This window comes from Methanoculleus chikugoensis, assembly GCF_019669965.1.
GTDB lineage: Archaea > Halobacteriota > Methanomicrobia > Methanomicrobiales > Methanoculleaceae > Methanoculleus > Methanoculleus chikugoensis.
This window is the reverse complement of sequence record NZ_AP019781.1, coordinates 2239555-2296251: the sequence shown is the minus strand read 5'-3', so window position 1 is coordinate 2296251 and position 56697 is coordinate 2239555. Positions and strand designations below refer to the sequence as shown.

54 protein-coding genes (2 of these 54 cut by a window edge) are annotated in these 56697 nt (G+C 61.8%); 31 read left to right on the top strand and 23 right to left on the bottom strand.

All coding sequences use genetic code 11. The features are described 5' to 3' along the window. Positions 1-2502: the 5' portion of a DNA mismatch repair protein MutS gene (gene mutS, locus MchiMG62_RS11525; protein ID WP_221057082.1), read on the bottom strand. The gene continues 120 nt to the left of window position 1, outside the view; 2502 of the gene's 2622 nt are visible here — the first part of the coding sequence; it begins with the start codon at positions 2500-2502; its stop codon lies off the left edge, out of view. A 143-nt stretch (positions 2503-2645) separates the two neighbouring features. Here mutS and MchiMG62_RS11520 point away from each other — a divergent pair, with 143 nt between their 5' ends. From MchiMG62_RS11520 to MchiMG62_RS11490, 7 genes are all read left to right on the top strand, one after another. Then, positions 2646-3899: a 3-isopropylmalate dehydratase large subunit gene (locus MchiMG62_RS11520; protein ID WP_221057081.1), complete on the top strand. Its 1254-nt coding sequence runs from the start codon at positions 2646-2648 to the stop codon at positions 3897-3899. A gap of 3 nt (positions 3900-3902) precedes the next feature. After that, positions 3903-4394 (top strand): 3-isopropylmalate dehydratase small subunit, encoded by a 492-nt coding sequence (locus MchiMG62_RS11515; protein WP_221057080.1) that lies wholly within the window; start codon positions 3903-3905, stop codon positions 4392-4394. After that, positions 4379-5500 (top strand): isocitrate/isopropylmalate dehydrogenase family protein, encoded by a 1122-nt coding sequence (locus MchiMG62_RS11510; protein WP_221057079.1) that lies wholly within the window; start codon positions 4379-4381, stop codon positions 5498-5500. Before MchiMG62_RS11515 ends, MchiMG62_RS11510 begins: the two co-directional genes overlap by 16 nt. 160 nt (positions 5501-5660) lie before the next feature. Next, positions 5661-6824 carry a nitrogenase component 1 gene (locus tag MchiMG62_RS11505; protein ID WP_221057078.1) on the top strand — a complete coding sequence of 388 codons (1164 nt, stop codon included), beginning with the start codon at positions 5661-5663 and terminating at the stop codon, positions 6822-6824. A gap of 91 nt (positions 6825-6915) precedes the next feature. Continuing rightward, complete coding sequence (locus MchiMG62_RS11500; protein WP_221057077.1) at positions 6916-7122, top strand: hypothetical protein; 207 nt, start codon at positions 6916-6918, stop codon at positions 7120-7122. Positions 7123-7192: 70 nt separating this feature from the next. Further along, entirely contained in the window at positions 7193-7672 is a 480-nt protein-coding gene (locus MchiMG62_RS11495) for a GNAT family N-acetyltransferase (RefSeq protein WP_221057076.1), read from the top strand. A 15-nt stretch (positions 7673-7687) separates the two neighbouring features. Then, positions 7688-8275 (top strand): PH domain-containing protein, encoded by a 588-nt coding sequence (locus MchiMG62_RS11490; protein ID WP_221057075.1) that lies wholly within the window; start codon positions 7688-7690, stop codon positions 8273-8275. Between the two features lie 31 nt (positions 8276-8306). On the opposite strand, the gene MchiMG62_RS11485 is transcribed toward MchiMG62_RS11490, so the two are convergent. From MchiMG62_RS11485 to MchiMG62_RS11475, 3 genes are all read right to left on the bottom strand, one after another. Then, a complete protein-coding gene (locus MchiMG62_RS11485; protein ID WP_244987704.1) occupies positions 8307-8735 on the bottom strand; it encodes a universal stress protein in 429 nt (142 codons plus the stop codon). A 226-nt stretch (positions 8736-8961) separates the two neighbouring features. Next, positions 8962-10089, bottom strand: a complete 1128-nt coding sequence (locus tag MchiMG62_RS11480) for an IS256 family transposase (protein ID WP_221056709.1) — start codon at positions 10087-10089, stop codon at positions 8962-8964. 620 nt (positions 10090-10709) lie between these two features. Continuing rightward, positions 10710-11171 (bottom strand): hypothetical protein, encoded by a 462-nt coding sequence (locus MchiMG62_RS11475; protein ID WP_221057074.1) that lies wholly within the window; start codon positions 11169-11171, stop codon positions 10710-10712. Between the two features lie 97 nt (positions 11172-11268). On the opposite strand from MchiMG62_RS11475, the gene MchiMG62_RS11470 reads away from it, so the two are divergent. From MchiMG62_RS11470 to MchiMG62_RS11440, 7 genes are all read left to right on the top strand, one after another. Beyond that, a complete protein-coding gene (locus MchiMG62_RS11470) occupies positions 11269-11868 on the top strand; it encodes a restriction endonuclease subunit S domain-containing protein (RefSeq protein ID WP_221057073.1) in 600 nt (199 codons plus the stop codon). A gap of 34 nt (positions 11869-11902) precedes the next feature. Then, positions 11903-13384, top strand: a complete 1482-nt coding sequence (locus MchiMG62_RS11465; protein WP_221057072.1) for a type I restriction-modification system subunit M — start codon at positions 11903-11905, stop codon at positions 13382-13384. A gap of 100 nt (positions 13385-13484) precedes the next feature. After that, positions 13485-14351, top strand: a complete 867-nt coding sequence (gene dinD, locus MchiMG62_RS11460) for a DNA damage-inducible protein D (protein ID WP_221057071.1) — start codon at positions 13485-13487, stop codon at positions 14349-14351. Beyond that, a complete protein-coding gene (locus tag MchiMG62_RS11455; protein ID WP_221057070.1) occupies positions 14341-16230 on the top strand; it encodes an SIR2 family protein in 1890 nt (629 codons plus the stop codon). The genes dinD and MchiMG62_RS11455 overlap by 11 nt, the downstream gene beginning before the upstream one ends. After that, positions 16230-17612 carry a restriction endonuclease subunit S gene (locus tag MchiMG62_RS11450; RefSeq protein WP_221057069.1) on the top strand — a complete coding sequence of 461 codons (1383 nt, stop codon included), beginning with the start codon at positions 16230-16232 and terminating at the stop codon, positions 17610-17612. Before MchiMG62_RS11455 ends, MchiMG62_RS11450 begins: the two co-directional genes overlap by 1 nt. Continuing rightward, positions 17609-20566 carry a type I restriction endonuclease subunit R gene (locus tag MchiMG62_RS11445; RefSeq protein WP_221057068.1) on the top strand — a complete coding sequence of 986 codons (2958 nt, stop codon included), beginning with the start codon at positions 17609-17611 and terminating at the stop codon, positions 20564-20566. Before MchiMG62_RS11450 ends, MchiMG62_RS11445 begins: the two co-directional genes overlap by 4 nt. Next, positions 20563-21288, top strand: a complete 726-nt coding sequence (locus MchiMG62_RS11440; RefSeq protein WP_221057067.1) for a M48 family metallopeptidase — start codon at positions 20563-20565, stop codon at positions 21286-21288. Before MchiMG62_RS11445 ends, MchiMG62_RS11440 begins: the two co-directional genes overlap by 4 nt. A gap of 30 nt (positions 21289-21318) precedes the next feature. On the opposite strand, the gene MchiMG62_RS11435 is transcribed toward MchiMG62_RS11440, so the two are convergent. Both MchiMG62_RS11435 and cfbC read right to left on the bottom strand, forming a co-directional pair. Further along, positions 21319-22317: a nitrogenase component 1 gene (locus MchiMG62_RS11435; RefSeq protein WP_244987703.1), complete on the bottom strand. Its 999-nt coding sequence runs from the start codon at positions 22315-22317 to the stop codon at positions 21319-21321. Positions 22318-22345: 28 nt separating this feature from the next. Beyond that, entirely contained in the window at positions 22346-23164 is an 819-nt protein-coding gene (gene cfbC, locus MchiMG62_RS11430) for a Ni-sirohydrochlorin a,c-diamide reductive cyclase ATP-dependent reductase subunit (protein ID WP_221057065.1), read from the bottom strand. 228 nt (positions 23165-23392) lie between these two features. On the opposite strand from cfbC, the gene MchiMG62_RS11425 reads away from it, so the two are divergent. After that, on the top strand, positions 23393-24013 hold the full coding sequence (locus MchiMG62_RS11425; RefSeq protein ID WP_221057064.1) for a hypothetical protein: 621 nt from the start codon (positions 23393-23395) through the stop codon (positions 24011-24013). 202 nt (positions 24014-24215) lie between these two features. On the opposite strand, the gene MchiMG62_RS11420 is transcribed toward MchiMG62_RS11425, so the two are convergent. The 4 genes from MchiMG62_RS11420 to nfi all read right to left on the bottom strand — a co-directional run bounded on the left by MchiMG62_RS11420 (position 24216) and on the right by nfi (position 28938). Beyond that, a complete protein-coding gene (locus MchiMG62_RS11420) occupies positions 24216-25673 on the bottom strand; it encodes a TrkH family potassium uptake protein (protein ID WP_221057063.1) in 1458 nt (485 codons plus the stop codon). Between the two features lie 110 nt (positions 25674-25783). Next, a complete protein-coding gene (locus tag MchiMG62_RS11415; protein WP_221057062.1) occupies positions 25784-26776 on the bottom strand; it encodes a phosphoribulokinase in 993 nt (330 codons plus the stop codon). 101 nt (positions 26777-26877) lie between these two features. After that, positions 26878-28068 carry an FprA family A-type flavoprotein gene (locus MchiMG62_RS11410; RefSeq protein ID WP_221057061.1) on the bottom strand — a complete coding sequence of 397 codons (1191 nt, stop codon included), beginning with the start codon at positions 28066-28068 and terminating at the stop codon, positions 26878-26880. Between the two features lie 159 nt (positions 28069-28227). Continuing rightward, positions 28228-28938, bottom strand: coding sequence for a deoxyribonuclease V (gene nfi / locus MchiMG62_RS11405; protein ID WP_221057060.1), 711 nt, complete (start codon positions 28936-28938; stop codon positions 28228-28230). A gap of 87 nt (positions 28939-29025) precedes the next feature. Between nfi and MchiMG62_RS11400 the strand changes: the two genes are divergently transcribed. From MchiMG62_RS11400 to MchiMG62_RS11390, 3 genes are all read left to right on the top strand, one after another. Then, positions 29026-29982 carry a slipin family protein gene (locus MchiMG62_RS11400; protein WP_221057059.1) on the top strand — a complete coding sequence of 319 codons (957 nt, stop codon included), beginning with the start codon at positions 29026-29028 and terminating at the stop codon, positions 29980-29982. 93 nt (positions 29983-30075) lie between these two features. Then, positions 30076-30273: a rubredoxin gene (locus tag MchiMG62_RS11395; RefSeq protein WP_221057058.1), complete on the top strand. Its 198-nt coding sequence runs from the start codon at positions 30076-30078 to the stop codon at positions 30271-30273. Next, positions 30254-31873, top strand: a complete 1620-nt coding sequence (locus MchiMG62_RS11390; protein ID WP_221057057.1) for a thiamine pyrophosphate-binding protein — start codon at positions 30254-30256, stop codon at positions 31871-31873. Before MchiMG62_RS11395 ends, MchiMG62_RS11390 begins: the two co-directional genes overlap by 20 nt. A 355-nt stretch (positions 31874-32228) precedes the next feature. On the opposite strand, the gene MchiMG62_RS11385 is transcribed toward MchiMG62_RS11390, so the two are convergent. The 5 genes from MchiMG62_RS11385 to MchiMG62_RS11365 form a co-directional block, all read right to left on the bottom strand. Continuing rightward, positions 32229-32972, bottom strand: coding sequence for an MIP/aquaporin family protein (locus MchiMG62_RS11385; RefSeq protein ID WP_221057056.1), 744 nt, complete (start codon positions 32970-32972; stop codon positions 32229-32231). 69 nt (positions 32973-33041) lie between these two features. Continuing rightward, the gene (locus MchiMG62_RS11380) at positions 33042-33251 is read right to left on the bottom strand and encodes a DUF2180 family protein (protein WP_221057055.1); all 210 of its coding nucleotides are present in this window, start codon (positions 33249-33251) and stop codon (positions 33042-33044) included. 11 nt (positions 33252-33262) lie between these two features. Further along, positions 33263-34762 (bottom strand): DUF2193 domain-containing protein, encoded by a 1500-nt coding sequence (locus tag MchiMG62_RS11375; RefSeq protein ID WP_221057054.1) that lies wholly within the window; start codon positions 34760-34762, stop codon positions 33263-33265. Positions 34763-35127: 365 nt separating this feature from the next. Then, positions 35128-36129: a flap endonuclease-1 gene (fen, locus tag MchiMG62_RS11370; RefSeq protein ID WP_221057053.1), complete on the bottom strand. Its 1002-nt coding sequence runs from the start codon at positions 36127-36129 to the stop codon at positions 35128-35130. Between the two features lie 49 nt (positions 36130-36178). Continuing rightward, positions 36179-36493, bottom strand: coding sequence for a hypothetical protein (locus MchiMG62_RS11365; protein ID WP_074368705.1), 315 nt, complete (start codon positions 36491-36493; stop codon positions 36179-36181). Positions 36494-36550: 57 nt separating this feature from the next. Between MchiMG62_RS11365 and MchiMG62_RS11360 the strand changes: the two genes are divergently transcribed. Continuing rightward, positions 36551-37456, top strand: a complete 906-nt coding sequence (locus MchiMG62_RS11360; RefSeq protein ID WP_221057052.1) for a presenilin family intramembrane aspartyl protease PSH — start codon at positions 36551-36553, stop codon at positions 37454-37456. Here the strand turns inward: MchiMG62_RS11360 and MchiMG62_RS11355 are convergent. Continuing rightward, the gene (locus tag MchiMG62_RS11355) at positions 37395-38375 is read right to left on the bottom strand and encodes an NOG1 family protein (protein ID WP_221057051.1); all 981 of its coding nucleotides are present in this window, start codon (positions 38373-38375) and stop codon (positions 37395-37397) included. The two genes, MchiMG62_RS11360 and MchiMG62_RS11355, sit on opposite strands and share 62 nt — an antisense overlap. Before the next feature lie 48 nt (positions 38376-38423). On the opposite strand from MchiMG62_RS11355, the gene MchiMG62_RS11350 reads away from it, so the two are divergent. The 4 genes from MchiMG62_RS11350 (at position 38424) to MchiMG62_RS11335 (ending at position 42292) form a co-directional block, all read left to right on the top strand. After that, on the top strand, positions 38424-39305 hold the full coding sequence (locus tag MchiMG62_RS11350; protein ID WP_221057050.1) for a CBS domain-containing protein: 882 nt from the start codon (positions 38424-38426) through the stop codon (positions 39303-39305). 144 nt (positions 39306-39449) lie between these two features. Continuing rightward, complete coding sequence (locus MchiMG62_RS11345; protein WP_011844756.1) at positions 39450-39659, top strand: histone family protein; 210 nt, start codon at positions 39450-39452, stop codon at positions 39657-39659. Positions 39660-39850: 191 nt separating this feature from the next. Further along, positions 39851-40102: a PRC-barrel domain-containing protein gene (locus tag MchiMG62_RS11340; protein WP_074368701.1), complete on the top strand. Its 252-nt coding sequence runs from the start codon at positions 39851-39853 to the stop codon at positions 40100-40102. A gap of 675 nt (positions 40103-40777) precedes the next feature. Next, the gene (locus MchiMG62_RS11335) at positions 40778-42292 is read left to right on the top strand and encodes a hypothetical protein (RefSeq protein WP_221057049.1); all 1515 of its coding nucleotides are present in this window, start codon (positions 40778-40780) and stop codon (positions 42290-42292) included. Positions 42293-42623: 331 nt separating this feature from the next. Here the strand turns inward: MchiMG62_RS11335 and MchiMG62_RS11330 are convergent, their stop codons facing one another. The 5 genes from MchiMG62_RS11330 to MchiMG62_RS11310 all read right to left on the bottom strand — a co-directional run bounded on the left by MchiMG62_RS11330 (position 42624) and on the right by MchiMG62_RS11310 (position 48131). Beyond that, positions 42624-43328 carry a phosphoglycolate phosphatase gene (locus MchiMG62_RS11330; RefSeq protein ID WP_221057048.1) on the bottom strand — a complete coding sequence of 235 codons (705 nt, stop codon included), beginning with the start codon at positions 43326-43328 and terminating at the stop codon, positions 42624-42626. Continuing rightward, positions 43322-44296 (bottom strand): DNA repair and recombination protein RadA, encoded by a 975-nt coding sequence (radA, locus tag MchiMG62_RS11325; protein WP_221057047.1) that lies wholly within the window; start codon positions 44294-44296, stop codon positions 43322-43324. Before radA ends, MchiMG62_RS11330 begins: the two co-directional genes overlap by 7 nt. A gap of 94 nt (positions 44297-44390) precedes the next feature. Next, a complete protein-coding gene (locus MchiMG62_RS11320) occupies positions 44391-45677 on the bottom strand; it encodes an OB-fold nucleic acid binding domain-containing protein (RefSeq protein ID WP_221057046.1) in 1287 nt (428 codons plus the stop codon). Positions 45678-45693: 16 nt separating this feature from the next. Then, on the bottom strand, positions 45694-46986 hold the full coding sequence (lysA, locus tag MchiMG62_RS11315; RefSeq protein ID WP_221057045.1) for a diaminopimelate decarboxylase: 1293 nt from the start codon (positions 46984-46986) through the stop codon (positions 45694-45696). Beyond that, complete coding sequence (locus MchiMG62_RS11310; RefSeq protein WP_221057044.1) at positions 46983-48131, bottom strand: LL-diaminopimelate aminotransferase; 1149 nt, start codon at positions 48129-48131, stop codon at positions 46983-46985. Before MchiMG62_RS11310 ends, lysA begins: the two co-directional genes overlap by 4 nt. A 113-nt stretch (positions 48132-48244) precedes the next feature. On the opposite strand from MchiMG62_RS11310, the gene nifS reads away from it, so the two are divergent. The 6 genes from nifS to MchiMG62_RS11280 are packed head-to-tail and all read left to right on the top strand — an operon-like array spanning position 48245 to position 51702. Continuing rightward, positions 48245-49444 (top strand): cysteine desulfurase NifS, encoded by a 1200-nt coding sequence (gene nifS / locus MchiMG62_RS11305; RefSeq protein WP_221057043.1) that lies wholly within the window; start codon positions 48245-48247, stop codon positions 49442-49444. Beyond that, a complete protein-coding gene (locus MchiMG62_RS11300) occupies positions 49441-49884 on the top strand; it encodes an iron-sulfur cluster assembly scaffold protein (RefSeq protein WP_425331890.1) in 444 nt (147 codons plus the stop codon). The genes nifS and MchiMG62_RS11300 overlap by 4 nt, the downstream gene beginning before the upstream one ends. Before the next feature lie 24 nt (positions 49885-49908). Next, complete coding sequence (gene cutA / locus MchiMG62_RS11295) at positions 49909-50226, top strand: divalent-cation tolerance protein CutA (protein WP_221057042.1); 318 nt, start codon at positions 49909-49911, stop codon at positions 50224-50226. Further along, positions 50226-50975 (top strand): formate dehydrogenase accessory sulfurtransferase FdhD, encoded by a 750-nt coding sequence (gene fdhD / locus MchiMG62_RS11290; RefSeq protein ID WP_221057041.1) that lies wholly within the window; start codon positions 50226-50228, stop codon positions 50973-50975. The genes cutA and fdhD overlap by 1 nt, the downstream gene beginning before the upstream one ends. Beyond that, positions 50972-51448: a DUF1890 domain-containing protein gene (locus tag MchiMG62_RS11285; RefSeq protein ID WP_221057040.1), complete on the top strand. Its 477-nt coding sequence runs from the start codon at positions 50972-50974 to the stop codon at positions 51446-51448. Before fdhD ends, MchiMG62_RS11285 begins: the two co-directional genes overlap by 4 nt. Beyond that, positions 51445-51702, top strand: coding sequence for a DUF1894 domain-containing protein (locus MchiMG62_RS11280; RefSeq protein WP_221058771.1), 258 nt, complete (start codon positions 51445-51447; stop codon positions 51700-51702). The genes MchiMG62_RS11285 and MchiMG62_RS11280 overlap by 4 nt, the downstream gene beginning before the upstream one ends. Before the next feature lie 411 nt (positions 51703-52113). On the opposite strand, the gene MchiMG62_RS11275 is transcribed toward MchiMG62_RS11280, so the two are convergent. Together MchiMG62_RS11275 and MchiMG62_RS11270 are read right to left on the bottom strand one after the other, a co-directional pair. After that, positions 52114-53277, bottom strand: a complete 1164-nt coding sequence (locus tag MchiMG62_RS11275; protein ID WP_221057039.1) for a PGF-pre-PGF domain-containing protein — start codon at positions 53275-53277, stop codon at positions 52114-52116. 15 nt (positions 53278-53292) lie between these two features. Then, complete coding sequence (locus MchiMG62_RS11270; protein ID WP_221057038.1) at positions 53293-54018, bottom strand: sialidase family protein; 726 nt, start codon at positions 54016-54018, stop codon at positions 53293-53295. Positions 54019-54427: 409 nt separating this feature from the next. Here MchiMG62_RS11270 and MchiMG62_RS11265 point away from each other — a divergent pair, with 409 nt between their 5' ends. Together MchiMG62_RS11265 and MchiMG62_RS11260 are read left to right on the top strand one after the other, a co-directional pair. Then, positions 54428-56398 carry a hybrid sensor histidine kinase/response regulator gene (locus MchiMG62_RS11265; RefSeq protein WP_221057037.1) on the top strand — a complete coding sequence of 657 codons (1971 nt, stop codon included), beginning with the start codon at positions 54428-54430 and terminating at the stop codon, positions 56396-56398. 107 nt (positions 56399-56505) lie between these two features. Then, positions 56506-56697, top strand: the 5' portion of a protein-coding gene (locus tag MchiMG62_RS11260; protein WP_221057036.1) for a TspO/MBR family protein. Its footprint extends 294 nt past the window's final position; 192 of the gene's 486 nt are visible here — the first part of the coding sequence; it begins with the start codon at positions 56506-56508; its stop codon lies off the right edge, out of view.

The window sequence follows — 56697 nt, the reverse complement described above, 5'->3', positions numbered from 1 at the left end:
CTCCACGACCCCCTCGCCGGGGTCGACGAGGAGCATCTGGGTGTAGCGGGGAGCCCGCACCCCGGCCGGGAGCTCCCGGGTCGACGCCTCCTTCAGGAGTTCCATCGCCCGGTCGGTCACCTTCTTCGGGATCCCGGCAAGGTGTGCGACGTGGACGCCGTAGCTCCGGTCGGTCGCGCCGGGGATGATCTTACGGAGGAAGACAACGTCGGTTCCGGTATCCTTCACCGCAAAGTGGAAGTTCTTCACCCGTTTGAGCGATCCTTCGAGATCGACCAGGTCGTGGAAGTGGGTCGCAAAGAGCGTCCTCGGCCCCGCGACCGCCTTCCCGTGCAGGAACTCCACCACCGCCCGGGCAATCGAACACCCATCGAGCGTGCTCGTCCCCCGCCCGATCTCGTCGAGGATGACGAGGCTTCTCGCCGTCGCGTTGTTTAAGATGTTTGCAAGTTCCAGCATCTCGACCATGAACGTGGACTGTCCGGAGGCGAGGTCGTCGAACGCCCCGACCCGGGTGAAGACGCGGTCGACGATCCCGACGGTGGCATGCCGGGCCGGGACGAAACTCCCCATCTGGGCCATGATGCAGCAGAGCGCCACCGCCCGCATGTAGGTGGACTTGCCGGCCATGTTCGCCCCGGTGATGATCATGATCTGGTCGCCGGCGGAGTCGAGTTCCGTGTCGTTCGGGACGAACGGGACCGGGAGGTGCCGCTCCACCACCGGGTGGCGGCCGTCGCGGATGACGATCCGGCCGCTCTCCTCGATCACCGGGCGGGTGTAGCCGTAGCGGGCGGCGATCTCGGCAAGCGCCGCATAGACGTCGAGGAGCCCCACCGCCCGTGCGGTCGCCTGGAGGCCGGCGACCTCCGCCGTGAGCGTCCGGACGAGTTCGGCGTAGATCTCCGCTTCGAGGGCAGTAAGTCGCTCTTCGGCGGTCGCGATCATCGCCTCCTTCTCCCGGAGGTCGGGTATCGTGTAGCGTTCGCCGTTCGCGGTCGTCTGCCGCCGCTCGTACTCCGGCGGCACCAGGGAGAGGTTCGGTCTCGTCACCTCGATGTAGTACCCAAAGACCCGGTTGTAGCCTACCTTGAGCGACTTGATCCCGGTTCTCTCCCGTTCCTGCTGCTGGAACTCCGCGATCCAGTCTTTCCCGGTCGTCGCGAGGTGCCGGAACTCGTCGAGCTTGGCATTGAACCCCTCCCGGATCATCCCGCCGGCCACCGCGCGTGCCGGCGGGTCGTCGACGATCGCCCGGCCGATGAGGTCGACGGCGTGAGCGTGGTCGCTCATCGCGGCGAGGGCCTCGCGGACCAGGGCCGGGGCATCGGCGGGGAAGAGTTCCTTTACGTCCGGGATCGCTTCGAGCGACTCCCGGAGTGTCGCGAGATCCCTCGGCCCGGCGTTCCCGTAGGCGATCCTCCCTGCTATCCGCTCGATATCGGCGAAGTCGCCGAGAGTCGCGCGAAGCGCCTGTCTCTCGAGCGCGTGCTCGAAGAACCACTCAACCGCGTCGAGCCGCGCCTCGATAGCATCCTTCCCGAGCAGGGGGGCGATCAGGAACGACCGCATCGTCCGGCTCCCCATCGATGTCTCCGTGGCGTCGAGTGCGGCAAGAAGGGTGTTTGCGTCGCCCTCGCCCCGGATGCCCGCGGTGATCTCCAGGTTTCTGAGGGTGATCGCGTCGAGCGCCATGTTCCCCGACGGAACCCGCGTCGAGAGTCCCGAGATGTGGGAGAGGGGCGACTGCTGGGTCTCCTGGGCGTAGCGGAGCGCTGCTCCGGCGGCGGCGATCGCGCCCGGCATTCCCGCGCACCCGTAGCCGTCGAGCGTCGCCGTCCCGAACTGCCCGCAGAGCCGCTCGTACGCCGCGTCAATATCGAAGGCGTCGTCGCGGTAGCGGCTCACCGTCACCCCGAGGGCTTCGAGCCGGGCGGGAAGCGCGTCTGCGAGGCTTTCGGGAACTATTGCCTCTGAGGGGCGGTGCCTCACGACCTCCGAGACGATCTCGGCGTAGTCTCGCCCGCCGCTCCCCGAGGAGACGAAGAACTCGCCGGTAGAGACGTCCAGGAACGCGAGGCCGAAGGCATCTTTCCGGTCGGGGGCGACCGCCATCAGGTAGTGTGCGCCGGCTGAGCCGAGCATCGATGAGTCGATCAGCGTCCCGGGGGTGATCACTCTCGTGACCTCCCGCTTCACCACGCCCTTCGCGGTCTTCGGATCCTCCACCTGGTCGCAGATCACCACCTTGTAGCCCTTCGCTACCAGGCGGGCGATGTAACCGTCGACGGCGTGATGGGGGACGCCCGCAAGCGGCATCCGGTCGCCGTTCTTATCCTTGCCCCGGGCCGTCAGGGTGATGTCGAGTTCCCGGGCCACCACGCCGGCGTCCTCGCCGAAGGTCTCGAAGAAGTCCCCCATCCGGAAGAAGATGACGGCATCGGGGTACCGGGCCTTCACTGAGTAATACTGTCGCATCGCCGGGGTCGGTCCGTCGGTCATCGCTTCTCCTTATAGAATCCGCACGGGGCCACATAAGGATACTGTCCCGGAAATCGGCCACAACGGGCTCCGATTAACTGCACCGCCGGGCGCGCCCGGGCAAATTAGATACGTCCGGAACGCGTACCAGAACACGATACTGTATGTCGGCGACTATCGCAGAAAAGATATTTTCGCAACGGTGCGGGAGACCCGTCCGTGCGGGAGAGGTAGTGATGGCACCCGTGGATGCAGCGATGATCCACGACATCACCGGCCCGCTTGCGGTCAGGGTCTTTCGCGAGATGGGTGGAGAACGCGTATTCGATCCTGAACGGATCATTATGCTCTTCGACCACCAGGTACCCGCCGACTCGATACCCGCCGCCGAGAACCACGTCTTCATGCGGCAGTTTGCTGAAGAGCAGGGGATCCACAACTACGATCTCCTCGAGGGCGTCTGCCACCAGGTCGTGATGGAGAAGGGGCGGGCGGCGCCGGGCGAGATCATCGTCGGCACCGACTCCCACACCTGCACCTACGGCGCGGCGGGGGCGTTTGCGACCGGGATCGGTTCGACCGATATGGGGTTCGTCCTGAAGTTCGGGGCGCTTTACTTCCGGGTGCCCGAGAGCATTCTGGTCGAGGTTGAGGGTGCGTTCGGCAAAAGAGTCGGGGCAAAAGACCTGATCCTCTCCCTTGCCGGCGACATCGGCGCCGACGGGGCGACCTACATGGCGCTCGAGTTCACCGGCCGGGCGATGCGCGAGATGAACATGGCGGGCCGGATGACCTGCGCGAACATGGCGATTGAGATGGGGGCAAAGGCGGGGATCGTGGCGCCCGATGCGGCCACCTGGGACTACGTCACCGCCCGGCGTGATATCAAGCCGTTCGACCTCGCGGGCGATGCGGACGCGAGGTATCGGGAGCGGCGGCACTACGACGTCACCGACCTCGCCCCGCAGGTCGCCGTCCCGCACAACGTCGACAACGTCGTGGACGTGACGAAGGTCGCCGGGACGAAGGTCGACCAGGTCTTCATCGGCTCCTGCACGAACGGCCGCTACGAAGACCTCTTCGAGGCGGCCGAGGTGCTCGGGAACGCCGACCGCTTCGCCGACGGCGTCCGGGTGATCGTCATCCCTGCCTCGCGGACGGAGTACCTCAAGGCCCTCCGCGGGGGGCTGATCGAGCGGTTCGTCGAGGCGGGCGCCCTTGTGGAAGCGCCCTGTTGCGGCCCCTGCATGGGCGGAGCATTCGGCCTCCTCGCCCCGGGTGAGGTCTCGCTCTCGACGTCGAACCGGAACTTCCGGGGGAGGCAGGGGAGCGCTCAGGCGTCGGTCTACCTCTCCTCGCCGGCGACGGCGGCGGCGAGCGCCCTCTACGGCGAGATCACCGACCCGAGGGAGGTGTGAATCATGCGAGTCTGGAAGTTCGGCGACGATATTGATACGGATGCAATCATCCCCGGCCGGTTCCTCACGATCTACGATCCGGCGGAACTCGCGAAGCACGCGTTCGAGGGAACGAGAGATGAGTTTGCGAAGGAGGTACAGGAGGGCGACGTCGTCGTCGCCGGGAGCAACTTCGGGTGCGGCTCCTCCCGCGAGCACGCGCCGCTCGCGCTCCTCGGCGCCGGGGTGAAGGTCGTGGTCGCGAAGTCCTTTGCGCGGATCTTCTACCGCAACGCCGTGAATACCGGGCTCCTGCCCCTGGTCTCTGCCGGGGCGGAGGGCATACGGGACGGCGATACCGTGACGGTGGATCTCGCCGGAGGCTACATCGAGGCGAACGGGAGACGGCTCCCCATCGAGCCGGTGCCCGGGTTCATGAAAGAGATCGTTGATGCCGGCGGGCTTGTGGCCTACGCGAAAGGCCTGGATGAGGTGAAGACATGCAACACAGAGTAGCCGCGATAGGCGGGGACGGGATCGGCCCGGAGATCGTCGCGGCAGGAAGAGAGGTCATCGACGCAGCGGGCGAGCGGTATGGATTCGATATCGCGTGGACTGAGTTCGATATCGGAGCGGAACGCTATCTTGAGACGGGCGAACTCCTGACCGAGGAGGATATCCGGGAACTCTCGAAGTTCTCTGCGATCTACTTCGGGGCCATCGGCGACGACCGGGTGAAGCCGGGGATCCTGGAGAAGGGCATCCTCCTTGCCATCCGGTTCCACTTCGACCAGTTCATCAACCTCCGGCCGATCAAACTCCTCGACGGCGTCGCGACGCCGCTCGCGAACAAGCGCCCGGAGGATATCGACTTCGTCGTCGTCCGGGAGAACACCGAGGACTTCTACGTCGGGATCGGCTCCCGGTTTGCCGGAAGACACGAGCAGAAGACCCTCGAGGTCGTCCGCGACATCTACAACGTCAGGTTCGGCCTCGACGTCGAGACCGATGCCGACGAACTCGCCTACCAGATCGGCGTCGTCACCCGGGAGGGTGCGGAGCGGGCGATCCGCTACGCCTTCGACCTCGCCGTAAAAAGAGAGAAGAAGGTCACGTCGGTCGACAAGGCAAACGTCCTCTCCGACGTCTACGGCCTCTGGCGCGACGTCTTCACGGACGTCGCCGCCGGATACCCGGACGTCAAGACGGAGTTCAACTTCGTCGACGCCGTCACGATGTGGTTCGTCAAGAACCCCGAGTGGTTCGACGTCGTCGTCACCCCGAACATGTTCGGCGACATCATCACCGATCTCGGCGCCATGATCCAGGGCGGGCTCGGGCTCGCCCCCGGCGGGAACATCAACCCGAAGGGCACCTCGATGTTCGAGCCGATCCACGGCTCCGCACCGAAGTACCGCGGTCAGGACGTCGCAAACCCGCTTGCGACCGTCTGGGCGGGCTCGATGCTCCTCGACCACCTCGGCGAGCACGAGGGCGCGGCGGCAGTCCTCCGGGCGATCGAGAGGAGTATCCTCGACGGATACGTCACCCGGGACATGGGCGGCGCGAGGAAGACGAGCGAGGTCGGGCGCCACCTCGCGTCGCTTGTCCGGACGGTGTAGGGCCGTCACCAGGTATCAGCATCTCATGTGAAGTCGCGAAGCCCTGAAGTTGTTAACAACTTCCGGTTGCTGGCAGCCACACAGACTTCGTGACGGCCTCCTGGACATCCCCGCAGATCCCGTCTTTTATATCCCCGCACCGCCATGATCTTGTAGAACGATGCAGGAAGAGCAGCATACACCGTGCGAGAATCCTCTCTGGCCCTGCGCGATGACCGGGGCGGTCGCCTGTCTCTCGGGATTCGAGGATATCGCCGTCGTCGTCCACGGTTCGAGCGGGTGCTACTTCTACCCCGCGTCGCTCGTCGGGGTTCCCATCCACGGGACGTTCCTCGTCGAGAACGAGGTCATCTTCGGCACGGAGTCCCGGCTCGCGGAGGTGATCCGGGAACTCGTTGGCCGCTACGCCCGGATAGCCGTGGTCAACACCTGCGTGCCCGCGATCATGGGTGAGGATATCGGCGACCTTGCCGGCGACGGGCAGATCCTCGTCGTCGACAGCCCCGGGTTCCTCGGCGACCTCGAGGCCGGCTACCGCCGTGCGCTCGATACGATCGCGCCGGAGGTTGACCCCGATGCTCCCGGCGTCAACATCGACGGCATCTGCCGCACCGACCCCTTCTGCCGGGGGAACGCCCTCGAGGCGCGGCGCCTGCTCAGCCTTGCAGGCGTTCCCGTCGCCACCACCTTCTGCCTCGACCGCTACGCCGCGACCCGCCGGGCGGCGCCGTTCACCATCGGGGCGAACCCGGATCTCGCGAGCGGCGTCGGGACGTGGCGCGGCTCGCTTCTCGGCCTCGATGCGGTCCGCGAAACCTTCAAACGGCTTCTCGCCTCGATCGACGGCGTGGATCCCCGCCCGGTCATGGATGAAGTCGCGTGGGCCGATGCCCGGATCAGGAAGGCCTGCGAGAAGTACCTCAGGAGGTTCGACCCGCCCCGCGTGGCGATCGCCGGCGGCGAGGCATACGCCTCGTTTGCCGCCGACCTCCTCGACCGGTATCTCGGTGCCGAGATCGCCTGCGTCGCCGCCCGGAACGGTTCCTCCGGTAACGGCGTCACCCATACGACCGACTTCTCGGTCATCCGCGAGATGATCCTTGACGCCGAACCCGACCTGATCCTCGGCTCCTCCTACGAGGCGGCGATCGCTCCCGGCGCCGCGTTCGTCGGGCTGACGCTGCCGCTCCGGGACAGGGTCGCTCTCTCCTCCCCCGCGGTCGCCGGTGTGGAAGGGGCGCTCCGGCTGATGGAAGAGGTGCTCAACGCCTGCATCAACCGGAACCGGGCAGGCCGCGGCGATCTCTTCGCGCCCTCCCGGTGAGGAGCCGTACCTGCCATAAGATATTTATCAACCGGCGGATACCTGGAAGCCGGTTCGTCCGCAGGGCGGGCCGGTATGAGGGGGGTATGGTATGACACATCATGGCGGATACGGCGCCCACGACATGCTTCTCGGGAAGATGTATGAGCTCCTCGACGAGGATGAGATGCGGCAGTTGATGGTGCGGATGATCGAGTCCCGCATCAAGATGAAGGAACAGCACATCGAGATGATGCAGTACAAGATCGAGACCTACAAGATGGCACGGGATATGCTCAAGAAGGGCATGAAGAAGTGAGGGTCCGGCTCGGGAGCGTTCCCCGCAGGGGATCGTCTCCTCTTATTTACATCGTGACGTATATACCGGCATGGAACCGACGATCAGGGGATACCTTGATGAGGATTTCCCGGCGGTCTGTGCCCTCGAGCGGGAGAACAGCCCGAAAGGGTGTAAGTCCGAGGTCTTTATCCGGCAGGCAGGCGTCCTCTTTTCCGATACCTTTCTGGTTGCGGAATGCGGCGGGGAGGTCGCCGGCTACACCATCGGCGCTCTCGTCCAGCACCGGCAGACAACGGGATGGATCGTCCGGCTGGTGGTGGCGGAACGGTACCGGCGCAGAGGGTTCGGGGAGAGCCTCGTTGCTGCCGTCGTCGCCGATCTTCGGGAGCGGGGAGCGTATGAGGTCTACCTCTCGGTCGCGCCGGAGAATCAGGCCGCCCGGGCGCTCTACGCGAGGCACGGCTTTCTGGAGACGGACTTCTTCCCGGCCTACTTCGGCGAGGGAGGTGATCGCTGTATCCTCCGAAGAGACCTCACCGGTCGGGAAGATTTAATCTGTTCCGGTTGAGATCAGTGTGATATCATGCCTCTCATCACCTTCCGCATAGGAGAACCGTTCAAACCGGTACTGCAGTTCCGGTCGTACCTTTACGCGTCCCTGATCCTGGCCGTCGTCGTCTTCATCCTGCCCTGGCTGGTTCCCATCGTCGTCTTCAGCCCGCTGCCCGTCGCTCTCGCCGTCGCCGTCCCGGTGCTCGCCGTCATCGTCTTCGTCGCCTACTGGGTGCCGCTCTACCATGAGAGCATCGTCTACCGGCTCACCGTCACCGAGGTGACCTGGCAGCGCGGGGTCTGGTTCCGGCAGACGGGGATCGTCCCCTACAACCGGATCACGAACGTCGATATCTCCCAGGGGCCCCTGATGCGGTTCTTCTCGTTCTCGGCGGTCAGGGTGCAGACGGCGGGCTACTCCGCCCAGGCGCAGGCGGAGATCGTCATTAACGGGATAGCGGACCCAAGGGATCTCCAGGAGAAGATCATGAACTTCGTGCGGACGACCGGGCCGGTCGCCGCGACCGGAGGGGAGCCCGAAGGGGCGCCGGCCGCCGATGCGGTGGTGGAGGAACTCCGGGCGATACGGCGGCTGCTCGAGAGCCGGCAGGAACGGTAGATACCTTTTTTTGACACAGGGAGGTGGGGGACTACCTCCCGGCAACAGTCTTCCGTTTGATGACCAGGACCGGCTGGTGGGCGTTCTTGATCACGTACTCCGAGACCGTCCCGAGCAGGCGGTCGCGGATGTTCGACCGGCCGTGGGAGCCGATGACGATGAGCGAGGCTCCTTCCGCATCGGCCGCGGCCACGATCTCCTCTCCCGGATTACCGGCAGGCGTCCGGACGGTCACCTTCACGCCCTGCCTCTCGAGCGCCCGGCGGGTGTCGATGATCCGGTGCTGGATCTCTTCTCGCAACTCTTTCTGCGCCTCGGTCTCCCGGTCGGGCACGGTTCCGAGGAACCCCTGCCCCCCTGAAGCGATCAGCGTGATCTCTTTTGAGTCGATGACGTGGACGAGAACCACCTCCCGGGTTCCTGCCTCGTGCAGCACGGGGATATAGTCCAGCACTTTCATGGAAGGTTCCGAAAAGTCCGTTGGAAACAGGATGCGTTCGAACATTCTGGCACTCTCTCCGATGAGACTCTTTCTGCGGAGGAGATATAAAAGGGATCGTGTTGATCTTATCCGACGAGCAGAAGTATCGATGCTGCTGGACAGGGGGTGGCGGGAGATCGGTGTCAGCGGGTGGGTAACGTCTCAGATCTTCTGTAATTTGCCTGAGCCCTGTCTCCTTGTCTGATCATTCCTTCTCCATCGTCAAATACCTTCTGCCGGTGACCCACTCCTCGTTGATGTCCATCAGGATAGATCCGACCAGCCGGAGAAGGGATTCCTCGTTCGGGAACACGCCTACAACCTTGGTTCTCCGTTTCAGTTCCCTATTGACCCGCTCCACCATGTTCGTCGTTCTGAGCCGTTTCCCGTGCGGTTTTGGGAATGCCGTGTAACTCATAAGCCCGGGGAGGAATCGTTCGATGGTGTTGGCTGCTTTCCGGTACCCCCTGGCATTCAGGTCATCAGCGAGATCTTGAAGCCTTTGTTCACTTCCATAGGCCTCCTTCAGGCCTTCTACAACCTCTTTCTGGTGTTTCCGAGGAATATTCCTCAAGACAGCTCGGGTACAATGAACCTGACACATCTGCCAGGATGCACCGAGGAAGGCGGCTTCAGCCGCCTTCTGGATGCCGGTATGCCCATCCGAGACGACCAGTTGAACCCCGGTGAGTCCCCGTTCGTTGAGCTCCTCGAACATTCCTGACCAGAATTCTTCGTTCTCACAATCCGTGATTCTTGCGCCCAGGATCTCCCGGTAGCCGTCATCCCGGACGCCGGCGACCACCAGGACCGCTTTGGTGACGTATCGTGCTCCGTCCCGGATTTTGTAGTAGGAGGCATCCACGAAGAGGTATGGGATAGCCTGTTCGATCGGCCGCAGGAAGAATGCCTGCACCTGGTCGTCGAGGTTCTTGGCCATCCGGGAGACCGAAGCCGGGGAGAGCTGGTCGATCCCCAGATGACTGACGATCTCCTGGATCTTTCTCGTCGAAACTCCCTGGAGGTAGGATTCGACAATTGCGTTCACCAGAGCTTTCTCCACCCGGGCATAGCGCCCGAAGACCTGTGTCTCGAACGGGAACTCCCGGAACTGCGGTTTCCGGAGGATCGTCTCCCCGTATCGGGTCTTGAGGGATCGGTCCTTGTAACCGTTTCGATGCGCTTTCCGCGCATCGGTGCGTTCGTACTGGGCGGCTCCTGCCTGCTGGAGGGCCTCTGCGAGCATCACCTGGTTGAGGAACCAGGTGATGAGCGTCTTCATGCCGTTCTCCTGATCGGAAAGATAATCTTCGATTAACGCTAAGGGATCCATGGCCCTGTTTCTCCTTTGTCCAAATCTAGGTTGGATCCAGGGCCAATTCAATTTTACAGAACTTTCGTTACGCTACCGCGGGTGGAGGGTTTGAGTTGAAAACTGAGCTTTCAATCGAGTTTTTTTAAAACACTTTGCTAGATGCTACATCGAGTGGAATCACAGAATGATGACAAAACCCTGTGCAGGAGCCGTGGTGGATATCACGTTTGTGGTAGGGATGATCTTGGGGTAGAACGTGTGGGCGGAATCACATGTGATGCCGATTGCATGCCCTTTCACGCTATGAGGCGAACAAATGTTTGGGTAATAGTTCATGGAGAATTTGTTTCGAGTCGCCTCTAGTATCATATTTTCCGCGTAGAGTGTAGCGAAGCCCGTGAACATAACCTCATTGTTGGAATAGGGGGCAGGGGCAATTTGCATCCGTAAAACACTGCCTGACAGTGCCCAGGATCGGAAACTATAAATAAGGGCGCGCCGTACGACATTATTGACGAGTGTGACACGAAAATTGTGAACTTGTCCTCGACAAGATTCTCCTCTTACCGAGACCTAACCCAAAGGTCGGTGATGGCAGTACACAATCTCTGACGTAGATAAGTTGCTTCCTGTCATCATCAGGTTTTGGGTTCCGGTGTACTGAATCCAAACATGAGATTGGGAGGCTCAAGACTCCTCTCCAAGCAGAGAAATGAATGAAAGTCAAACTGCAACCACTCCGGGGTAAGAGAGCCCGATTCATCGCAACTTTCGGTGGATATGGTACGTGTTGGGAAAGGGGCGTAATGCGAAGATCCGCCCATCTTCGGAATATCTGGGACGCGAACGGTAAGTATTTCACCGGCCATGCTTGGGTCAACCACACTCCTGGATTCGATGTGGTTGGAGAGCTCCAGGAGGGTGACGTTATAGAATTCACCGCTCAAGTAGACGAATATTTCCAGGTCTCTCGAGTACAGAGGATCTTCGATCTTCCAGTTCGAACACCCACCACTGGTTGTCAGCTGGGATCCCCGATGAACATCCGAAAACTCGGGCACATTCCGACCTCTGATCATGGAGTAAAGCATGATGCTCATCTGCCCCTGTTTTTTGTCGGCACCGGGTTGAACAGATACGAGAGTTTTGCTCCCCCGCACAGGACATGACTATATGCACTCTATGCACTCCGCAAACATGGACTCCAAGGCACGACGTGGTGCAGTGGTAGTTCCCCTCAAATCTCTTCTGGAGACAAAGATCACGGGGTTATCTTCGTACTATCTAAAACCAGATAAGGGCGATCCTACCGTTGACATACCTCTTGTCAATATGGGCGATATTGTTGACGGCGCTATCAACGCTGGAACGGTCAAAAAGGCAACGGTCAGAAGAACCGGGAAATTAGAGAGCGACACTATCTTGCCTGGTGATGTTATCCTTACTCTTCGTGCCCAACCCTTCCGTGCCGCGATCGCAGGTCCGGATGTTGCCGGTGCGGCACTCAGCGCTAATCTTGTAGGACTGCGATGCTCGGACCTGATTAAACCGGAAATTCTTGCGGCCTGGTTCAATAGTTCTGCAGGCCAGCGCGTCCTTGTTCCACGAGCCGGTATATCCACTCTGGTAGGCATCTCCCTTAAAGAGTTGTTGCAGGTAGAGGTTCCGGTACCTCCCCGTGAGCAACAGGATCTCTTGAGCAGGTATATTGCACTGGCAACCGAGCATACCAGGATTCTCAAAGAAGAGCAGAAACTCCTGGATTCTATTGTTGACTCAATGATAAATTCCCTTTAATGTGATGACAATGGCGGCAATTATATTCGAAGAAATGAAAAAGAAGGCCTGGGAGGCAGCGGATATCCTCCGTGGCTCCATCAGTTCGGCTGATTACAAAGACTATATTCTGGGGATGCTCTTCCTGAAGCGCCTCTCCGATGTATTTGAAGAGGAAGCGGAGCGGGTCGAGCGCGAGACGGGGGATCACGATCTTGCCTGGAACGATCCCGATGAACATCTGTATTATCTCCCCGAAGGATGCCTGTGGAAGGACATTCAGAAGCTTACCCAGAAGATCGGTGACTCCCTGAACACGATCACGCAGAAGATTGAGGATCAGAATCCGGTGATGGAAAAAGTTCTCGGGAACATCGATTTCAACTCGTACAAACTCGGTGATCTCAAGCAGCGGGATACCAACCTGTCTGCGCTTATCAGGAATTTCTCTGCAATCCCGATGAGGAACGCCGACCTCGAAAGCCCGGATATGCTCGGAGATGTCTACATGTATCTCATCGAGCGGTTTGCCGACGATGGCGGGAAGAAGGGGGGAGAGTTCTTCACGCCCTATCAGGTCGCTGCTCTGCTGGCCCGGATCCTCGACCCGAAGGAGGGCATGCGCATTCACGACCCGTGTTGCGGGTCGGGTGGCGCAGTGATCCAGTGCGCGAGGCTCGTGAAGGAGGAAGGGGGCAACCCGGCAAACCTCACCCTGACCGGGCAGGAGAAGAACATCGGAACCTGGGGTCTTTGTAAGATGAACATGCTCCTCCACGGTTACATCGATGCCGATATCAGGGCTGGGGACACGATCCGGGAGCCGCAGTTCTTGCTTGACAACCACCTTATGCAGTTTGACCGGGTTATCAGCAATCCACCGTTCTCGCTCGACAAGTGGGGCCAGGAGATGGCGGAGAAAGATCCGTTCGGCAGGTTCGGCTACGGCATACCCCCGGCGACGAAAGGGGACTGGGCCTTTGTGCTCCACATGATCAATATCCTCAACGAGACCGGGAAACTTGCAGTCATCGTGCCGCATGGAGTGCTCTTCCGCGGCGGTGCCGAGGGGAGGATCCGGACGAACGTCCTCAAGGATGACCTGGTGGAGGCGGTGATCGGGCTTGCGCCGAATCTCTTCTTCGGCACATCGATCCCGGCCGGGGTTCTGATCGTCAACAAGGACAAGCCCGCCGAGCGGAAGGAGAAGGTCCTCTTCATCGAGGCCTCGGCGGAGTTCCAGGAGGGGAAGAACCAGAACTGCCTGCGCCGGGAGGACGTCGAGAAGATCGTGACGGCCTACCGGGATTACCAGGATATAGAGAAGTTCTGCCGGGTTGTTCCGATGGAGGAGATCGCGGAGAATGACTACAACCTGAACATCACCCGCTACGTGGACACGACGCCCGAGGAAGAGGTTGTGGATGTCGCGGCGGTTGCCAGAGAACTGCACGACCTGCGGGAGCGCCGGGCAGTGGTTGAGGCGGAGATGGACCGGTACCTGGAGGAACTGGGCTATACGGGGCGGTCGGCGTGAGCGAGGAGATGCCGGGTGCGGCTAACCGTATTGTGGCCCGGATACTCGATCCTGAGGCAAATATTCGGGAATTCCGAATTGTTCGGCGTGGAGACTTCCGATGAAACCCGAAGTTGTGCACCGGCTTCACCGACATTTCGAGGATTACGTCCACGATGCGGGCGGGGTCGAGTTCTGGTATGCCCGGGACCTTCAGGTGTTGCTGGGTTACAAGGAGTGGCGGAATTTCGTCAAAGTTGTTGTAAAGGCTAAAGAATCCTGCCAAACTACGAAACACGAGATTTCAGACCATTTTGTTGACGTCAACAAAATGGTTTCCCTCGGGTCGGGGTCGGAGCGGGAGATCTCTGACATCATGCTGACCCGGTATGCCTGTTACCTCATCGCCCAGAACGGGGATCCCAGGAAAGAGGAGATCGCGTTTGCCCAGAGTTACTTCGCCGTGCAGACCCGCAAGCAGGAGCTCATCGAGGAGCACATCCATCTCACCGAACGCCTGAAAGCCCGGGAACGGCTGCGAGAATCAGAGTCCGAACTTTCGCGGAATATCTACGAGCGCGGCGTGGATGAGGCAGGGTTCGGGCGGATCCGCAGCAGAGGTGATATGGCGCTTTTCGGCGGATATACCACCCAGGCGATGAAGGAGCGGCTTGGGACGCCCCAAAATCGTCCCCTTGCTGATTTCCTCCCGACGGTGACGATCACGGCGAAGAACCTCGCCACCGAGATCACGAACTTCAACGTGGCTAAAGAGGATCTCCAGGGCGAGCGTGCGATCACGGACGAACATGTCCAGAATAACACAGATGTCAGAGACCTCCTCGTGCGGCGCGGGATCAAGCCCGAGTCCCTCCCTCCGGAGGAGGACCTGAAGAAACTCGAACGACGGACGAGGTCGCAGGAGAAGAAGATCGCCAGCACTGCTGGACAGCTGACTGGCGCGGAGACGACCGACGATGAACACTGATGCTGTTGTGCCGGTCGCATACGCGATGCAGGCCTCCCCGAAACGCTACGCCCTGTTGCTTGGGGCGGGGATCTCGGTTGCTGCGGCCCTTCCGACGGCAAGCGATGTCTCCGGAAATATGATCCTTGCCGTCGCCGAAGGGCGGGGCGAGAAGGTGGAGAGAGGGGAGAATAATGAGGTCTGTCTTGCGTGGTTCGAGGAGGCGTTTGGGGAACCTGCGACATTCCAGCACCTCATGAAGGAACTCGGGATTTCCGAGGCGAACCGGAAAGACGGGCTGAAGAAGTTCATTTATCGGACCGACGTGAACGGCGGTCCCGCACCTGGAACCCCTACCGAGGCTCACCGCGTCATTGCGAGGCTGGTGAAGTCCGGAAGGATCTCCCTCATCATCACCACGAATTTCGACACGCTGATGGAGGAGGCGCTGAAGGCGGAGACGGTTCCCTACGAGGTCATCACCGAGGAGTCGGACGTCAGGCAGATGTCGGTGTTCCCGGACCGGTGCCGGGTCCTGAAGGTCAACGGCGATTTCGAGCGGGGGACGCTCCGGATCACCCCGGAAGACCTCAGGGAGTATCCTCCGGCGATGGAGGACTACCTGAGACGGATCTTCGGGGAGTACGGCCTCGTGACCTGCGGATGGTCCGGGAATTACGACACACACCTCGTAGAGATCCTCTGCGCTACGGATACTCCTCGCCGGTATCCGGTCTTCTGGTGCCGGAGGAATGGGGGGAGCGACCCCTCCGAGGTGTGCAAGTCCCTCTTACCGAACGGGATCGATATCGACAACGCGGACGAGTTCTTCACGACGCTCGAAGCGATCATTGAGAGGTTTGCGCGGTTTGAGCCGAGGACTACTCTCACCGCCGCTGCGGCGGTGAGGAAAGTTCGTGATGCACTGCGGGATCCCCGGCCAGACCTGATCTTATCTGATCTTATTAATACTGAAACGGATAGGATTTATCAAGAGCTCGCCTCCGGCAATTATCTCCCAGAAAACGGTAGCAGTATCATTGCGCAAGACTTCTTCGGAGAGGCACTCGAAAAATTCGAGAGATTTACAGCTCCGCTGGCCGCAATGACGGCCATGGTCGCCTACTATGACGACGGAGAGAACGCCGACCTGATAGCGGATGCCATCGAGCGGTTGATCAACATACCCTGTCCAGAACCGAAGGGAGGTTTTAGGATCCGGGGGATGTATGGCACAAAGTTCTATGACGCTCTGTTTGGTCTCCGGCGTTATCCCGCGTTGCTAGTCATCTACGCCTCAGGTATCGCAGCTGTGAAAAAAGGGCATTTAAGCACACTGGAGGCGATTCTTACACGACCAAAGATCAAGACATATATCAACATCTCGCTGCAAAGGGTGCCTTACTATGATGAGGTAAATATCTGGTTTACAATGGCCTGTGATTCAGTCTGGTTCTTGAGCTATAACCAGAAGCGATATGGAGAGGCGGGCAATGTCCATGACTACCTGTATCGGACTGTTCAATCAATCATCCAGCCCATCATGCCAAACGAACACGCGTATGATGGGGCTTTTGATACTTTCGAGTATCTCTATGGACTCTCGTACCTTCGCCTGGCATCCTCTCCGCTGGAGGGAAAAAGTGCCGCTAACCCACCTCTCCCCTTACTCTCGCGGGTATGGGTCAAAACAGTTGGATTTGGCGGTAAAGGAAAATATGCATTTCCTGAGCAGGTTATTTTTTACCTGCGGAACATTCAAAAAAAGGCAGAGGGAACGGACTTCTTCGGTGGGGACCTTCAGAAATTTGAGAGACAGAATAGGGCATTTGCCGATCTCTTCGGGATACAGGCGCCCAAGACGGGGATCGAATTACCGATCCCGGGGGATTTATTATAATGTTCCATGCATCGCTGCCCGAAGGCTACAAGCAGACAGAGATCGGCGCGATCCCGGAGGAGTGGAAAGTTGTTAAATTTTCCCAAGTCTGCAAAAAAGCCATCAACGGAGGGACTCCTTCCACGAAGATCCCGGAATACTGGAAAGGAAGAATACCGTGGATAACTGGTGCTGATGTGATCGATCAGAAGATAAGCAAGGTTCGCAGGTATATCACACCAGAAGCCGTCGAAAATAGTGCAACTCATGTGATCCCTAAAGGGATGTTGTTACTGGTGACCCGGACCGGTGTAGGTAAAGTGGCAATTGCACCCTTCGATGTTGCCATCAGCCAAGATCTGACAGGTATCATCCCCACTGACAACATCTGTGTGAAGTATTTATTCTGGATCTTCAGTGGAGTGAACGGGCATTTTCTCAACATGAATCAGGGCACGTCCATCAATGGCATTACAAGAAGCGATCTGATGAACTTCGTCCTTTCCCTCCCCCCTCTCCCAGAACAAAACCGTATCACCACCATCCTCTGCACCGTCGACGCCGCCATCGCCGCCACCGAAGAGGTCATCGCAAAAACCGAAGAACTGAAGCGCGGCCTCATGCAGGATCTCCTCGCGAAGGGCATTGACGAGGACGGGAGGGTGCGGTCCGAGGAGACACATGAGTTCTGTGAGATGCAGAAAATGCGAGTGCCGGTGGGGTGGGAAGTTGCTCAGTTGAAAGATGTGATCTCCGAAAAACTGCAAAGCGGATACTCCGGATACGAGACTGGCGAGAGTGACGGAATAAGAGCACTAACACTTACCGCGGTGACAGAAAACAGGATAGACGTCAGCAATACAAAGTACATCAAAGCGGACCATGAACGAGTGAAGGATCTCTTCATCAGAAGAAATGACATTTTCATCGAGCGGTCAAACACGTTAGCATTGGTCGGTCTTGCTGCACTATACGAAGGGGACGAACCCTTTGCTATCTACCCGGATCTCCTGGTCCGGGCAAGAGCAAACCGCGAGATGATCTTACCAAAGATTCTCCTCGAAAGCATACTGCATCCCAGGAGTCGGACATATTTCCGGCGCTCTGCGAAGGGAACCTCCGGAAGCATGAAGAAGATCGACCAGAAGATTATCGGAAATTTGTATCTGCCTCTCCCTCCCCTCCCCGAACAGCACCGCATCGCTACCGTCCTCTCCACCGTCGACCGCGACCTCGCTGCCGAGCGCGCCCACCGCGCCCACCTCCTGACCCTCAAGAAGGGCCTGATGCAGGATCTCCTCACCGGGCGGAAGCGAGTTTCCCTCAACGGCACTGGTGGGGCGGCCTGCCCCAATCACGAAAGCGTAGCCACGCGTGCTCCTCCCCCGGAGGACCGCCCATGACCCGCGATCCCAAGGAACTGACGGAGGTCGAGAACCCGGCTGTCGAGGTGCTCACCCGCCACCTTGGCTGGACCGAACGTACGGCCCGCGAGGCCGACGCCCTCCGGCCCTCGCGTAAAGAGCCCGTCCTCGTCGGCCTCCTCAAGGAGAAGATCCGGGACCTCAACCCCTGGATCTCGGAGGAGAACATCGATCGGGCTGTCTACCAGCTCACCAGCATCCCGGCCGCCTCCGTTCTCGAAGCCAACGAGAAGATCCATGTCATGCTCGACCTCGGCACCACTGTCCTGCAGGACCTCGGCGACGGCTGGGGTGAGCGAAGCCGGACCATCCGGCTCATCGACTACGATACGATCGAGAACAACGACTTTACCGTCGTCAGGCAGTATTCCATCGAACACTACACCGAATGCATCCCGGACATCGTCCTCTTCGTCAACGGCATCCCCATCGGCGTCGTCGAGTGCAAGAGCCCCTACATAGTCCGGGCGATGGCCGAGGCTCTCAAACAGCTCAGCCGCTACCAGGAGAACGGCTCCGGGTTCAGGAACCAGGGCTGCCCGCAGCTCTTCAGGACCGCCCAGTTCCTCATCGCCACACATGGCACGATCGCTAGATTCGGGACGAACTACACTCCTCTGCGCCACTGGGCGGAGTGGAAAGACCCCTGGCCGTTGACCCTTGAGGACCTCACCCTCACCCTCGGCAGGCTCCCCACCTCCCAGGACGCTCTGCTCTTCGGCACCTGCTCGAAGAACAATCTCCTCGATCTCATCCAGAACTGCATTGTCTTCGAGCGCGAAGACGGCCGGGTGGTCAAGAAGGTGGCCAAGTACCCGCAGTTCCGGGCTACCAACAAGATCCTCGCGCAGGTCACCGCCCCTGAGCGCAGGGGCGGCTTCGTCTGGCATTGGCAGGGGAGCGGCAAGAGTCTCACCATGGAGTTCACCGCCGTCAAGCTCCGGCGGAACAGAGCCCTCGCCAACCCGACCATCGTCGTCGTCACCGACAGGACCGATCTCGACCAGCAGATCCACGGCACCTTCCTCCACTGCGGTTTCCCCAATCCCGTCAACGCGGCGAGCGCCGCCGACCTCAAGGAGACCCTCTCCCGCCCCGTCGGCCAGACCGTCATGACCACCATCCAGAAGTTCCAGGACGCCGCTGAAGTCTACCCAACCCTCACCGAGGAAAGGAACATCTTTGTCCTCGTCGACGAGGCACACCGCAGCCAGTACACCATCCTCGCTGCCAACATGCGCAAGGCCCTCCCGAACGCCTGCTTCATCGGGTTCACCGGCACCCCCATCTCCCAGAAGAAGCGTGACACCTTCGCCGAGTTCGGCCCCTGCATCGACCGGTACGACCACCGGCAGTCGGTCAAAGACGGGATCACCGTCCCTATCTACTACGAAGGCAGGATGTCGAAGCTCTCCATCGCCGGGAACAACCTCAAAGATCTTTCAGAGCGCCTCTTTGCCGGCTACTCCGAGGAACAGCGGGCAGAATTCATGAGGAGGTATGTCACCAAAACAGCCATCGCCATCGCCCCGGAACGGATTAGGCGGATCAGTGAGGACCTGCTTGAACATTACCGGACCCGGATCGAGCCGAACGGTTTCAAGGCCCAGATAGTTGTCCCTAACCGGCTCGGGGCTGTACGGTATAAGGAGGCGCTCGACGCCCTTGGTAGGCACGACTCTGCAGTCCTCATCTCCAAGATGCACAACGACGAGGAGCACTACAGACCCTATCACACCTCCAGGACAGAGGAACAGGAGATCATCCGCCGGTATAAAGAGGAGGACGACCCGAAGATCATTATCGTCTGCGATAAACTCCTCACCGGCTTCGACGCCCCTCGAGAGCAGGTGATGTACCTCGACAGCCCCCTCAAAGAGCATACTCTCCTCCAGGCCATGGGCCGGGTGAACCGCCGGTATAAAGGCAAAAGTTACGGCCTTGTGGTCGATTACTGGGGTCTTGGCGGCGCTCTCCGGGATGCTCTCAGCATGTACGACGACAACGACATCGAGGGCATGGTCCACACCGACTTCAAGAGGGAGATCCTCCCCCACCTCCAGGCAGCCCACCGTGCCGCCATAAACTTCTTTGCACCCGTGCCGAGAGTAAGTCGGAAGGACGACTACAAACAGGCCTGCATCCTCTACCTTAAACCTGAGGACTACCGGATCGCCTTTGATCAGGTATTCAAGCAGTTCTCGCAGTATCTCGACATGCTCCTCCCCGACCCCGAAGCGTTGCGCTATGTGTCTGACCTCAGATGGCTCGCCGACATCCGCATTGGGGCGCGGAACATGTTCAGCGAGGACGAGGATCCCATTGAAGATGTTGGGGCAAAGGTGCGGACGTTCATCGACGAGCACGTCCGGGCAGATGGTGTCATCAGCGTTTTCGAGCCGGTATCCATCTATTCGACAGACTTTAAGGTCGAAGTCGGAAGGCTCAGTTCGGATGATGCCAAGGCGAGCATGATCGAACATGCTGTCAAACGGGAGATCCATCTTAAACTCGAAGATGACCCGATCTTTTACGAGTCTTTGCTGGACCGCCTGAACAGGATATTACAGGAGTATGAACAGCAGCGGATCAGCAGCGCAGAACGCCTCGCCCGCCTCACTGCAGTCCTCGACGATGCCAGGAACCCGCAACGGCACGCCGGAACCCTTGGCCTCGACCCTGAAGTCGCACCCTTCTATCTGGTGATGGCAGCGGAAATCGAGAATCCAGAGCGTTTCAAAGAGGCAGCGTCGGATATCTGCGCGGTTGTCAGGGAGCACACAGTGATCGACTGGCAGCAGAAAGAGAATACCAAGCGAGTGATGCGCCAGAATGTCAAGAGAGTGCTCCGATCGGTTGGATACCCGCAGGACAAGATCCAGGATATGGCGGTCCGCCTCATCGAATTAGCCGCACGGAGGTATCGGGGATGACCGGGACCGGAGCTGTACTGTTCGGGACAACAACGATCTGGTATACCGTCTCGTTCAGCCCCCGGCGAAAGAAGGCGGCGATTGCGGTCTACCCGGATACAAGTGTGGCCGTGACGGTCCCGACCGGCACGACTCAGGACTCGGTGCGCGAACTCGTCCAGAAAAAGGCTCCTTGGATCCTGGAACAGATCGGGGGCTTTGAGCACCTCGCTATGCTCGACGCCACGAAGAGGTATGTCAGCGGTGAGACATTTCTCTACCTGGGACGGCAGTATCGACTGAAGATCGCCGTCAGGGGGGAGGAATTGTCTGTAAAACTTGTGGGTGGGTATTTTGAGGTGACGATACCTGATGACGTGTGCCCTGAGGTTGACCCGGTCAGGCATGCTCTCTGCGCCTGGTACAAAGAGCACGCCCTGCAGAAAGCGCGTGAGGCGGTGCGAGTCTATGCTCAACGACTTCGTCTTGATCCCCCGAAGGTAACAATCCGGCGCCAGTTGAAACGATGGGGGAGTTGCACGAAAGACGGTGCGCTCAACATCAATTTCCTGATTATCATGGCGCCCATGTCCCAGGTGGAGTATGTGGTGGCCCATGAGCTCTGCCATCTTCGGCACAAGGATCATTCCGCTGAGTTCTGGGACCTTCTCAGATTGTTAATGCCGGACTATGAGATCCGAAAGGAGAAGTTGCGGAAGGAAGGATGGAGGTATGTGCTGTGAGTGCTCAAGATCTCGCTTGAAATTGTTGTCTCATCCCCGCCGCTTCTCCCGGATCAGCACGCGCCACCGGTGCAGCATCCGCCGGAGGCCGGCGGTTCCGACAGGCGCCGGGTAGGGGAGGGGGATCGCCGCCCCTTCCGGGTCGACGGCGAGATCGAGGGCTTCGGCGCACTCGGTGCAGATGCCCTCCGCGCCCGGATCGCCCCTGAGCATGGGGTGGGGGGACTGGAAGCATACCCGGCTCCCGGCGATATCGTCGAACCGGGAGAGCATCTCTCCCTGGTGGGCCCGTTCCTCCTCGACGGCGGCGGTGGCGTCGATGCCGCAGATCCGGCCGACCTCTTCGAGGAACCGGCACGTTCCGGTAAGGCCCGCCGGGAACGAGTCCACGTACGGCGTGCCGAGCCTCCGCTCGAGGTCTTCGCCGACCGGCCGGAGCGCCGGTTCCCGGAGGATGTTCACGGCGGCCGATCCGAGCCGCCCGATATCCCGCGTCTCGATCCCCCGCACGAACCGGAGGTTGACCGCTATCCCGAGCCGGGAGAGAAGGCGCACGATCTCGGCCGCGTTCTCCTCGACGCCGTACTCCAGGTTCTTCTCGCCGATCAGGTTTGCCGAGAGGGTTTTTTCATCCGCAGGACCGGCAAGCGATGCGACGGAGGAGAGGGCGTTCGTCACCCCCGTCTCGAAGACCCCGCCGAGGAACCCGGCGGTCGGCACGGGGATCACCGGAACGCCCCGACGTTTCGCGCAGATCGCCGCGACGTCGTCCCCGATCGTCTCGACGATGCAGGTCGAGAGGACGAAGACGGCGGCGGGCGAGAGCGAGAGCGCTTGCGCGACGGTCTCCTCCAGCGCGTCTTCGCCCCCGAAGATGATGCCGTTCTCCGTTAAGCGGGTGGAGAGGAGGCGGGGGACCTCGAGCCGGTCGTTCGCGAGGTGGGTGGCGTGCAGGAGCGAGAAGTTGTGGTGTGTGCACCCCGCCGGGCCGTGGATGACAGAGAGGGCGTCCCGTACCTCTGTCGTCACCGAGAGCGCCCCGGTCAGGGTACACCCCTCAAACCTGGACGAATTCGAGGGCGAAGGATTCGAGTTCATCCATCTCGAGGGGTGTGGGGATGCTCGTCGTCTCGTTGCCGCTGATCGTGCGTGCGAGTTCCTGGTAGACTGCGGCCTGGTCGGATTCGGGGGCGTACTCGACGACCGTCTGCTTCTGCAGTTCCGCGATCTGCACCACCCGGTCGCGGGGAATGTAGGCGATGAGCCGGGAGTTGATCCGGCGGGCGAACTCCTCCACGAGTTCCTGCTCGCCCTCGATGTTCTTTGCGTTGCAGATGACGCCCCCGAGCGTGCACCTGCTCCGCACCCGGCGCGAGAGGCGCGCAATGGCTTTTGCGATGTTGTTTGCCGCGTAGATGGACATCAACTCGCCGGAGGTGACCAGGTAGATCTCCTGGGCGTATCCCTCGCGCATCGGCATCGCAAACCCGCCGCAGACGACATCACCGAGGACGTCGTAGACGATCACGTCGCCCTTGAGGGCGTCCAGGCGTTCGAGGAGCTGGAACGTCGCGATGATCCCCCGGCCGGCGCACCCGATCCCGGGCTCGGGCCCTCCGGCCTCCACGCAGCGCACGCCGCGAAAGCCCTGGTAGACCACGTCGTCGACGGTGATGTTCTCGTCTCCGCGCTCCCGGATGAGGTCGAGGACGGTCGGGATCCAGGTCCCGTGCATCAGCATGCGAGTGCTGTCGTGCTTCGGATCGCAGCCGATCTGCAGGATATCGAGTTTCTCTCCCGCGAGTGCTGCCGATAGGTTCGCTGCAGTGGTGGATTTCCCGATTCCCCCCTTCCCGTAGAGGGCGATCTGTTTCATTGGATCTACTATGCGCTTGCATGGGTAATTAGGTGTCGGATGCGGTTCCTGTTACGGAACTATATATGCTTTATTGTGGGCTGATTGACGGCTCCGCAGGCCCCTTCTCCCCGAGCCTTTCTTCTCCCGGTCGATTTTAATAATCAGATATTTATAATTCGTTTTTTAAAACTGGAAAAGTATATAATGAACGATTTGAAACTCTTGTCAGGCAGAGGGAAACGAACCATGGACCCACGATTCCGATCACGGTTGGTTGCGGCGACGATTCTCATTTTCGTCGTCTGTTCGGTCTTCTCGGTGAGCCCGGTTGCCGGTTTCCGTCTGGAGAACAGGGATGGGAGCGGCACCGAAGCTGCACTTGCGGAGGCCCTGGTGCTGCAGCAGAGCACCAAAATCCGGGAAGAGTTCATCGAGAACCTCACCGTCTACATCGACAGCAGGAACGAAGTGTTCAAGCGGGAGGGTGTATCCGGGGACGTGAGCGGGGTCTACGTCCCCGAGGAGAACGCCGTCTACATCCGGTCGGACAGGGATCCGGCGCGAGCCGACGAGGTCTTTGTCCAGCAGGTGGGCTACCGCGTCTACCACACGATGGGGCTTGGCGAGAGCAAGGCGTTTGCGGCGCTTGCCGAAGACCCGGGCACCTACCTGGCCCGGATCACCGCACCTCCCGGGGAGGAGCGAGAGGCGGCAATCTTCGCCGAGGCCTTCATGCTCTACCACACCTCCCCGGAGGTCCTGAAGAAGTACGCTCCTGAGGTTCACACCTACATGGACCTGCTCGTCAAGAACGGTGGGGACAGGGCGGCGGTCGACGACCTGTACCTTCATCACCAGCCGGAGTAATCCGGCCGATTCTTTTTTTTCGCGATCGGGGGGGCCGGGTCGGTTGACCTGACAGCAAGGTCCATTTCTGCAGGTCCGGTGTCGGGTGCCGAAGTTAGCGAATTACTGAGCGTACAGACGTTTCACACTATTTTGGAATCAACAATGAAAAAATCAGGGCAACCCCGGGTTCCGGTTACCCTTACTCCCGGCAGCGACCCCCTCAATCGGACCTCTTGAGGAGGCCCATGACGAGCATGATCACCGGAATGACCTCGAGACGCCCGATCCACATGATCAGGATGAAGAGGAGTTTTCCCGAATCGGCCATCTCGGGCGAGACGAATCCTGTGGATATGCCGTTGTTGCACATCGCGGAGACGACCTCGAAGATCACGTTGCTCGAATCGAACGATGTCGGCTGCAGGTGCATCACCAGTATCGTGGCGACGAAGATGATCAAAAAATAGAGCATGATCGTCAGCATGTTCCGGGAGACCTCGAGGTCGGCGATGTTCTTCGGGATCACCCTGCCGTCGTACTTGAAGGGCACGAGCACCTTCCCGGAGACGAACATCCGCCGGAACCACCAGACCAGGCTCTGGAACCCGAGGACAACCCGGGAGAGTTTGATACCGCCGGCGGTGCTCCCGGATGCTCCGCCGATCACCATCAGCATCGCGAGGAAGAGGATGGTCACGCTCGCCCACTCGTTCGGGGAGGCGACCTGAAACCCGGTGCTGGTGGCTGCAGCGGCCGACATGAAGAGTGCATGGCGGATGGCCGTCGGGAGGTCGGTCGCGGTGAGCGTGACGAGGTCCCACGTTATCACGACGATCCCGAGCGCGACGAGCATGAAGAGGAGGCGTGCCTGCTGGTCGCCGAAGAACTGCACGCCTTTCTGGCGGTAGAGAAGATAGTAGAGCTTGAACGGGAGGGCGCCTGCGATCATGACCGGGACGATGAGGACCTCGAGCAGCGGGTTGTTGTAGAACGGGATCCCTCCCGAGTGGACGGAGAATCCGCCGGTGGAGATGGCGACGAGGGCGATGTTCACCGCGTCCCAGACCGGCACTCCCGAGAGCAGGATGAGGCCGATCGATGCCGCGGTCAGCACCAGGTAGATCTTCCACATCTCGAACCCCGTCGCGACGACGCTCGGCATCAGCGCTTCCGAACGGCCTTCCGATCGGTAGAGGCGGAACTGGGTCAGCCCGGTCCTCGAGGCCATCGCGACGGTGAAGGCGACGATCCCGATACCGCCGAGCCACTGCATCAGCGACCGCCAGAAGAGGAGTGTCCGCGGCAGGTCGTCGACCGACCGCATCATCGTCAGGCCCGTATCCGTCCACCCGGACATCGCCTCGAAGACGGCGTCGAGGTACGAGACGCCGAGCCCGAGGCAGAACGGGAGTGCGCTCACCAGCGCGATGGCGAGCCAGATCAGAGCGACCGCCATGAGCGCGGTGGATAGGGGCGCCTCGCGGTCCTCGCGGGGCACCCGGAGAAGAACCGTACCGAGGATAGCGAGGACGGCCGGGACGGAGGCCATGGGCAGGATCATCTCCCACTCCCCGTAGATCACCGCCACGGCAAGCGGCAGCACCGTGACGACGCTCATGTACCTGAAGATGCTGCCGATGTCCTGTGCGATGATCGAGAACTGCTCGATCCTATCCATCGTTACACATCCGCCGGGCGCTCTTATCTACTTTATCCTGCGCGGAATTCCATTTTTAGAGGCCGTAGTGGAGGTAAAATCAACCGCGGCCACAATCGGACTCGTTTTTTTCAGCTCCCCGTCTCTCCGCTCCCGGCCGCTCCCGGCGCGGTCTCGACGAAGATGCGCCGGTTGATGATCCGCCAGGCGAGGATGAGCTGGGCCATATCCCCGGCCGTCAGGTAGTCGCTGCCCTGGCTGAGATCGATGGGCTCCACCTGCGTCTGGATTTCGATGTTACGCTCCAGTTTTCGCGCGACGGTGTCGTTCAACTCTCCGTCGAACGTGAGCGCCCCCATTGCCTTCCCGCCGATGTCCTCGACGGTGAACTCGACCATGAAGTCGCGCTCGGAGAGCGAGAGGAGCCCGAAGAGGTCGATGGAGAGGTCGACGTCGCCGATGCTCTGTTCGAGCCTGCTCTGGCAGAGGGTGACGCGGTAGACGTTACGCTCCTCGCTCACGTCCCTGCCGTACTTCGAGAAGGCGATCCGGATGACCGCATCCGCAAACAGGCATTGCGGCGCGACGTACCGCTCGTAGTCGGGTTTGCGCTCCTCCATCTCCCGGAGGACGGCCTCGACCGAGTAGCCTCGCCGCTCCACGTCGCGCTTGATCTTCCAGGCACGCTTGACGTCGGGGTCCGGGTCGACGTAGAGTTTGAAGTCGATCAGGTCCCGGAGCGTCCTGCTGATGAACGGGTGCAGCCCTTCAAGGATCAGGATCTTCGTGGGACTGAAGGGCACCGGGGGATCGAACTGCCCGTTGTCGTGGTTGTAGACCGGTTTCTCGATAGCCCTTCCCGCCTTCAGTTCGGCGAGGTGCTCCTCCAAGAGGTCGAACCGGTTCGCCTCGGGAGCGAGCGGGGTCAGCCCGAGAACTTTGCGTTCCCGGCGATCGTACCTGTGGTAATCGTCGATGGTGATGGTGGAGACGAGGTCGTCCCCGAAGATCTCCCGGATCGCCCGGGTGAAGGTGGTCTTTCCGGATCCGCTGTCTCCCGCGACGCCGATGACGAAGACGTAGGGCGACTCGGCAATCACTCTCTTGAAGTCGGATGGGGGCATGGTGCAGCTCGAAGGTTGGTCGGTATCAGAGCGTGTTAAGATTTCGGTGCAGGCCAACCGGTTCGGGAACGGGGCGGCAACCGTGAAAAAGGATGGGATGCCTAGGAGGAGAGGATCCCCGCCTCCTTGTGCATCTTCTGGATCTCGTCGGCGAGCCGGTCGAGCGCCGCGAAGTCCTCCTCCTTCGGGCGGCCCTTGATATAGACCGGTTCGAGCACCTCGACCTTGAGCCGGCCGAGCATGCCCGCCAGGGTATCGACCGTCTTCCCGCCCCAGCCGTAGGACCCGATCACCGAGACATACCGGGTCTTCGGACGAAGGAGGTTCGCGAGGTACGCAGCGTAGACCGCCTGCGGGTGGGGACCGAAGATGAGTGTCGGGGTCCCGATCACGACCGTCGCAGCGTCCACCAGGGCCTTTGCAAGTTCGCCGATGTCGGTCTTCGGGAGGTTGAACGGCTGGACCTCGACACCCCGCTCCATCAGGGCGCCGACGAAGTGGTCGACCATCGCCTGGGTGCTCCCGTGCATGGAGACGTACGGCAGCACCACCGTGTTCTTGACGTCGTCGCCCGTCCAGTCGCGGTAGGCATCCATAATGAACGCCGGCCTGTCATAAACGGGGCCGTGGCTCGGGGCGATCGTGGCGATCTCGCGTGATTCCAGGTTCGCAAGGTGCCCTTTGATGCTTGACCTGAAGGGCATCATGATCTCAGCGTAGTAGCGCTTCGCGGACTCGTAGATCGTCGCCTCATCGGGGACGTAGAGAGAACTCGTCGCGTAGTGCGAGCCGAAGAAGTCGCAGGAGAAGAGGATCTGGTCTTCCTGGAGGTAGGTCAGCATCGTCTCCGGCCAGTGGACCCAGGGAGCGCTGATGAACTCAAGCGTCTTATCTCCGAGGGCGAGCGTATCGCCGTCATCGATGACGATGACCTGATCGGCGGAGATGTGGAGGAGGTCGACCAGGAAATCCCGGCACTTTGCGTTCGTCACCACCTTCGCCCCCCGGAACCGGTCAAGCATCGCCGGTATCGAGCCCGAGTGATCCTGTTCGGCGTGGTTGGCGATGATGTAGTCGATCTTCTCGATGCCGAGCCGGTCCAGGTTTGTCGTGAGGTCCGTAAACTTCGGCGGGTTGACGGTGTCGATCAGTGCCGTCTTCTCGCTGCCCCGCACGAGGTAACTGTTGTAGGAGGTACCATCGGGGGTCGGGATCAACTCATCGAAGAGCCGGAGATCCCAGTCGATGGCCCCGACGGAGAAGACACCCGGCACAATCTCACGCGGGGTCATGCGCTGCCTCCTGCGGAGGCACTCGGGCAGTAATACCGTGTATGTGAGTGGCTTCCTGACATTTTTCACGCTCCATAGACTGCAACCGGCCGCGGTTTTCCACCGTGCCGGTCGGTAAACGCCTATTCAGCCCGAACGCTGATAACGGTTTCGTCTTCCTTACCGGGTGGGGAGGCTGGTCTGTCGTTCGCCCCGGCCCCTCTCCCTCCGGACGGTGTTTGCATAGAGGTGGGCCTGCCGGGTCGGTTCCGGGAGCCGGTAGCCCCGTGCGGCCGAGAGGACGAGGTCGACCGCCTGCACAAGATCGATCCGGTGGCCCACGGAGACGTAGACGGGTTTCACCCGCTCTTTCGTCCGCACCGCCATCCCGATCGTCTCGCCGTCGCGGAGCATCGGGGCGGTCGAACCCCTCTCCACCGCGGGCTCGGCCGCCGTGCCGACGAGGAGACTCTTTGCGACCCCGACGGTGGGGCGGTCCAGGAGGACACCCATGTGGCTTGCGATCCCAAGCCCCCGGGGATGGGCGATCCCCTGCCCGTCGAAGAAGATCACGTCCGGCTCGGAACGCAGTCGCCGGAACGCCTCGATGAGGGCGGGGCCTTCCCGGAAGGTCAGGAGGCCGGGGATGTAGGGAAACGTCGTCACGGTGGCGGCGGAGACCCGCTCGACGACGGTGAGATCGGGGTACCTGAGGGCGACGACGACCGCGTGAATGACGTCGTCGCCTTTCGTGTAGGAGGCATCGGCGCCGGCCACGAGGGATACCTTCCCTGCGTCGCCGGAAGGCCGGACCTGCTTTCGGAGCCTCTCCTGGAGGCGGATCGCCTCTGCTGGGGCCAGGTCGAAGGGGTGGGTCTCTCTGATATCCATGGTCGTCTCCTGCTACCCGAGTATGGGTGGTGTTGTATACCTACTATTATATGCTTGGCGCATGCAGCACACCACGGGTAACATCCTATGAGCCGCAATAACCCGCTTCGTTATGCGATTGCTCTCCTGATCGCGCTCCTCGGAGTGCTGATCGCCTACGCCGCTCTCACGACTCCCGGTCTCTCTCCTCTCCTCTGGGCTGCCGCCGCCGTCGTCCTCGCGGGGGTGGTCGCCGCCGCCTCGATGCAGATCGCCGACCAGTGGGAGAAAGCCCTCGTGCTGCGCCTGGGCCGGTTCTCGGGTCTCAGGGGGCCGGGAGTCTTTGCCATCGTGCCGCTCATCGATACGGTGGCCTACTGGATCGATCTTCGGACGATCACGACGTCGTTTCGGGCGGAGAAGACCCTCACCCGGGACACCGTGCCGGTCGATGTCGAGGCCGTCCTCTTCTGGCGCGTGAGGGACCCGGAGAGGGCGGCGCTGGAGGTCGAGGACTACCGTTCGGCCATCAGCTGGGCGGCGCAGACGGCGCTCCGGGAGGTGATCGGGAAGTCCGATCTCGCAAACATGCTCGAAGGCCGGGAGAGGCTGGACGCGGAGTTGCAGCGGATCATCGACGTCCGGACCGAGCAGTGGGGTATCCACGTCAGTTCTGTTGAGATCCGCGACATCCTGATTCCCCGTGAACTGCAGGACGCGATGTCCATGCAGGCACAGGCGGAGCGGGAGCGGCAGGCCCGGGTGATCCTCGGCGACTCCGAACTGCAGGTCGCAAAGAAGTTCGAGGAGGCGGCGAGAACCTACCAGGACAACCCGACCGCGCTCCATCTCCGGGCGATGAACATGCTCTACGAAGGGCTCAAAGAGAAGGCGACGCTCGTCCTCGTCCCCGCATCGGTGCTCGATACGATGAACCTCGGGACGACGCTCGGTCTCTCGGCACTCGCGAAAAATGTGACGGAAGGCAACGGAGACCGCCGGGGAACCGCGGCCGGCGACGAGACCCCCCGTCCGCCTGCAACGGGAGAGCCCGGGGCCCCCTGACCGGAACCCCCGACCCGGTCACCGACCGGCGAGGCATTTTTATACGTGGAGATTGGGTACGGCCCGGAGAGTCACTCTCGGAGCGTGGATGATATGGCACGATGGGTCTGCAGTGTCTGTGATTACGAGTATGTTGAGGAGGCGGGAGACCCGGCTACCGGGATACCGCCGGGAACGCCCTTCGAGGATCTTCCCGGGGACTGGCGGTGCCCCCGTTGCAGTGCGGGAAAGGAGGCGTTCGTGCGGGCCGGCGAGGAGGAGGTGGAGACGAATGACGAAGACTACCTCTGAAGAGGGCGCCATGACCGTGGCCGACGTGCTGGTCGCGGAGCTCGCGGCCTGGGGGATCACCCTCTACTTCGGTATCCCCGGTTCATCGTCGCTCCCGCTCGTGGACGCGGTCAGGAGGAACCCGGACGCACGGTATATCGTCGTCCGGCACGAGCAGACCGCGGCCCTCGCCGCCTCGGCCTACAACAAGTTCACGGGGAAGGTCGCCGTTTGCCTGACCATCGCCGGGCCGGGGGCGACGAACCTCGCCACCGGCCTCTACGATGCGAAGGAGGATCGGGCGAGCGTGCTCTCCCTGAACGGGCAGGTGCAGGCGCAGTACGCCGGCCCCGGCGGCGTCCAGGAGATCGACCAGGATGCGTTCTTCCGTCCGATTGCGGTCTTCAACAACACCGTCGCCGACCCGTCGACGGCGGTCAAACTCCTGACCCGGGCGCTCCGGTACGCGATCGTCGGCCGCGGCGTCGCCCAGCTCTCTCTCCCGAACGATATCCAGAGAGAGTCGCTCGAACCCGCCTACTGCGAACGCGAGACCTGTCTTGCATCGGTCACGGCGGCCCCGACCGACGAGGCCGTCCGTGCGGCGGCGGAGGCGATCGACGGCGCCGCCCGGCCGGTCATCCTCGCGGGGTTCGGCGCCATGCGTGCGGCGGGAGCAGTCCTCGAGCTTGCAGAGACGATCCGGGCGCCTGTCGTCACCACCTTCAGGGCGAAGGGCATCCTCCCCGACGAGAACGAGTGGGTCGCCGGGGTGCACGGCCCGCTCGGGACGCCGCACGCCCGCACGCTTATTGCACAGTCCGACCTCGTGATCGCCTGCGGGGCGAGTTTCTCCGACTTCACCGGGATCCCCAATGAGAAGCGGGCCGTCCATATCGATATCGATCCGCTCCAGCTCGGCAAGCATCCGCTCGCGGCAGGGGTCTTCGGCGACTGCGCGGTTGCCGTACCGATGATCCGGGAGCGGGTCCGGCCGCGGGAGGATACGGGGGCCCGGGCGTGGCTCGCGGAGCAAAAACGGGAGTGGTTTCGCCACCTCGACCGGGAGGCCGACCCGAAGGCTGTCCCGATCCGCCCGCCCTACATCATGAAAGTTCTCTCCGAGACCCTTCCGGAGGACGCGGTCATCTCCCTCGACGTCGGGGAGAACCAGTGGTGGTTCGGGAGGAACTTCCGGATGAAGCGGCAGCGGTTCGCGATGTCGGGCTACCTCGGGACGATGGGGTTCGGGCTCCCCGGGGCGATTGCGGCGAAACTGGCCTACCCCGATGCGACCGTCGTCTGCATCACCGGGGACGGAGGGTTCTCCATGGTCATGGCCGACTTCGTCACGGCGGTCAGGTACGACCTTCCCGTCGTCGTGGCTGTCCTGAACAACCACCAGCTTGCGATGATCCGGGAGGAGCAGCGTGAGGCGAATTATCCGCCCTACGGCGTCGAACTCACGAATCCCGACTTCGCGGCGTATGCGGAGGCCTGCGGCGGCGCCGGGATACGGGTGGCCCGGCCGCAGGATCTCGCAGACGCCGTCCTCCGGGCGGTGCGGATGAACAAGCCCGTCGTCATCGATATCGAGACCGATCCGGTGCGGTTCGGGTAGGGGCTGTCCCCCCGATCCCCGGCGGGCCCGAGTGGGGCACGGCACGCCGTTCACCCGAAATCTATAAGTATCGTGCAGGGGAAGGAGGAGCCGAGGGTAGATGTGAACACCCCGGTCACGGCTGCGCATCCTGCGATGCCCGTGCCGGGAAAGCGCGGATCTCCGGATGTCGATCCGGGTGGGAGCATCGGTATGCCGCTCTTCGCTCCACGCTGAGGGTTCCCGCGAGCCTGTTCATCAAACGGGCGTTCGGGGTAAACTTGGGCGAACCGGATCCGCTCCGGTTCACCGTTCTTCTGATGGCCGCCGGTCGGCCGGAATGTTTAGCCGCTCCAAAAAGAGAGGTAGGGTTGCATCATTCGCCGCAGAGATAGTCGTAGAGGAACGCGGCGAGCAGCGCACCGACGATGGGCCCGATGATGTAGATCGGGAAGAACTCCCAGAGGCTCTGGCCGGCAAGCAGCCAGTCCCCGAGGTAGGGCCCGAACGTACGGGCGGGGTTCAGTGATGCGCCGGTCAGGTTCCCGATCGTCGTGATGATCCCCGCGACCGCGAGACCCACCAGAAGCCCGGCAAAGCCTGGCGTGGCCCGTTCGTCGACGGCGACGCCCATGATGACGAGCATCAAAAGAAACGTCCCGACCGCCTCGATCACGATCGCCTGCAGGTAGCCGATGCCGGGGAAGGGCGTTGTTGCCCCGAGTCCCCCGATCGTGACGGCGTCCGGGCCGACCGCCCAGGCAAAGAGCAGGCTCGCGGCGGCCGCGCCGACGAGTTGTGCGGCGATGTACGGGACGACGTCCCGGCCGGGGAGCCGGCGGGTCGCGAAGAGGGCTATCGTCACCGCTGGGTTGATGTGGCAGCCCGATATCTTCCCGAACGCGTAGATCGACCCGGCGATGGCGATACCGAAGGCGAGTCCTATGGCGAGCCAGTCGCCGAGCCCCCCGAGCGCCCCGATCCCTATGTTGAACGGGGTCGCCGGGGTCGTTCCCGCGGCGAGCATCAGCGTGACGACCGCGGCGCCGGCACCGAAGAAGACGAGGATAAATGTCCCGACGGCTTCGGCGACGCATCGTTTTCCAAGAGATGTGGTCATGATTACACCAGATATACAAGGTACTCCTTTTTAATGGACATCAGCCCAAAAAAGGGCTTGAGAGTGCTCTTACTCCGCATACAGGGCATTGTAGCATGCGGGGCAGAGGATCCGCGGCAGCGGTGTCTTCACCCGTTTGCTGGGGAGCGGGTAGCCGCCCTCCCAGACGTCGACATCCTTCCGGATGGCATGCTCCATGCAGAGCCCCATCCCGCAGACAATGCAGATTGCCACCGCCTCGCTATCCTTTCCCTCAAGGGCGCAGTAGTAGCACTTCATGACCGCTCCCTCTATACCGCCTCTTTCCACTGGCAGTACTGGTGCCGCATGTCGATCAGGCACGCCGAGGCACAGTTCTTGCAGGCCCGCACCGGGGCGGCCGCCGTCTCCTTCTCGAGAGCGATGATGTTCGTCATCATCGTCGCGGTCACCGGCTCGCTCGTCAGGAGGCACGGGTAGTCGGCAAGGCTCATCAGGGCGGCGAACCGGACGGTTATGGCACAGGCCGCGTAGACGTACCGTTGCGGGTTCATCAGCACCTCGTTCTTGCTGATGGGCGAGAGGTCGACGGGGTACTTGCCGACCATGGGGACCAGTTCCTCACCGGAGCCGTTCCGCATCCGCTCTGCCTTGTCGAGGATCTTCCACCCGCGGTAGATCATGTCCATGAAGTCGCAGTTATGGAGTTCCGCCGCCGCGCCCCGGGACGGGTAGAGCTGGACGTAGTTGTGGAACCGCTTCGTGAGCAGGTCGACGATCATGGGTGCGTTGAACCCGTCGAGCTGGAGGAGATACTCGGTTGCGGCGGCAGACGACCCGGTCGCGACCGAGAGGACGTCCCAGTAACTCTTGTAGGAGTCGAGCGAGTTCCGGAGCGAGGACTCCATCACGTCGGTGACCGCCTCGATCGTCGCCATGACGACGTCGTCCTTGCACATGTTGAAGGTCGTCTGCGCGATGTGGTGCGCGACGTCGCCGACGCTATAGGCGGGGATGGTCAGGATGTTGCCGTAGTGGACACCGTCATCCATCGCCGCCTTGATGGTCGCCTCCATCCGCCGCCGGTACTCGCTCATGTACTTCCGCTGGTCAAAGGAGGTCATCCCGGCATCGTCCATCAGCTCCGCCTGGGCGTTGACCGGCTCGAGGTAGAGTTTCTGCATGGTCGCGATCTCTTTCTTCGTTGCCTCGGCGGTGGTGGCTCCTGCCTCGAGGGCGTGGGAGAAGTGTTCTCCAAAGCCGTAGGAGGTGTTCATGCCCCATGATTTGGCGGCGAGGATCGCCCGCTTGTGATCGTCCGGGATATCGGTCTTCAGAAGCACCCGGTTCACCACATTGCTCGTGCTCCCGGGGATCAATGCAAAGTCGACGACGCAGGTAGGACCGTAGAACCCGCCGTAGTGCCGCACCGCCTCAAGGCCGATCAGGGCCTCCTCATCCGCGATCGCCTGGACGAAGATATCGACGCTCTTTGCAAACGCCTCGTCCTGATCCTTCAGGACTTCGAGCACCACGGGTGTCTGGTAGTGCTCGACGAACGGGTCGTCTTCTGGGCGGACGGTCGTTGTAAGGCCTTTCAGGATCTCGTAATGCGAGACCACCGAGTTTTTATGGAGGTCGATGACCGCCTGGCTCTGGTCCCCGATCGCCGTCATCTTCTTCGCCACGTCGACGTAGGGTTTCGTGTCCTCGATGACGAACTTCTGGCCGCGTTTCGCCTTTACCGTGTCCACGTCCGCCCGCTGGGCGGCCATGGCCTCGTTTATCATCTTCTCGTAGAGTTCTTTCATATCAATCACCTGTTAGGGTATCGTTTAACGGCGGTCCGGCAGGGCCACCGTGGTTATAGGGCGACGCTGGGTGACGGAAGGGAGTTGGTTCCGGGAAGAACCCGGATGAACCGGGAGAACGAAAGGTCGATAATAGTCTGGGAGACTGAACGGTAATCAGAGATTGTGCCTGTCCGCTTTCGGTCCCTGCACTCCCCATCCTGTCTTGAAGGCCTGGGAGTTCTTTATCAATTGGCTTACTTGGTCGTTCTGGCATATATCTATTGCGTCGTCTCCCGATGCGCCATTATGGAAAAGAGAGGGTCGCTTTCCGGGATTCGGCGCCGTTTTGAGACATTAGCCGGGAGGGTGGCGTATCGGGCGTGTCAGAACCAGGCATCGAGCGTCTTCTGCGTCGCCTTCACCGAGACCTTGGCGAGAGCGGCGCTGACCCGTTCCTCGGAGAAGTCGTAGCGGCCGGAGAGCATCTCGATAACCCCGTCGACGTCCGGCGGCCTCCATTCGAGGGTATAGTCGTCGGTGACCGGCGGGTCGAGGAAGAAGTCCCGGACGGGAGCGGGATCGAACTCGGGCTGCTTCTCGGCGATCGCCTCCTCGAACCCGCCTTTTTGAACGATCTTCAGGGCGGTCTTTCCGCCGACGCCCCGGATTCCGGGGTTGAAGTCGGTGCCCACCAGGATACCGATCTCGACCAGTTGCTCTCTCGTGACGCCGAGGCGGTCGAGGAGGGAGGAGAGGACGATCCGCTCGGGGTTCACGGCGATCGTCCGCCCCCGCATCTTTCGTCGGCCGCTGACGGTGAGGTTTCGCACCAGCACCGGGGAGCCGAAGAGGAGCGAGTCGTAGTCCTGGGAGACCGCGTAGGTGACCTTCCCCTGCCGCGCCATATACGCCGCCTGCGCTTCGCCCTCGCTTGGCGCCTGCACCCAGGGGATGCCGAGCAGGTCGAGGAGTTCGCGGGACGACGCGATGGTGTGGCTGTCGATGCGGGTGGAAGCGCTCGCCTGCTTGTAGGCCTCCTCCATGTCGCCCTCCCTGAGTGCCGTCTTCCAGGCATCGTCGGCCCTGGCGCGGAGTTCGCGCCGCTCGTCGATCGTCTCCTGCTTGAACTCCGGGGGCTTCCCGTCGAAGACAAAGACCGGGCGGATCCCCTTTTCGAGGAAGTTCACCGTCCGGAAGAGGATGCCGGAGAGGTGCGAGGTGACCCGGCCCGCACCGTTCATCAGCGGAGTGCCGTCCGGCTGCCGGATGATGGAGAGGAACTGATAGAGCGCGTTATGGGCGTCCAATGCGGCGATGCCCGATAGATCGTCCCACGTCAACGCCTCCTTACTGTCTGCCAGGATATCTCGGATAGCAACGCCCATGCTTACCTAGTCATGAGAGAGGGAGATGCCATTAAGATGGCGATCCGGTTCACCGGTACATCCGCCGGGAGAGGCCGTCGACGATCTCCTCGATGTGGCTGACGGTGTTGTCGTATCTGGCGGTCATCGTCTTCCCCATCTCTTCCATGTTCACGCGCATGGTGCGCTCCCGCTGCACGACGCTCTGCTCGAGGCTCACGATCTTCATGCCGAGAGAGATGAGCAGCCCCCCGAGGGAGAGCATCATGAACGTCGCAGCAACCGCTATGATCAGGTCCTGCCAGAATCGCATCACCAGCACGACGGTGGAGACCACCATCACGATGGTGAGAACGATATCGCCGATGAGTTCGCGAATCTCCATAATTTAAAATGATGAGGATGCATTAATTAACCTACCTATCATGGGTGGAGTTTTGTGATGGAGATACGCGACTGGCTGCCTCTTCTCGGAATGGCTCTGATGCTTTTGTTCGTCCAGATCATCGCCATCATCCTCGTCATGCCCATGCAGGCGGCGGGGCTTGTTGCGTTTGAAGATCCCGAATCGGTGGCGAACCCCCTGATATTCATAGGGATGCTGCTCGCCTTTACGCTGGTCCTGCTCTTCCTGCTCCGGACGGGTGGGCGGCGGTTCATCGCCCTCTTTATCGGGTTCGCCCTCTTCATGACGTTCCTCTATATATTCGGCGCGCTTTCCCTCCTCCTGTTCGGGACGACCGCCGCCGCCGCGGCAGGGACGCTCATCGGCGCCGTAGCGGCGACGGCGCTCCTCTACCTCTACCCGGAGTGGTACGTCATCGATATCCTCGGCGTGCTGATCTCCGCCGGGGTTGCGTCCATCTTCGGGATATCGCTCGCCGTCCTGCCGGTGCTCGTGCTGCTCGTGCTGCTCGCGGTCTACGATGCCATATCGGTCTACCGGACAAAGCACATGATCACCCTCGCCGAAGGCGTCCTCGAGACGAAGGCGCCCATCATGGTCGTGGTCCCGAAGAGAGCGGACTACTCGTTCAGAAAAGAGGGGCTCAACATCGGCGGCGGGGAGGAGCGCGGCGCGTTCGTCATGGGCATGGGCGACCTCATCATGCCCTCCATTCTCGTGGCGTCGTCGCACGTCTTCGTGGACGCGCCTGCGGTACTCTGGATCCTCTCCGCCCCGACACTCGGCGCGATGGCGGGATCGCTTGCAGGGCTCGCGGTGCTCCTCTACTTCGTCAGCAAGGGTAACCCCCAGGCGGGGCTCCCGCCCCTGAACGGTGGGGCTATTGCCGGGTTTCTGGTTGGGGCGGCTCTCGCAGGCTCGTTTTTGTGGCTTCCTTTCTGAATGCGAGCAGGAGATCGAGCACTTCCTCCACTCCCTCTCCCGTGAGCGTGGACATCGCCGGGTAACCCTCGAGCCCCCGGATATCCGCCTTGTTTGCGGCCGTCACCACCGGCACGTCGAGGAGTCTTTTTAATTCCTCGAGGAGCCTGTTCTGGTCGTCGAGCGAGTAGCCGCAGTGTTCGCTTGCATCCAGGATGAAGAGGACGACGTCGGCCGTGTTGGTGATGGCGCTGACCGCCTGCCGCTCGATGGGGTTCCTCTCCTCTGCCGGACGTTCGAGGACGCCGGGCGTATCGATGAACTGGATCCGGTCGCGCTTCCCGATCTCCCGGTGGCCGACGATGATCCCCTTGGTGGTGAAGGGGTAGGCGGCGATCTCGGGTTCCGCCGTCGAGACAAGCCTGATGAACGAGGACTTCCCAACGTTCGGGAACCCCGCCACCACCACGGTGAACTCGTCTTCGCTGACGTGCGGGAGTTTCCGCAGGATGTTCCTCGCTTCGTTAAGGTAGAGGAGGTCGTCTCCCACCTGGTGAACGATCGATGCCATGCGGGCGACGGCCTGCTTCCGTTTCCGGTCGGTCTCCTCGGCCTTGCGCATGCTGCGGGCGTAGCCGGAGCCGATGACCCTGGCCTGGTCGGCCGCCCAGGTGACGGCGCCGAGGGACTTCTTCAGCCTATCAAGCGAGACCAGAATGTCGGCTGCCTCCTGGTAGAAGGGGGGGAGCCGCTCGAAACTCGGGAACGAGCTTACCACGCTCTTCAATTTGTCGTGGATGGCGCTCCCGACCGCCCGCACGAACTCCTCGTTCGCGGTATCGATGTTGGTCTTCAGTTTCTTTTTGGCTGCCGCTCTCCGGAGACTGCGGTCGAGCACCTCGTCCGCCGTCGGAACGGTCGGGATGGTTTCAAATTCCACGGTACGCACAACCTAATGTATTTAAACAACGTATAATCACTGATAATTATGGAGCTCTCTCCGATTCAGAAGGATATCCTGATAACCCTGATTACCCTATACCATCAGTCTTCCCACTCTATAAAAGGTGAGGAGATCGCGGATGTGCTGAAGCGCAACCCCGGCACCGTCCGCAACCAGATGCAAGCCTTGAAAGCCCTCGGGCTGGTCGACGGGGTTCCCGGCCCGAAAGGAGGATACAGCCCGACCGCAGGAGCCTACCGCGAACTGAATCTCGGGGATCTCGAGCACCAGTCCGAGGTGCCGATCTACCGCGACGGCGAGAAGGTGAAGGGCGTCCGCGTCAGGGAGCTCGGGTTCACCACCCTCTGCCACCCCGACCTCTGCCAGGCGATGGTCCGGATCATCGGGAGCGTGAAACTCTTCCGCATCGGGGATATGCTCTCGATCGGGCCCACGCCGGTGAATAAACTCCTCGTCCGCGGCGAGGTCTTCGGGATGGACGAGAACCTGCAGGCGCTTCTCATCAGCGTCTCGGAGATGATATCCCTCCCCAAACAGTCCATCAAGCACTATATGAGCGCCCCGCTCCTGACCCTGCCGCTCGCCGCCACCCTCCGCGACGCCGTTCACCTCTTCAATACCCATCGTATCCACGGCGCGCCGGTGATAAAGGATGGCGGCGACCTCGCGGGTATCGTAACGCTGAGCGATGTCGCTCGCGCCCTGGACGAGGGGCTGACGCTGGATACGCCCGTCTCAAAGGTCATGACGGCCGATGTGGTGGAAGCGCCGTCGTCGATCCGGCTCTACGAACTCGTGGGCCGGTTCAAGGAACGGGAGATTGGGAGGCTGATTGTGGTCGAGGACGGCAAGCCCGTTGGGATCGTTACCCAGACCGATATAATTCGGGTCTTTCCCTCACTTTGATCCCCTCCCCGTTCGAAATTTGGTGGTCCAACCCCTCTGGTGACAGATAAGTATTTATATGAGAATACCTATGGTGCTTCTGTCAAACGAGTTCTGTGGGTGAGTGCATTCCACAGAACTCAATGAAAAGGGGGAAAATGGATCATGACTGATATACCTCTGGCACCTGTTGGCAGAATCGTAAAGAAATCCGGCGCGGAGCGGGTGAGTTCCGATGCCAATGAAGAACTCGCGAAGTTGATGGAGCAGTATGCCTCAAGGATCGCGAAAGAGGCGATCAAGCTGGCGGGTCACGCGGGCAGGAAGACGGTCAAGGCAACCGATGTCCGGATGGCGGCAGAAACCGTGAAATAACCCTAAAAATCTCTTTTTGTAACCTTACCGAGCCGATATGCATCGCTCCGGTTAATGATGGTCTCTACACCCTGCTCTCTCCCACTGCGGAGACGGTAGCGCATGCACTCCGGCAATAATCTGCAACGCTCGTTTCCGTGATTTTATGGACTTTAAAAGATTTAAATAGTACAAACGCCCCACGGTTTTATATGAGTAAAACCTTCTGCCGTTCCCTTGCCAAGAAGAGAGTGATGAGCAACGATGGCATGCTCATCGGGACTATCAAGAATATCATCGTCGACCTCAACACGGGGCAGGTTGCCGACCTGCTCGTCAAACCGGACGAGACGTTCAAGACCGACGGCTACAGGACGGACGGGGACAAAATGCTCGTGCCGTTCGAGGCGGTGAAGGACATAAAAGATTATGTCGTCGTCGACCGCTACCTGCTGAAGAGATAGGGACAATACTTTTTTTCCGGCCACGCCTGAGTGCGGTAGCCATACTGGTTGAGATACCTGCGGGTCGGCCCTTCGGCAGTTCATAACGCCGACCGCATCGATGCTCACACCGGGACGGAGAGCACGGCGACCCCGTCCGGGGGCTGGGCTCTGACATGTGCACCAGCGGAAAAGACCCGGTACTTCACTAAAACGGCTGAGGTAGTTTTCAATAGGTCAACCATTGACTTCCCTTCGCGTCCTTCGCGTGAGTTAACAGGTGCAGATAATAAGACAGCCCCACGCGAAGAGCGCGAAGCCGCGAAGAACGAAGGTCGAAGGGCCGGAGTTTGATCATCGAAGGTGCGAAGTCTGGCCTCCGGGTGCTACCAACTCCTCGTTACCCTGCGGTACTGGGCCGCATTGCTCAGTGTCGGGGCCGAAACTGGTGGAGTACTGAGACCCGGCCTCGCACGATGGTCCGGGCACGGTCCGGGTTGCAGGTCCCGGCCGTACCACACTTTTTGGAGAAGAGTGACGGGACAGATCTGTACATCATACCTCAATTCTCCAGTATCATGCGTGGTTGATCGGTCTGCGTAGAGAATCGTTCCTCACTCAGGTTCGGTGGTCGCCTGGAAACATATATATCTTCGAGCATGTATCCACAGCAAAATATATTCGCGACCGGATTTGTTGGAACACGAGCCGGATGGGGTTATAATCATGAAAAAATCGGAGATCGTCGCTGGAATCGTTCTCGTCCTCGCCCTGGCTGCAGGCGTTCTTTACGCCACTGGCGGGTTTGAAACGGGGAGGTTGAACGATTCGGCGGAGATGAATTCTGTTATCGTGAAAGACGCGATCGTCTCGCGGACTATTGATAATACGACAGATGCGGCCGAGAATAAGACGGTTGAGGCACTGGGTGAACCGGGGCCGAGAATTGTGAATGCAATTTTCGGGATGTTTTCAAATGTGGTTGAAACACGCAGTTCTGGCGGTTGGGCATGGTCTTCATCATCGTCTGGGGGAAGCAGCAGTAGCAGTTCTTCTGAGGGAACACCGGTTACTCCAACGGCAACAAAGACACCCTGTCCGACAACCAAACCGACAGCGACCCCTACGGTGACGGTGACCGCAACCCCGACGGCGAATGAGACGGCGATCCCCACACCTCCCGCAACCACGACCCCCACACCCACCGCGACCACGGAGCCTGCACTGGATCCTACACCAACGATATCCCCGACGATTGATCCGACGCCGACGCCGACAACGGAGGTTACTATCGAGACCTGGACGGGAACGGCTGGCGTTTTGCGCACCTACTATTACATCGTTGATCATGCCACACAAACGACAAGTGTTATCGTTGAATCGGAGTTTCCTCCGGAATTAGCAGATATGATGAGCATGGAACTGCACGACCACGTTTACCACTTCAGCAACATTGAACTGAAAAACATCTATTTGCACTTCCATAACCGGGGTGCCGGGCCAAACGGTGAGGATTACGGTGGTCCGACCCTTGAAACCCGCTTCGGATACTATGATTGGCTTAAGGAATGGAATTACCCACTCACGGAGTCGGTAATTCTCATTTACTCTGAGAATGTCCCGGTGTATGTGATAAGCACGGTGGATTTTGCCCAATATTCATTTATGAGAAACTCCTATACGGGCGAATATGATTACATTCCACGGAAATACTATGCTAAGATAGAGGTAATGCCGGAGAAACAGTCCGGAAAACCGAGGTATTCTGATCTCCCTGTTTCTGCACCGATACGGCTGTTTCGTGAAGGAAGGGCCGATAATCCCTATTTACCGGCCATTCCAACGCCCACTGAGCCGCCCACGCCCACACCAACCCTTACCGATCCAACTGCGCCTCCTATGGCGATAGAAACACCACCCCCGGTAGGAACATCGGTTCCGCAGCCGACCCCGGTGTGGCATCTCCCGCCCCACCCAACCGCAACCCCGTCCCGGGATGACCGGGAACCGCCAGAAGACTGGACGCCACCGCCAACCGTCCCCCCGCCCACTCTATCGATAACACCGGAGCCAACCCCAATTGAGGAACCAACTGCGGAGCCCACGATTGAGGAGCCGGGGCTGGAAGAAATTTCAACATTCACACCGGAACCGGCCGAGGAGCCGATAGAGGAGCAGACTCCTGAGGAAGATGAGAACAGAACCAATTAAACTCCGTCGTTGCGGGGAGTCGGTATGATTGGTGGACTGGGGAGAGCGAAGGCAGTAATTTCGGCTCTGTTGAAATTGATACTCGATTACTAAGAGTTGGTGGTGATGTGACCTCAAGCGAAGACACGAAGGCGCGAAACCTGAATGGGTATTAGTAGTCTTTTCGCGTTCTTCGCGGCTTCGCGTGAATCGAGATTTACGAATAATTCCGCAGGTGGTTCGATCTCAGGGGAAGGGGTTCAACAAAGCCGTAATTTCCTGAAATACTGGATATCCGGCTATAAATACTGACCTTCAAGGTCCGTCATTGGGAGCCGGATTACGAACACGGTTACCGTATCTCAAAATCATTGAAATACTTTTTTACCGCTTCCACGAATCCGTCCCCGTAGGCCCCTTCGGTGACCCAGTCCGCCGCCGCCTGCACCGCGGCAGGGGCGTTTCGCACCGCAACACCGAAGCCGGCGGCTTCGAGCATCTCGATGTCGTTCTCGGAGTCGCCGATGGCCATCATCTCGGAGGGGGATAGCCCCATCTCACGGGCAAGTTCCGCGAGCGCCGCTCCTTTGCTCACGCCGGGAGTCTGGAGGTGGATTGCAAACCCGGTGTCGAGCACCCGGACGGGGAGATCATGGTCGCGGATGACCGCTCTTGCCTCGTCGGGGTCGATGTTCCGGGCGAAGGCAACGTCGGCGAACCGGTACTGCGCGCTGTAGAGTTCGAGTTCCACGCCCTTCCCGGCAAAATAGTCTTTAAGGACGTCGAACGCCGCGAGGCAGGTCTTCTTGTCGCCCGGGACGCGGAGGGTGCCTGAATACCCCCTCCGGTAGACGCCGCCGTTCTCGCCGATGATCGTCCCGTCCGTCCCGACCATCTTGCAGAGGCCGTCCATGAAGCAGACGGTGTTGCCGCTTGCGAGCACCACCTCAATCCCGGCGTCAACGAGGGTCCGGACGGTCTCGACGGCGGCGGTGTTGATCCGCCGCTGCCGGTTGGTGATGGTGCCGTCGACGTCCGTTACAAGCGCCTTCAACACTGCCTGAGCCCTGCCTGCTCGACCATGAACGCCGCCTCGCCCTCGGGGAGGTTGGGGCTGTCCACCAGGCGGGCGACCCTTTTGCCGCCCTTGCTTTTGCGCAGGTAGATCCGGAAGGTTGCGGTGTGCCCGACGATGTTGCCGCCGATTGGTTTCGTGGGGTCGCCGAAGAGGATGCCGGGGTTCGACATCACCTGGTTGGTCACGAGGCCGACGGCGTTGTGGTCGTCGATCAGTTTCAGGAGGTCGTGCATGTGGCGGTTCAGTTTCTGTTGCCGGGGAGCGAGGGTGCCCCGTCCCGCGTACTCCGAACGGAAGAGCGACGTCAACGAATCGATGACGAAGAGCCTTACCGGGTAATCGGAGTTCCGCAGGTCGTTTGCGAGTTCCCGTGCCGTCTCGAGGAGCAGCATCTGGTGATCGGAGCTGTGCGCCCGCGCTACGTGAATTCGTTCGAGGACATCCTCGATATCCCCGAGATCCGCCTCTTCGGGGAGGCCAGCGAGCATCTGCTCGATACGCTCCGGCCGGAAGGTGTTCTCGGTGTCGACGTAGATGACCCCGCCGGAGAGGCCGCCGAGTTCTTCAGGGAGCTGGGCGTTGACGGCCATCTGGTGGACGAGCTGGCTCTTCCCCGACCCGAACTCGCCGTAGACTTCCGTTATCGCCTGCGTCTCGAGGCCGCCGCCGACCAGTTCGTCGAACTCGGGCACCCGCGTCCGGAGTTTCTTGATATCCTTCCTCTTGTCGAGGATATCCCTGCCGGTCTTGAACCCGCCGATATCCGCCATCTTCCGGGCGGCGAGGATCACCTTCTTTGCAGTGGCTTCACCGATCTCCGCCGCCTCGGCGAGGTCCGCTGTGGTGGCCGTCGCAACGCTCTCGACGGTCCCGTATCCGGCTTCCCGGAGTTTTTCGGCGGTGGTTGGTCCAACGCCGGGTAAATCTTCAAGATCAATCTCTGACATCTCATTCCTCACTTGATCTCTAGGTCTGTTTGCTACACTAGAATCTCTAGCCGGAGACATAAAGGTCGCTTGCCGTGCGGGGTGAAAGTGAAGATCAGGATCGGGGTTGCCCCGAGATCCGATCCAGGCGGCGTTGCAGGTCTTCGGGATCGGGCTGTACGGCCTCGAGACTGCTCGGGCTGATCACGCCCCTGTGCACCGTGCCTCTCGCGCGGACGGTGTATCCGACGGGAAGCGGTTCACGGAGGAGGTAGCAGGCGTCGCCGGCGTCGAGAGCGATTCCCTGCCGGGTGGCGATGACCGTTCCCGTCACCTCGATCTCCTCCTCCTCACCGAGGACGACGAGCGCGCTCCCCCACGAGAGGTGCACCTCGAGATCCCCGTACCGCCCCCGCCGTGCGGTTGCGTTGTAGACTAAGAGCCGGTCGCCGGGCATCAGGTGCTCGTCCGCCTTCTCGCCCCAGACGACGACCAGGATCTCGCCGGTCGGGTCGACGATGACCAGGTTCCTGACCGAGGACTGCCGCCCGTTCCGCGTGACGAACGAGTGAGGGGGCTGGACGGACACCACCGTCCCGGCAAGCGAGTAGGTCCCGCCTTCCTCGATGTCGGCGATGCTGTTCATGGGGAGATCGATCTCCCGGTCGGAGGGCGTGACGGACGCGGACTCGCTGAGGCTGTACTCTATCCCCCGGTCGCTTTCGCGGGCGACCGCCCCCCGGATGACGACGTTCTCTCCCGACTCCACCCCGAGGAGGACGTCCGGCGCCCAGGCGACGAGCCGGAAGACGCCGTCCTCGTTTCCGATCACCGCTTCGACCATCTCGCCGGGTGTTCCGTCGCGCCGGGTGAACGTCCGCGGGCTCTCGACCGCGATCATCCGGACCTCGAGGTCCCCCACAGGTCCGGGCCCCCCGGAGGTCACGGCCTCCTCGCAGGTGATCTCGCACGCCGCCTCCTGGACGGCGACGGCGGTGACGTCGGGGATCTTCCCGCCGCCTTTCGGCCGCCCAAGGATCTCGAGGACGTCGCCCTCCTCGATCTCCGCGACCGCGGCGGCCTTCTCGTCCCAGAGGGTCAGCCTGGCCCTGCCGGTCTCGTCGCCCACCGTCACGTTCGCGACGATCCCCGGGGCGCCGTCGGGCCGCTCGAACTCCCGCGGCTCCCCGACGGAGAGCACCTTTGCAAAGAAGCACGCGAGGCTCGGGGCCGCCGCGAGGTCGCGTATACGGATGTGCGAGCGGCCCAGATCCCTGACGACCAGCATCGCCGCCGTCCGTTCGTCCAAGAGGTCGCCCGACTCCGCCACCTTCTCCTCCACCCGCCGCTCGAACTCGCCTTTGTCGAGGAGGTCGTCGACCAGGAGGTAGTGGAACTTCACGGCTGCGGCTCCGGTCCTACTCCTGCCAGGGCACCGTCACCATGGGGGCGGTCAGGTCGTCGATCGTCTCGGCCCGGCGCATCAGGGCAGCCTTCTCGCCCGCGAGGAGCACTTCGGCGCACCGAGGGCGGCTGTTGTACTGCGACGACATCGCAAACCCGTAGGCCCCGGCGTCCAGCACCGCGATGAGATCGCCGGCGGCAAGTTCGGGGAGCATCCGGTCTTTCGCGAGGATGTCGCCGGTCTCGCAGATCGGCCCCGTGACGGAGTACTCGCGCACCGCGGGAGCGTCGGCCTTGTTCGCCGCGACGACCTCGTGGTAGGAGTCGTACATCGTCGGCCGGATGAGGAGGTTGAACCCGGCGTCGACGTTCGCAAATGTCTTGTGAGCGGTCTTGACGGAGTTGATCCGTGTCAAGAGGATCGTCGAGTCGCCGACGAGCCACCGGCCGGGCTCGACCCAGAGTTCGGGCTCGATCCCGAGGTCCTTGATGCCCTTCTTGAAGACCGGCATTACCGCTCCGGCATACTCCTCCGGCGTCGGCGCCCGGTCGGTCTCCCGGCGGTAGGGGATGCCGAGGCCGCCTCCGATGTCGATGAACGAGGGCTCGACCCCGATATCGATCAGGTCCCGGGCGACGTCGATCAGCACCTCGACCTCGCGGGCGAACGGCTCCACGGCGAGGATCTGCGACCCGATATGGCAGTGGATCCCGACCGGGTTTACGTGCTCGAGCGCGAGTGCCTCCCGGTAGGCGTCGAGGATCGCTCCCGCCGGGATACCGAACTTGCTCGTCGCAAGCCCCGTCGCGATCTTCGGGTGGGTGGGGACCTCGATCGCCGGGTTGACCCGGAAGGCGATATCGACGGTTCTTCCCGCTTCGCCGGCCACGGCATCGAGTTGCCGGAGTTCGTCGGGCGAGTCCACGGAGACGCGGATCCCCTTCTCGACCGCGAGGGCGAGGTCGGCGGGGGTCTTCGAGCTCCCGTTGAAGAGGAGCGATGCCGGGCGCATCCCGGAACCGAGGGCGAGCGCGACCTCTCCCGCGGAGAAGACGTCGGCTCCGGCGCCCATGGATGCGAGGGTCTTAAAGACCGCGAGGTTGCCGTTCGCCTTCGCGGCGTAGAGGATGCGGATTTTTGGGTAATGGGCGGTGAGTGCGCCGGAGAGCCGTCCGAAGTTCTCGCGGATCCGGTCCTCGCTTGTGACGTAGAGCGGGGTGCCGAACCGTTCAGCGAGGTCGACCGTGTCGTGCTCGCCGATCCGGAGGCGGCCGTCCCTGACCGTGAGGTGCGAGGGGAGGATCACAGGTCGATCCCCCGCATCCGGTCGACCGCCTCGTTGATCCGCTCGATCGACCGGGTGATCGCGAACCGGACGAACCCTTCGCCGTTCTTCCCGAATCCGACCCCCGGGGTCGCGACGATCCCGACCTGGTCGAGGAGCTGTGCGGAGAACGCCATGCAGTCGTCGACCGGCGCCCAGACGTAGAAGGTGGCCTTCGGTGCCGTGACGTCGAGCCCGAGTTCGGTGAGTCCCTTCACGAGTACGTCCCGGCGCTCCTGGTAGATCGAGCAGGCCTTCGCCACACAGTCCTGCGGGCCGGTCAGCGCCGCGATCGCCGCATGCTGGATGGCGTCGAACGCGCCAGAATCGACGTTGGTCTTGACCCGGCCGAGCCCTGCGACGATATCGGGGTTGCCGCAGGCCATCCCGATCCGCCACCCGGTCATGTTGTAGGTCTTCGAGAGCGAGTGCATCTCGATCCCGACCTCCATCGCGCCGTCGGCCTCGAGGAACGAGGGCGCCTTATAGCCGTCGAAGGTGATCTCGGAGTAGGCGTTGTCGTGGACGACGACGATGTTGTGCTCCCGCGCAAATTCGACGACCTCCTCGAAAAACGAGAGGGGCGCGATTGCGGCGGTGGGGTTGTTCGGGTAGTTGATAAATATCAACTTCGCCTGCTTCACGACGTCGGCGGGGATATCCTCGAGCACCGGGAGGAAGTCGTTCTCGGCGCGGATGGGCAGTTCGTGGACCTTCCCTTCGGCAAAGAGCGTGGAGGTCTTGTAGACCGGATAGCCCGGGTCGGCGGCAAGGACGACTTCACCCGGGTTGACGAAGGCCTCGGCGATGTGCGCGATGCCCTCTTTCGAGCCGATGAGCGCGAGGGTCTCCTTCTTCGCGTCGAGGTCGACCCCGAACCGGGCCCGGTACCACTCCGCCACCGCCTCGCGGTAGGCGAGCATGCCGGTGTAGGAGGGGTAGTGGTGGTTCTTCGGGTCGCGTGCCGCGGTGCAGAGCGCCTCCACGATGTGCGGCGGGGTGGGGAGGTCGGGGTCGCCGACCCCGAGGTCGATGACATCGACACCCTGACGTCGTTTCTCCTCTTTCATCTCGTCAATGCGTGCAAAGAGGTAAGGGGGAAGGTGATCCATGCGTCTCGAATACATTGTCAGATATTGCGCACGGGAGCCTATGTATTTTCTCACTCACGTTTCCGACCCCCCGGCCGTCCCGCGACCGGTAACGCTGATACGCTCCCGGAACCAACGCTTTAGTGGATATGAACGACCAGGTAGAGCGTCCCGTGTATATGGATCACGCGGCGACGACATTCATGAAGCCCGAGGTCCTCGCGGCGATGGCCCCGTACTTCTCGGAGCACTTCGGCAACCCCTCATCCCTCTACCGGTTTGCCGGCGAGCCCCGGAACGGCGTGGAGGCAGCGCGGGGGCAGGTTGCGGCGGCGATCGGCGCGGGCCCTGAGGAGATCTTCTTCACCGCCGGGGGCACGGAGGCCGACAACTGGGCGATCAAGGGGGTCGCTCTTGCGAATCGGGCGCGCGGCAACCATATCGTCACCTCCGCGATCGAGCACCACGCCGTCCTCCACACCTGCGAGTGGCTGGAGAAGCAGGGGTTCTCGGTCACCTACCTCCCCGTCGACGGGTTCGGGCGGGTCGACCCGGAGGCGGTCGAAGCGGCGATCACCGATCGGACGATCCTCGTCTCGGTGATGATGGCGAACAACGAGATCGGGACAGTCCAGCCGGTCGCCGAGATCGGCCGCGTCGCGCACGACCACGGCGTTCTCTTCCACACCGACGCCGTCCAGGCGATCGGGGCGGTGCCGATCGACGTCGATGCGATGAATATCGATCTCCTCTCCCTCTCCGGGCACAAGTTCTACGGCCCGAAGGGGACGGGAGCGCTCTATATCCGGCGGGGGACCCGGGTCGAGACCCTGATCCACGGCGGCGGGCAGGAACGGCGACGGCGTGCCGGGACCGAGAACGTCCCCGGCATCGTCGGGCTCGGGCGGGCGATCGAACTCGCGACCGCCGATATCGCGGGGCACAACCGCCGCATCGCCGCGATGCGGGATAGGCTTATCCGCGGCATCCTCGATGCGATCCCGGACTCGCGGCTGAACGGCCACCCGGTCGAGCGGCTCGCGAACAACGCGAACTTCAGTTTCCGCTACGTCGAGGGGGAGTCGATCCTGCTGCTGCTCGACGCCCGCGGGATCTGCGCATCCACGGGGAGCGCCTGCTCCTCGGGGTCGCTTGAACCCTCGCACGTCCTGCTCGCGATCGGGCTCCCCCACGAGGAGGCGCACGGCTCGCTCCGGCTCACTCTCGGCGATGCGAACACGGAAGACGACGTCGACTACATCCTCGAAGTGCTGCCGGAGGTGATCGGGCGGCTGCGAGAGATATCGCCGTTGACGCCGCCCTCGCCCCGGGTGCCGGAGGCCGAATGATGTATACCGAAAAAGTGATCGAAGAGTTCACGAACCCCCAGAACGTGGGTGAACTGACCGATGCCGACGGTGTCGGCGAGGCGGGGAGCCCGACCTGCGGGGATACCATGAAGATCTACCTCAAGGTCGAGGGCGACCGGATCGCCGACGCCCGGTTCCGGACCTTCGGGTGCGCAGCGGCGATCGCCTCGAGCTCGATGGCCACCCGGATGATCCTGGGGATGACCCTCGCCGAGGCATGGAACCTCTCGGACGCCGATGTGGTGGACGCCCTCGGCGGCCTCCCGGAACCGAAGGTGCACTGCTCGCTCCTCGCCCGCGACGCCATCCGGGCCGCGATAGCCGATTACCGCGTCCGCCGGGGGCTCGAGCCGCAGGAGCGGGGGTCCTGTGAGTGCGGCGGGGTGGGCGGCTGCGGTTCCTGCCCCGGGAACGATTAAATACGGGCGCTACGAAGGTAAATCATGGTTCTCCCGGAATTTGTCGTGGTCTTCTGCACCGCCCCCGCCGGGGAGGCAGAAGACCTCGCACGAGCGCTTGTCGACGCACGCCTCGCTGCATGCGTGAACGTTGCCGACGTGCAGTCCTGCTTCCGGTGGGAGGGCGCGGTCCAGAGCGAGGCCGAGCGGCTCCTTGTCGTGAAGACGCAACGCCGCCTGCTCGATCCGCTCATCGAGCGGATCAGGGAACTCCATAGTTACGACACCCCCGAGATCATCGCCATGCCCATCGTCGGCGGCTACACCCCGTACCTCGACTGGATGCGGGAGGAGACGGCCTGATGGAGATCGTCTGCCGCGCCGGCATCCAGGTGACGGGCGACGGTGCGCGCGAAGTCCACGACGACATCATCGTCGAGGATCATATCCGGCTCTTCCTGAACGGCGAGTATCTCACGGCGCTCGTGGCGAGTCCCGATCGGCTGAACGATCTCGGGGCGGGGTTCGTCGTCTGCGAGGGGCTGGCGGAGACGGTCGAGTCGGTGGAGGTCTCGGAGAAGGACGTCTACATCACCGCCCCGGTGAGAAAGGACGTCCGGCTTGAGGTGGAGTCGTCCGGCGGCTACCGGGTGCTCGGCGAGCCGAGATCGGTCGAGTCGCCGATCACCGTCACGGCGGACGGCATCCGTGCGGTCACGGCGTCGATCGAGTCCGATACCTGGCGGAGAACCGGCGGCGTCCACTGTTCGGTGCTCTTCTGCGACGGGGAACTCGTCACCCGGGCGTGCGACGTCGGGAGGCACAACACCGTCGACAAGGTCGTGGGCCACGCAGCCCTCCGTGGACTCGACCGGTCGACCTGTGTCCTCGGGTGCACGGGCCGGCAGCCGGCGGGGATGGTGGCGAAGGCGGCAAACGCGGGCATCCCGATCGTCGTCTCCCGCGCGGCCTCGACCGACCGCGGCATCCTCACGGCGGAGCGGGCAGGGCTCACTCTGGTCGGCTTCTCGCGGGGAGAGCGGTTCACCATCTACACGCACCCCGAGCGGGTGCCTGAAGTCCTCGAAGAACTGGAGAAGACCAAGAAATGACAGAGAACGACGGAAAAACCGCACTGCTCCTGCTCGGGTGCCCGCAGGTCCCGGTCCAGACGAGCATGGCGCTCTACCTGGCATACGGCTTGAAGGAACACGGCATCCGGCCGGTGATCGCCGGGACGACGGCGGCGCGAAGACTGATGGAGACGGCCGATCCGGGCCGGTACTACCTCGACGAGATGGCCGATCTCGACGACGCGATCGACGCAATCATGGAGAAGAAGCGGGACTTCGACCTCTGCTTCGTCTTCATCCATAACGATTCCGGGATTGCGTATGCCGGAACGATGGCCTACATATCGAAGGCGCGGGTCTACGCGCTCATCTTCGGGGAGCACGCGGAAGAACTCGCGGAGGAGATCGAGTTCCCCTGCGAGATCGTGGCGGCGAAGGCCGTCCATAACCCCATGCCGCTGAAGCGGAGACTCGAGGAGGTGATGCAGTGGGCGGCTGTCTCGAAGCGATGAAACCCGAGATCCTTCTCTCGCAGACGACGTTCAGGGAGGCGCGGGAGTACATCAAGAAGAACGTCCGGGAGTACCACGAGGTCGAGCCGGGCTACAAGATCTTCGATGTCCACATCATCGGTGTGCCGCCGCTGTATGTCGGCGTCGACGGCGATCGCCTCATCTTCCCCTACACCAAGCCCTGTCACGGGACGTTCGTGGTGAAGGTCCCGGGCGGCGAGGAGCTCGCGCGGCTGCGGGCGAGGAAGAAGTAACCCTTTTTTAGAACCCGTTGTGTTTGTCCCGGCCGTTCAGTCGAACCGTTTCTTTGCGCGGAACCCATAAGGCTAATGGCATCTTCGCGCCTGATAGTGCTCGAGCTCCTGCCAGGACGGCGGTCGCACTCACAAACCATCACACCCGGGGTGAGGCTGTATCCCCACGGCGCACGCGAAGCCGCGAAGAACGCGAAGGGTCGCCACAAACTAGATGCCGGAGTTCGCGGCTTCGCGACTTCGCGTGAGGCAACTATGCAGGGGTGATGTATGGTTAGGAGGTGATTCGTCCTCCGGGGAAGGATTTCAACAAATCCGGTTTTTCCCTTAAAAGAGTCTATTGATAGGGACTTCCGGGAATCCCCTTACAAAAATATGGGGGCAATCTGCCCCGGTTCATCGATCGCGGAGTCAGTCGTAGTCCCGGAAGAGCGCCGGGTTCTGCCTCCTGATCCACCAGCGGCGGACCAGATAGCCTCCGGCGGCGAGCACCAGGATCGCCCCTCCGACAAGGGCGACCGTTCCGAGCGGAAATTCAGGCGCCGGCTCGCCGGCCGGCGGCGCGGCTGTGGTCTCTGTCGCGGTGGGCTCTGCCGTCGCCGGCGGCGTTGTCGCTGTCGGGGTCGTTACGGCCTCCTCGGGTCGCTCGACCCCGCTGATCGCGAAGAGGGAGAACCCGGGGGTCGTCGCCGTGAAGGTGACCGTCGACCCGGTGATATCCTTGACCGTCGTCGGGAGCGCCTCCCACGCCGTGCCGTTGTAGTGGTACATCACGATCTCTTCGGGGGTGAACCCGTGCTCCTCGAGCCACGCGGCCGGGGCAGAGAAGGTGATGTTCGCGCCGGTGATCGTCTCGAACCGGGCCGGCACCAGGTCGACGTACTGGTACGGGGTTCCCGGCGCCGGGGGGATCCCGGTTCCCGGGGAGGACTGTTTCCAGCCGGTGACGATGAACGTCTTGAGCCCGGTTCCGGTGACGGTGACCTTGCTCACGGCGGAGTCCCCGCCCACGTTATATCCGTCCGGCCCGCCCGTCGAGCCGCCGCCACCGGATGATGGCCTGCTGGCCGGGGCTGTGACCGTGATGTAATTGGTTATTCGCGTGCTGTCATAACCAGCGGCGTTGGACGCCTGCAGCGTTACCGTGTAGGTTCCCGGGGTCGTATAGATGTGTGTTGGGTTCTGCTCCGTCGAGCCTGCGGGTTGGAACCGCCAGGTGTCGTTTGAATAATAGACGCTGCCGAGCCAGCCGCCCATGACTATGGCGCTCCCGTCCGGCAGCGTGACCGCCGTGGGGTTCTGCCGGTTCAGCCACCCGGCATCGGGTAACTGTATCCACGTCCAGCCGCCATCATCCGACCGCCACATGTCGTTCCTGGAGCCAGTTGTACCCGTACCGCCCATCACGAGGATACCGCCGTCCGGCATCACGACACTGGTGTGGTAGGCTCTTCCCGCCCACCCGGCATCGGGTAACTGCGCCCATGTCCCGCCGCTATCATCCGACCACCAAACATCATTCATCCTGTTACTGCCGTCATCGCCGCCCATCAGGAGGATACTGCCGTCCGGCATCGCAACGCTGGCGTGCTAGGCTCTTGCTGTCCATGGGTTGCCGTCCGGCGGCGTGATATTCGTCCAGGTTGTGCCGTTGTCGTCCGACCGCCAGGTGTCGTCCAGAGGAGTGTAGTCGGCATCACAACCGCCCATGAGTATGATGCTTCCGTCGGGTAGCGTGACCGCCGTGGAACCGGCTCGTGCCGTCCACCCCGAACTCATGTTCATCGGTGTCCATGTGGCTCCGCCGTCGGTCGACCGCCACGTGTCATTCATACATCCGGTGAGGTCCGCTCCCCCCATCACGAGAACGCTGCCGTCCGGCAGCGCGACGCTGCTGTGGTCTCCTCTTCTCGACCATCCAGAACTCATGTTCATCGGTGTCCACGTTGCGCCGTTATCTTCTGACCGCCAGGTGTCGTTCTGGTATCCACTGAAACCCGCTGCTCCACCCATCACGAGGATGCTGCCGTCCGGCAGCACAACGCTGCTGTGCCAGTTTCTGCCCATCCACCCGGAACTCGCATTCTGCTCTGTCCAGCTTCCGGTATACGTTTCGTCGCCGAAGAACCACGCCCACCCGGTCGGGCTGCTGTTCGACTGGTCGGTGAACTGTACAGCGAGTGGTGCGGCCCCGGTGGTCGGAGTGCCGCTGAACGCCGCTTCCGGTGCGGCGGCGCTTGCGGTGCCGATCAGCAGCAGGGTTGCAGCGATCAGGCACAATGTTATCAACGGAATGCTGTTAGGAGGTTTCCCCATATGCTATTAAGAGTACAGAAGAATCTATAAGCATTCGGTTTCGTTACTGGAGATCTGGCCATATCTCCTTTCAATAGTTCAAGATTGTCGGTTATGCCGGGCGTGCAATCCCTGCTTCACGCCGGGTCTGGATCGAGAGAGGATGAACGTTTTTTCGTCCCTCACCGCACCGATCGTAGCCGCCAGAGAGCGCCGGGAACTGCTGCCGCGCACGATGCAGCTGTCCCCGGAGCCCCCTCCCGGTGCCCCGCCTGCGCTCAAAGAACGAGATATAAATCCCCGGAGAACTGTATTACAGTAATGAGAACCCGGCTGCGTGCGGCTATGCCCGCGGCGAGCCGTCCTGCGGCCGGGACACCTGAATCTACACCGATACGGGCGGGTACCGGCCCTGGATGCAAGTGAGACCATGAGCGAACCCTTACGCGTGCTGTTGATCGGGAAGAGTCCCGGCGATCTCGGGGAGATGCTGTGCGAGTGCGGGCGCGACGTTGAGTTGATCCACCGCGAGCGCCCCGAGAACGGGTTTACCGCGGTATCGGGGGGCGGAATCGACGTCGTGCTCCTCGACCTCGATCTCACGGGCGGGCAGGGGGCGGCGGTCTTCGACCGCCTGCGCCGGACGGCCCCCGACGTCCCGGTCATCGTGCTCACCGCGGCGGGAGAAGACCCCGCCGCGCTCCACGCGATGCAGAACGGCGCGCAGGATTACCTGGTCAAGGAGAAGGCCGACGCGGAACTGCTCTGTCGGGCGATCCGGTACGCGCTCGAGCGTACAAGGGTGGAGGCCGCGCTCCGGCACTCTGAGGCGATGTACCGGAGGCTCGTCGAGAACCTCAACGAGGGCGTCATCGCCGTCGACGAGACCGGCCTCATCACCTTCGCGAACCCGGCGATGGAGGAGATCCTCGGCTGCCCCGCGGAACGTCTGGTCGGCTCGCCGGTCGCCTGGTTCTTCGACGCTCCCGGCCGGAAGGGTTCCGCTCCAACGAATCCGTTCTGCCGGGCGACCGACGAACGGCAGGAGTTCGAACTGGACCTCCTCCACTGCGACGGCGGACACGTCCACGCGCTCGTGGTCACGTCGCCGGTCACCGACGAGACCGGCAGGTTCCGGGGCTCGATCGCCGGTATCATGGATATCACCGAGCGCAAGCGCGCCGAAGAGGAGCTCCGGATCCGGAACGAGCACCTCACGATGCTCAATCAGGTCATCGGCGTCACGGCCGCCTCCCTCTCTCTTGCCGGGCTCCTGGAGGAGTCGCTCGAGAAGACGCTCGAACTGATGAGATTCGACGTCGGCATCGTCTACATGCTCGACTCCGAGCGGAAACGAGCGCTGCTGCAGCACCAGAACGGACTCCCCGCGAAGGCGCTGGCCCGGCACCGCCTGATCAAGGTTCACCACTGGCCGTTCAACTTCATCTTCATCGCCGGCCAGCCCCGCTACATCGAGCAGCAGGCGGACTTGAACTCCATCGAGGCGGGCATACTCCGGGAACTCGAGGTCTCCGCGCTCGCCTGCATCCCCCTCGTCGCGGAATCGGTCGTCGTCGGCGCGGTATACGCCGGCAGCCGGACGAAGACGTCCTTCTCCCGCGACGAGCGGACGCTCCTCGAGACGATAGGCCAGGAGATCGGGTCGGGGATCCTGAAAGGGATGCTGCACAAGAAACTCGAGGCGGCCAACCGGGAGGCGAACCTCTACCTCGACATCATGACGCACGATATCAAGAACGCCGAGAACGTCTCGAACCTCTACACCGACCTCCTCCTCGAGATGCTGGAAGGGGAGGCCGCGCTCTACGCGAGGAAGATCCGGAGCAGCATTCACCGGAGCGCGGAGATCCTCGGCAACGTCACCACGATCCGCCGCATCCACCACGACTCGCCCGACGTCGGGCCGGTCGACCTCGCCGCCGTCATCAGGGAGGAGGTCGCCGCCTTCCCGGACGTCGCGATCGAGATTGCGGAGGGCCCCCTCACCCGGGTCTGGGCGGACGACCTGCTCTGTGAGGTCTTCACGAACCTCATCCGGAACGCCGTCAAGTTCGGCGGCGGGGACGTCCGGATCGCCATCCGGGTGGAGGACTACGACGGCGAGAGCGTGCTGGTCTCGGTCGAGGATACCGGGCCGGGCATACCCGATCCCATGAAGGAGTCGATCTTTTCCCGGTTTGAGCGGGGGTGGGTCGGGGGATACGGCGACGGCCTCGGCCTCTTCATCGTCCGGACGCTGGTGGAGAGGTACGGCGGCACCATCCGGGTGGAGGACCGGGTGGAAGGGCGGCCGGATCTCGGTACGGCGTTCCGGTTCACCCTCCGTGAGGTTCTCCCTGCCGGTGACAACGATTACCCGGACGGCGAGGAGTGCGAGTAACATTCCGTGCTGAAAACTGTGCATCGTCGGCTTTCCGTCAGGGCCCGGGCTGACGACCGCTACCCGGATCAAAAGGATTAAGGGCGCGGAAAGCATTATTCCCCAGCGTGACACCAACCTACGTCCGAATCGTTCAGTTCATCGTGGCGATAGGGATCAGTCTCGCAGCCGGGTGGATCGGCTCGTTCTTCACGATGCCGGCGATCCCCACCTGGTATGCCGGCCTTACAATGCCCGGGTTCAGTCCCCCGGCGTGGGTCTTCGGCCCCGTCTGGACGGTGCTCTACATCCTCATGGGC

Bases quoted from the DNA above. Each gene is read 5' to 3' on its own strand.
- MchiMG62_RS11520 (WP_221057081.1), top strand. From the start codon at position 2,646: ATGTCGGCGACTATCGCAGAAAAGATATTTTCGCAACGGTGCGGGAGA.
- MchiMG62_RS11515 (WP_221057080.1), top strand. From the start codon at position 3,903: ATGCGAGTCTGGAAGTTCGGCGACGATATTGATACGGATGCAATCATC.
- MchiMG62_RS11510 (WP_221057079.1), top strand. From the start codon at position 4,379: ATGCAACACAGAGTAGCCGCGATAGGCGGGGACGGGATCGGCCCGGAG.
- MchiMG62_RS11505 (WP_221057078.1), top strand. From the start codon at position 5,661: ATGCAGGAAGAGCAGCATACACCGTGCGAGAATCCTCTCTGGCCCTGC.
- MchiMG62_RS11500 (WP_221057077.1), top strand. From the start codon at position 6,916: ATGACACATCATGGCGGATACGGCGCCCACGACATGCTTCTCGGGAAG.
- MchiMG62_RS11495 (WP_221057076.1), top strand. From the start codon at position 7,193: ATGGAACCGACGATCAGGGGATACCTTGATGAGGATTTCCCGGCGGTC.
- MchiMG62_RS11490 (WP_221057075.1), top strand. From the start codon at position 7,688: ATGCCTCTCATCACCTTCCGCATAGGAGAACCGTTCAAACCGGTACTG.
- MchiMG62_RS11485 (WP_244987704.1), bottom strand. From the start codon at position 8,735: ATGAAAGTGCTGGACTATATCCCCGTGCTGCACGAGGCAGGAACCCGG.
- MchiMG62_RS11480 (WP_221056709.1), bottom strand. From the start codon at position 10,089: ATGGATCCCTTAGCGTTAATCGAAGATTATCTTTCCGATCAGGAGAAC.
- MchiMG62_RS11475 (WP_221057074.1), bottom strand. From the start codon at position 11,171: ATGAGCATCATGCTTTACTCCATGATCAGAGGTCGGAATGTGCCCGAG.
- MchiMG62_RS11470 (WP_221057073.1), top strand. From the start codon at position 11,269: ATGGACTCCAAGGCACGACGTGGTGCAGTGGTAGTTCCCCTCAAATCT.
- MchiMG62_RS11465 (WP_221057072.1), top strand. From the start codon at position 11,903: ATGAAAAAGAAGGCCTGGGAGGCAGCGGATATCCTCCGTGGCTCCATC.
- dinD (WP_221057071.1), top strand. From the start codon at position 13,485: ATGAAACCCGAAGTTGTGCACCGGCTTCACCGACATTTCGAGGATTAC.
- MchiMG62_RS11455 (WP_221057070.1), top strand. From the start codon at position 14,341: ATGAACACTGATGCTGTTGTGCCGGTCGCATACGCGATGCAGGCCTCC.
- MchiMG62_RS11450 (WP_221057069.1), top strand. From the start codon at position 16,230: ATGTTCCATGCATCGCTGCCCGAAGGCTACAAGCAGACAGAGATCGGC.
- MchiMG62_RS11445 (WP_221057068.1), top strand. From the start codon at position 17,609: ATGACCCGCGATCCCAAGGAACTGACGGAGGTCGAGAACCCGGCTGTC.
- MchiMG62_RS11440 (WP_221057067.1), top strand. From the start codon at position 20,563: ATGACCGGGACCGGAGCTGTACTGTTCGGGACAACAACGATCTGGTAT.
- cfbC (WP_221057065.1), bottom strand. From the start codon at position 23,164: ATGAAACAGATCGCCCTCTACGGGAAGGGGGGAATCGGGAAATCCACC.
- MchiMG62_RS11425 (WP_221057064.1), top strand. From the start codon at position 23,393: ATGGACCCACGATTCCGATCACGGTTGGTTGCGGCGACGATTCTCATT.
- MchiMG62_RS11420 (WP_221057063.1), bottom strand. From the start codon at position 25,673: ATGGATAGGATCGAGCAGTTCTCGATCATCGCACAGGACATCGGCAGC.
- MchiMG62_RS11415 (WP_221057062.1), bottom strand. From the start codon at position 26,776: ATGCCCCCATCCGACTTCAAGAGAGTGATTGCCGAGTCGCCCTACGTC.
- MchiMG62_RS11410 (WP_221057061.1), bottom strand. From the start codon at position 28,068: ATGACCCCGCGTGAGATTGTGCCGGGTGTCTTCTCCGTCGGGGCCATC.
- nfi (WP_221057060.1), bottom strand. From the start codon at position 28,938: ATGGATATCAGAGAGACCCACCCCTTCGACCTGGCCCCAGCAGAGGCG.
- MchiMG62_RS11400 (WP_221057059.1), top strand. From the start codon at position 29,026: ATGAGCCGCAATAACCCGCTTCGTTATGCGATTGCTCTCCTGATCGCG.
- MchiMG62_RS11395 (WP_221057058.1), top strand. From the start codon at position 30,076: ATGGCACGATGGGTCTGCAGTGTCTGTGATTACGAGTATGTTGAGGAG.
- MchiMG62_RS11390 (WP_221057057.1), top strand. From the start codon at position 30,254: ATGACGAAGACTACCTCTGAAGAGGGCGCCATGACCGTGGCCGACGTG.
- MchiMG62_RS11385 (WP_221057056.1), bottom strand. From the start codon at position 32,972: ATGACCACATCTCTTGGAAAACGATGCGTCGCCGAAGCCGTCGGGACA.
- MchiMG62_RS11380 (WP_221057055.1), bottom strand. From the start codon at position 33,251: ATGAAGTGCTACTACTGCGCCCTTGAGGGAAAGGATAGCGAGGCGGTG.
- MchiMG62_RS11375 (WP_221057054.1), bottom strand. From the start codon at position 34,762: ATGAAAGAACTCTACGAGAAGATGATAAACGAGGCCATGGCCGCCCAG.
- fen (WP_221057053.1), bottom strand. From the start codon at position 36,129: ATGGGCGTTGCTATCCGAGATATCCTGGCAGACAGTAAGGAGGCGTTG.
- MchiMG62_RS11365 (WP_074368705.1), bottom strand. From the start codon at position 36,493: ATGGAGATTCGCGAACTCATCGGCGATATCGTTCTCACCATCGTGATG.
- MchiMG62_RS11360 (WP_221057052.1), top strand. From the start codon at position 36,551: ATGGAGATACGCGACTGGCTGCCTCTTCTCGGAATGGCTCTGATGCTT.
- MchiMG62_RS11350 (WP_221057050.1), top strand. From the start codon at position 38,424: ATGGAGCTCTCTCCGATTCAGAAGGATATCCTGATAACCCTGATTACC.
- MchiMG62_RS11345 (WP_011844756.1), top strand. From the start codon at position 39,450: ATGACTGATATACCTCTGGCACCTGTTGGCAGAATCGTAAAGAAATCC.
- MchiMG62_RS11340 (WP_074368701.1), top strand. From the start codon at position 39,851: ATGAGTAAAACCTTCTGCCGTTCCCTTGCCAAGAAGAGAGTGATGAGC.
- radA (WP_221057047.1), bottom strand. From the start codon at position 44,296: ATGTCAGAGATTGATCTTGAAGATTTACCCGGCGTTGGACCAACCACC.
- MchiMG62_RS11310 (WP_221057044.1), bottom strand. From the start codon at position 48,131: ATGTATTCGAGACGCATGGATCACCTTCCCCCTTACCTCTTTGCACGC.
- nifS (WP_221057043.1), top strand. From the start codon at position 48,245: ATGAACGACCAGGTAGAGCGTCCCGTGTATATGGATCACGCGGCGACG.
- MchiMG62_RS11300 (WP_425331890.1), top strand. From the start codon at position 49,441: ATGATGTATACCGAAAAAGTGATCGAAGAGTTCACGAACCCCCAGAAC.
- cutA (WP_221057042.1), top strand. From the start codon at position 49,909: ATGGTTCTCCCGGAATTTGTCGTGGTCTTCTGCACCGCCCCCGCCGGG.
- fdhD (WP_221057041.1), top strand. From the start codon at position 50,226: ATGGAGATCGTCTGCCGCGCCGGCATCCAGGTGACGGGCGACGGTGCG.
- MchiMG62_RS11285 (WP_221057040.1), top strand. From the start codon at position 50,972: ATGACAGAGAACGACGGAAAAACCGCACTGCTCCTGCTCGGGTGCCCG.
- MchiMG62_RS11280 (WP_221058771.1), top strand. From the start codon at position 51,445: ATGAAACCCGAGATCCTTCTCTCGCAGACGACGTTCAGGGAGGCGCGG.
- MchiMG62_RS11275 (WP_221057039.1), bottom strand. From the start codon at position 53,277: ATGCCGGACGGCAGTATCCTCCTGATGGGCGGCGATGACGGCAGTAAC.
- MchiMG62_RS11270 (WP_221057038.1), bottom strand. From the start codon at position 54,018: ATGGGGAAACCTCCTAACAGCATTCCGTTGATAACATTGTGCCTGATC.
- MchiMG62_RS11265 (WP_221057037.1), top strand. From the start codon at position 54,428: ATGAGCGAACCCTTACGCGTGCTGTTGATCGGGAAGAGTCCCGGCGAT.